Annotated in this window: 49 protein-coding genes and 1 pseudogene (2 of these 50 running past the window's edge); 23 read left to right on the top strand and 27 right to left on the bottom strand. The window is 41.5% G+C overall.

The genetic code is table 11. The features are described 5' to 3' along the window. The 14 genes from AB6T38_RS02375 to AB6T38_RS02310 form a co-directional block, all read right to left on the bottom strand. Positions 1 to 462, bottom strand: partial view of a thiamine pyrophosphate-dependent enzyme gene (locus tag AB6T38_RS02375; RefSeq protein WP_372545722.1) — the beginning only. 1170 nt of this gene lie to the left of the window's left edge; only the first 462 of its 1632 coding nucleotides appear in the window; it begins with the start codon at positions 460 to 462; the stop codon falls past the left edge of the window. A gap of 185 nt (positions 463 to 647) precedes the next feature. Beyond that, on the bottom strand, positions 648 to 1901 hold the full coding sequence (locus AB6T38_RS02370) for an NRAMP family divalent metal transporter (protein ID WP_372545721.1): 1254 nt from the start codon (positions 1899 to 1901) through the stop codon (positions 648 to 650). Positions 1902 to 2026: 125 nt separating this feature from the next. Continuing rightward, positions 2027 to 2959, bottom strand: a complete 933-nt coding sequence (locus AB6T38_RS02365) for a flavin reductase (RefSeq protein ID WP_372545720.1) — start codon at positions 2957 to 2959, stop codon at positions 2027 to 2029. Between the two features lie 47 nt (positions 2960 to 3006). Continuing rightward, a complete protein-coding gene (locus AB6T38_RS02360) occupies positions 3007 to 3198 on the bottom strand; it encodes a 2-hydroxymuconate tautomerase (protein WP_372545719.1) in 192 nt (63 codons plus the stop codon). Positions 3199 to 3296: 98 nt separating this feature from the next. Continuing rightward, positions 3297 to 4253 (bottom strand): 2Fe-2S iron-sulfur cluster-binding protein, encoded by a 957-nt coding sequence (locus AB6T38_RS02355; protein WP_372545717.1) that lies wholly within the window; start codon positions 4251 to 4253, stop codon positions 3297 to 3299. 19 nt (positions 4254 to 4272) lie between these two features. After that, positions 4273 to 5025 carry an SDR family NAD(P)-dependent oxidoreductase gene (locus AB6T38_RS02350; protein WP_372545716.1) on the bottom strand — a complete coding sequence of 251 codons (753 nt, stop codon included), beginning with the start codon at positions 5023 to 5025 and terminating at the stop codon, positions 4273 to 4275. Between the two features lie 9 nt (positions 5026 to 5034). Further along, positions 5035 to 5517, bottom strand: a complete 483-nt coding sequence (locus AB6T38_RS02345) for an aromatic-ring-hydroxylating dioxygenase subunit beta (RefSeq protein WP_372545714.1) — start codon at positions 5515 to 5517, stop codon at positions 5035 to 5037. A gap of 11 nt (positions 5518 to 5528) precedes the next feature. Then, positions 5529 to 6815: a Rieske 2Fe-2S domain-containing protein gene (locus AB6T38_RS02340; protein WP_372545713.1), complete on the bottom strand. Its 1287-nt coding sequence runs from the start codon at positions 6813 to 6815 to the stop codon at positions 5529 to 5531. 8 nt (positions 6816 to 6823) lie between these two features. Then, the gene (locus AB6T38_RS02335) at positions 6824 to 7345 is read right to left on the bottom strand and encodes a nuclear transport factor 2 family protein (protein ID WP_372545712.1); all 522 of its coding nucleotides are present in this window, start codon (positions 7343 to 7345) and stop codon (positions 6824 to 6826) included. Positions 7346 to 7363: 18 nt separating this feature from the next. Continuing rightward, entirely contained in the window at positions 7364 to 7723 is a 360-nt protein-coding gene (locus AB6T38_RS02330; RefSeq protein WP_348493771.1) for an IacB protein, read from the bottom strand. A gap of 58 nt (positions 7724 to 7781) precedes the next feature. Continuing rightward, positions 7782 to 8930: an acyl-CoA dehydrogenase family protein gene (locus AB6T38_RS02325; protein WP_372545711.1), complete on the bottom strand. Its 1149-nt coding sequence runs from the start codon at positions 8928 to 8930 to the stop codon at positions 7782 to 7784. Next, positions 8923 to 10068, bottom strand: a complete 1146-nt coding sequence (locus AB6T38_RS02320; RefSeq protein WP_372545710.1) for an amidase — start codon at positions 10066 to 10068, stop codon at positions 8923 to 8925. The genes AB6T38_RS02325 and AB6T38_RS02320 overlap by 8 nt, the downstream gene beginning before the upstream one ends. 205 nt (positions 10069 to 10273) lie before the next feature. Then, positions 10274 to 11581 carry an MFS transporter gene (locus tag AB6T38_RS02315; RefSeq protein WP_372545709.1) on the bottom strand — a complete coding sequence of 436 codons (1308 nt, stop codon included), beginning with the start codon at positions 11579 to 11581 and terminating at the stop codon, positions 10274 to 10276. A gap of 169 nt (positions 11582 to 11750) precedes the next feature. Continuing rightward, entirely contained in the window at positions 11751 to 14054 is a 2304-nt protein-coding gene (locus AB6T38_RS02310; protein WP_372545708.1) for a TonB-dependent receptor, read from the bottom strand. A gap of 206 nt (positions 14055 to 14260) precedes the next feature. On the opposite strand from AB6T38_RS02310, the gene AB6T38_RS02305 reads away from it, so the two are divergent. Next, positions 14261 to 14737, top strand: coding sequence for a MarR family winged helix-turn-helix transcriptional regulator (locus tag AB6T38_RS02305; protein ID WP_372545707.1), 477 nt, complete (start codon positions 14261 to 14263; stop codon positions 14735 to 14737). Positions 14738 to 14807: 70 nt separating this feature from the next. On the opposite strand, the gene AB6T38_RS02300 is transcribed toward AB6T38_RS02305, so the two are convergent. The 3 genes and pseudogenes from AB6T38_RS02300 to AB6T38_RS02290 all read right to left on the bottom strand — a co-directional run bounded on the left by AB6T38_RS02300 (position 14808) and on the right by AB6T38_RS02290 (position 16988). Continuing rightward, a complete protein-coding gene (locus AB6T38_RS02300) occupies positions 14808 to 15074 on the bottom strand; it encodes a cytochrome c (protein ID WP_372546040.1) in 267 nt (88 codons plus the stop codon). Positions 15075 to 15245: 171 nt separating this feature from the next. Further along, a pseudogene (locus AB6T38_RS02295) lies at positions 15246 to 16778 on the bottom strand (PQQ-dependent dehydrogenase, methanol/ethanol family); the annotation flags it as partial. Between the two features lie 21 nt (positions 16779 to 16799). Beyond that, on the bottom strand, positions 16800 to 16988 hold the full coding sequence (locus AB6T38_RS02290; protein ID WP_372545706.1) for a hypothetical protein: 189 nt from the start codon (positions 16986 to 16988) through the stop codon (positions 16800 to 16802). 167 nt (positions 16989 to 17155) lie between these two features. Between AB6T38_RS02290 and AB6T38_RS02285 the strand changes: the two genes are divergently transcribed. Beyond that, on the top strand, positions 17156 to 18139 hold the full coding sequence (locus AB6T38_RS02285; protein ID WP_372545705.1) for an AraC family transcriptional regulator: 984 nt from the start codon (positions 17156 to 17158) through the stop codon (positions 18137 to 18139). A 78-nt stretch (positions 18140 to 18217) separates the two neighbouring features. Here the strand turns inward: AB6T38_RS02285 and AB6T38_RS02280 are convergent, their stop codons facing one another. Then, positions 18218 to 19642, bottom strand: coding sequence for an aldehyde dehydrogenase family protein (locus AB6T38_RS02280; protein WP_372545704.1), 1425 nt, complete (start codon positions 19640 to 19642; stop codon positions 18218 to 18220). 475 nt (positions 19643 to 20117) lie between these two features. On the opposite strand from AB6T38_RS02280, the gene AB6T38_RS02275 reads away from it, so the two are divergent. Then, positions 20118 to 20555: an OsmC family protein gene (locus tag AB6T38_RS02275; RefSeq protein WP_372545703.1), complete on the top strand. Its 438-nt coding sequence runs from the start codon at positions 20118 to 20120 to the stop codon at positions 20553 to 20555. 51 nt (positions 20556 to 20606) lie between these two features. Here AB6T38_RS02275 and AB6T38_RS02270 read toward each other — a convergent pair whose 3' ends face one another. Continuing rightward, complete coding sequence (locus AB6T38_RS02270) at positions 20607 to 21287, bottom strand: SDR family oxidoreductase (RefSeq protein WP_372545702.1); 681 nt, start codon at positions 21285 to 21287, stop codon at positions 20607 to 20609. A gap of 68 nt (positions 21288 to 21355) precedes the next feature. Then, a complete protein-coding gene (locus tag AB6T38_RS02265) occupies positions 21356 to 21910 on the bottom strand; it encodes a type 1 glutamine amidotransferase domain-containing protein (RefSeq protein WP_372545700.1) in 555 nt (184 codons plus the stop codon). Positions 21911 to 22302: 392 nt separating this feature from the next. Between AB6T38_RS02265 and AB6T38_RS02260 the strand changes: the two genes are divergently transcribed. After that, positions 22303 to 22905, top strand: a complete 603-nt coding sequence (locus AB6T38_RS02260) for a TetR/AcrR family transcriptional regulator (protein WP_372545698.1) — start codon at positions 22303 to 22305, stop codon at positions 22903 to 22905. A gap of 4 nt (positions 22906 to 22909) precedes the next feature. On the opposite strand, the gene AB6T38_RS02255 is transcribed toward AB6T38_RS02260, so the two are convergent. After that, on the bottom strand, positions 22910 to 23575 hold the full coding sequence (locus AB6T38_RS02255; RefSeq protein ID WP_372545696.1) for a haloacid dehalogenase type II: 666 nt from the start codon (positions 23573 to 23575) through the stop codon (positions 22910 to 22912). Positions 23576 to 23752: 177 nt separating this feature from the next. Here AB6T38_RS02255 and AB6T38_RS02250 point away from each other — a divergent pair, with 177 nt between their 5' ends. The 4 genes from AB6T38_RS02250 to AB6T38_RS02235 all read left to right on the top strand — a co-directional run bounded on the left by AB6T38_RS02250 (position 23753) and on the right by AB6T38_RS02235 (position 28606). Continuing rightward, positions 23753 to 24307 carry a carboxymuconolactone decarboxylase family protein gene (locus AB6T38_RS02250; protein WP_372545694.1) on the top strand — a complete coding sequence of 185 codons (555 nt, stop codon included), beginning with the start codon at positions 23753 to 23755 and terminating at the stop codon, positions 24305 to 24307. 81 nt (positions 24308 to 24388) lie between these two features. Next, positions 24389 to 25246 carry a glutathione-dependent disulfide-bond oxidoreductase gene (gene yghU / locus AB6T38_RS02245; RefSeq protein WP_372545693.1) on the top strand — a complete coding sequence of 286 codons (858 nt, stop codon included), beginning with the start codon at positions 24389 to 24391 and terminating at the stop codon, positions 25244 to 25246. 260 nt (positions 25247 to 25506) lie between these two features. Then, a complete protein-coding gene (locus tag AB6T38_RS02240; RefSeq protein ID WP_372546039.1) occupies positions 25507 to 26328 on the top strand; it encodes a zinc-dependent peptidase in 822 nt (273 codons plus the stop codon). A gap of 472 nt (positions 26329 to 26800) precedes the next feature. After that, positions 26801 to 28606: a diguanylate cyclase domain-containing protein gene (locus tag AB6T38_RS02235; protein WP_372545692.1), complete on the top strand. Its 1806-nt coding sequence runs from the start codon at positions 26801 to 26803 to the stop codon at positions 28604 to 28606. A gap of 51 nt (positions 28607 to 28657) precedes the next feature. On the opposite strand, the gene AB6T38_RS02230 is transcribed toward AB6T38_RS02235, so the two are convergent. Next, the gene (locus AB6T38_RS02230) at positions 28658 to 30424 is read right to left on the bottom strand and encodes a DEAD/DEAH box helicase (RefSeq protein ID WP_372545691.1); all 1767 of its coding nucleotides are present in this window, start codon (positions 30422 to 30424) and stop codon (positions 28658 to 28660) included. A 212-nt stretch (positions 30425 to 30636) separates the two neighbouring features. Between AB6T38_RS02230 and AB6T38_RS02225 the strand changes: the two genes are divergently transcribed. After that, the gene (locus AB6T38_RS02225) at positions 30637 to 31506 is read left to right on the top strand and encodes an EamA family transporter (RefSeq protein WP_372545690.1); all 870 of its coding nucleotides are present in this window, start codon (positions 30637 to 30639) and stop codon (positions 31504 to 31506) included. Positions 31507 to 31691: 185 nt separating this feature from the next. On the opposite strand, the gene AB6T38_RS02220 is transcribed toward AB6T38_RS02225, so the two are convergent. Next, complete coding sequence (locus tag AB6T38_RS02220; RefSeq protein ID WP_372545688.1) at positions 31692 to 32114, bottom strand: hypothetical protein; 423 nt, start codon at positions 32112 to 32114, stop codon at positions 31692 to 31694. A gap of 412 nt (positions 32115 to 32526) precedes the next feature. On the opposite strand from AB6T38_RS02220, the gene AB6T38_RS02215 reads away from it, so the two are divergent. From AB6T38_RS02215 to AB6T38_RS02185, 7 genes are all read left to right on the top strand, one after another. Further along, positions 32527 to 34866, top strand: a complete 2340-nt coding sequence (locus tag AB6T38_RS02215; protein WP_372546038.1) for a TonB-dependent receptor — start codon at positions 32527 to 32529, stop codon at positions 34864 to 34866. 7 nt (positions 34867 to 34873) lie between these two features. Continuing rightward, positions 34874 to 37015, top strand: a complete 2142-nt coding sequence (locus AB6T38_RS02210) for an FAD-dependent oxidoreductase (protein ID WP_372545686.1) — start codon at positions 34874 to 34876, stop codon at positions 37013 to 37015. A 136-nt stretch (positions 37016 to 37151) separates the two neighbouring features. Further along, complete coding sequence (locus AB6T38_RS02205) at positions 37152 to 38066, top strand: DUF547 domain-containing protein (protein ID WP_372545685.1); 915 nt, start codon at positions 37152 to 37154, stop codon at positions 38064 to 38066. A 124-nt stretch (positions 38067 to 38190) separates the two neighbouring features. Then, positions 38191 to 39297, top strand: a complete 1107-nt coding sequence (locus AB6T38_RS02200) for an ABC transporter substrate-binding protein (RefSeq protein WP_372546037.1) — start codon at positions 38191 to 38193, stop codon at positions 39295 to 39297. Next, positions 39273 to 40928, top strand: a complete 1656-nt coding sequence (locus AB6T38_RS02195; RefSeq protein WP_372545683.1) for an ABC transporter permease subunit — start codon at positions 39273 to 39275, stop codon at positions 40926 to 40928. The genes AB6T38_RS02200 and AB6T38_RS02195 overlap by 25 nt, the downstream gene beginning before the upstream one ends. After that, the gene (locus AB6T38_RS02190; protein WP_372545682.1) at positions 40915 to 41577 is read left to right on the top strand and encodes an ATP-binding cassette domain-containing protein; all 663 of its coding nucleotides are present in this window, start codon (positions 40915 to 40917) and stop codon (positions 41575 to 41577) included. Before AB6T38_RS02195 ends, AB6T38_RS02190 begins: the two co-directional genes overlap by 14 nt. Positions 41578 to 41641: 64 nt before the next feature. Further along, positions 41642 to 42259 carry a CDP-alcohol phosphatidyltransferase family protein gene (locus tag AB6T38_RS02185; protein WP_372545681.1) on the top strand — a complete coding sequence of 206 codons (618 nt, stop codon included), beginning with the start codon at positions 41642 to 41644 and terminating at the stop codon, positions 42257 to 42259. Here AB6T38_RS02185 and AB6T38_RS02180 read toward each other — a convergent pair. After that, positions 42256 to 43065 (bottom strand): sterol desaturase family protein, encoded by an 810-nt coding sequence (locus tag AB6T38_RS02180; protein ID WP_372545680.1) that lies wholly within the window; start codon positions 43063 to 43065, stop codon positions 42256 to 42258. The genes AB6T38_RS02185 and AB6T38_RS02180 overlap by 4 nt on opposite strands. 127 nt (positions 43066 to 43192) lie before the next feature. On the opposite strand from AB6T38_RS02180, the gene AB6T38_RS02175 reads away from it, so the two are divergent. Together AB6T38_RS02175 and AB6T38_RS02170 are read left to right on the top strand one after the other, a co-directional pair. After that, entirely contained in the window at positions 43193 to 43900 is a 708-nt protein-coding gene (locus AB6T38_RS02175; protein ID WP_372545679.1) for a DUF1499 domain-containing protein, read from the top strand. A gap of 192 nt (positions 43901 to 44092) precedes the next feature. Then, on the top strand, positions 44093 to 47260 hold the full coding sequence (locus AB6T38_RS02170; protein WP_372545678.1) for an EAL domain-containing protein: 3168 nt from the start codon (positions 44093 to 44095) through the stop codon (positions 47258 to 47260). 6 nt (positions 47261 to 47266) lie between these two features. Here AB6T38_RS02170 and AB6T38_RS02165 read toward each other — a convergent pair whose 3' ends face one another. Continuing rightward, positions 47267 to 47959 (bottom strand): spermidine synthase, encoded by a 693-nt coding sequence (locus AB6T38_RS02165; RefSeq protein WP_372545676.1) that lies wholly within the window; start codon positions 47957 to 47959, stop codon positions 47267 to 47269. Between the two features lie 235 nt (positions 47960 to 48194). Here AB6T38_RS02165 and AB6T38_RS02160 point away from each other — a divergent pair, with 235 nt between their 5' ends. Continuing rightward, positions 48195 to 49310 (top strand): polysaccharide lyase family 7 protein, encoded by a 1116-nt coding sequence (locus AB6T38_RS02160; RefSeq protein WP_372545675.1) that lies wholly within the window; start codon positions 48195 to 48197, stop codon positions 49308 to 49310. A gap of 8 nt (positions 49311 to 49318) precedes the next feature. On the opposite strand, the gene AB6T38_RS02155 is transcribed toward AB6T38_RS02160, so the two are convergent. Further along, positions 49319 to 49810, bottom strand: coding sequence for a helix-turn-helix transcriptional regulator (locus tag AB6T38_RS02155; RefSeq protein WP_372545674.1), 492 nt, complete (start codon positions 49808 to 49810; stop codon positions 49319 to 49321). Between the two features lie 208 nt (positions 49811 to 50018). Here AB6T38_RS02155 and AB6T38_RS02150 point away from each other — a divergent pair, with 208 nt between their 5' ends. From AB6T38_RS02150 to AB6T38_RS02135, 4 genes are read left to right on the top strand one after another with little or no spacing between them, the layout of a single operon-like run. Next, positions 50019 to 51137 carry a TolC family protein gene (locus AB6T38_RS02150; protein WP_372545672.1) on the top strand — a complete coding sequence of 373 codons (1119 nt, stop codon included), beginning with the start codon at positions 50019 to 50021 and terminating at the stop codon, positions 51135 to 51137. Then, positions 51134 to 52171: a hypothetical protein gene (locus AB6T38_RS02145; protein ID WP_372545671.1), complete on the top strand. Its 1038-nt coding sequence runs from the start codon at positions 51134 to 51136 to the stop codon at positions 52169 to 52171. Before AB6T38_RS02150 ends, AB6T38_RS02145 begins: the two co-directional genes overlap by 4 nt. Next, complete coding sequence (locus AB6T38_RS02140) at positions 52172 to 55246, top strand: efflux RND transporter permease subunit (RefSeq protein WP_372545670.1); 3075 nt, start codon at positions 52172 to 52174, stop codon at positions 55244 to 55246. Next, entirely contained in the window at positions 55230 to 55541 is a 312-nt protein-coding gene (locus AB6T38_RS02135) for a DUF3240 family protein (RefSeq protein WP_372545669.1), read from the top strand. The genes AB6T38_RS02140 and AB6T38_RS02135 overlap by 17 nt, the downstream gene beginning before the upstream one ends. 46 nt (positions 55542 to 55587) lie before the next feature. Here the strand turns inward: AB6T38_RS02135 and AB6T38_RS02130 are convergent, their stop codons facing one another. Next, a protein-coding gene (locus tag AB6T38_RS02130) for an EAL domain-containing protein (protein ID WP_372545668.1) crosses the window boundary here: on the bottom strand, positions 55588 to 57671 show its 3' portion. 1 nt of this gene lie beyond the right edge of the window; only the last 2084 of its 2085 coding nucleotides appear in the window; only part of the start codon is in view: it crosses the right edge, with 2 bases visible at positions 57670 to 57671; its stop codon occupies positions 55588 to 55590.

The raw sequence follows: 57671 nt of genomic DNA, 5'->3' as shown, positions 1-57671 counted from the left end.
GCCAGAGGTTAATTGGGTGAAAGCATTAGACATAATGGCGGGCGCATCAACTGAATGATTAATGCGGGCGGCGCTTTTGGTAAGCACTTTCAAAATACCCAGTTGGTCATCCAGTTCATGCAACATGCCATGGCCTATACCAACAAACTCACTGGGCACTTCACCGGTAATACATAAAACTGGGGTATTGTGGGCGGTACAAAGCGCGGCGGTGGAGTTTAGTACTCCAGGACCTGGAACCACACAGTAAACCCCAACTTTGCCAGTGGATTTAGCATAGCCGTAAGCCATATAACCAGCACCTTGCTCATGACGAGTTACAACAAGTTTAATTTTGTCTTGATATCGACTTAGGGCATCAAAAAAAGCATAAGTTTGGGCGCCAGGGATACCAAAAATGGTATCCACACCATTTTTTATCAAATATTGGATAATGGCGTCTGAGCAAGTGATCTGTGTCATAGTCTATTAAATTCCGTTGCTGTTAATGGTCTTATAATGCATCTCAAAGAGACAACTAAAATGGATTAATACCCATTGTTTGTATTTAACTTTTTATCGCTTTTATCGCTCTTTTTCAGAGTATTTCAGTCTCCTTTGTTGAGGTAAATGAGCACAACAAAGGGACTAAAATTCACAGCACAAGGTTAGGTAAATAAGCGATAATAAAAATAGATAAGCGTAAAGGTGGTTAATATAAATACCCCACAAAGACTCCACACTTTCATAAATTGGCTGGGCCGTAATGCTTCAGGAACTTGTTCGCTCCACATGGCGCGATGGTTTAAATAGGCCAAAATAGGGCTGATCACAAAGACGATGACCGAAGTAATATCGATAAAAGTAGCAAAGGATTCAAGCATGGTGGCCAAAATCAGAATTGCCGCAATACATAGCAAGATCATGGCGATGTTATAGTTTTTCTTAGAGCTTAGTTTTAACTCTGGACGGTTAATCCCGCTATCAAGAATTCCAACCAACACCCTAGTCATACCATCGACCACTGCGAACAGGGTTGAGAACATCACGAAAATCGCAATAGTCGCAATTAATGGAAAGCTCCAAGGACCAATGGTTTGGGTAAACAGCGCCATCAATTGTCTTGAAAAGCCCGAGTTACTGACTTCAATAGCCACTCCGGTGTTGTTCATCAAGCCCGTACCTAACACCAAAAAGCAAAGTGCCAAACACACACTCATTACATAACCCACGTTAAAATCTAGGCGCGCTTCGCGAGGCGTTGGCAATTTACCGGTATCTTCTGCCCGTGCGCAAGTCCAAAGGGATTGGGTCACGGAACCATCGGTTGGTGACGGCATAAAACCAATCAAAGCAACAACATAAAGAATGACGGAGGAATCTATAGCAGGGATAGTGAAAACCGCAGGAGACCATTCCATTTTTCCAGCAACCAAGACCACAGTGATAACAATCAGTACGGTAAAACAGGAAACGACGTATTTAGTTAAGCGTTCCAATAAGATGTAATGACCGCTACACAAAAATAAAGCGATCACCGACAACAGTGCACTCACACCCAAAACTGGATTGATTGAAAAATCAAAGGCCGCTTGGAATAAGCCTAAAGTGAAAAGGGCTATGGCGCCCACCACAAAAACCATACTGAAAATTTCTGCGAAAGCATAGATTGCGAAGATAAAGGAGCCAGCCGTTCGATAACTGGAAATCAAATTTTTACCCGTTGATGCGGCAAATTCACCACCAAAACGTAAAGCTGGATATTTAACCAAACAAGCTAAAATTATAATGAAAGTGAGCCCTAGGCCATAATCCGCCCCTGCCCGCGTTGACTGGACAAGATGAGAAACACCGACAGCTGCGGCCGCATATAAAATACCTGGCCCTAACACACTAAAAAACGAGCTAGATTTTTCTTTCATATTTACTTTCTCTTTTTTATTCTTATGTAAAGCTATTAAATATATAGAATCGTTTGCTCGTCAAAATTTTATTCGTCTACTAACTAAATTGAGAAGGTGATTGAACATCACCTTTTCCCGCCGTTTTAATTATCTATCTCAATAATGCTCTTTAGGGCCGTTTTGAGTACTTCCGTTTGCTCTGGTTTTAAATTACCCAACATTAGTTCTTCATGCTGGGCAGCAACCGCTAATAAAGATTTCTGTAACGCCATACCTGAATCAGTCAGAACGAGTTTATCGTCGACATTGGCTAGCGCCCCTTTATCCTTAAGAGAGTCCACGGATTCACTTAGATCTTCCAATGGTTGCATGGCCAAAATAGACAGGGTCTTTAAGGTATGCACAGGTGTATTTGAAAGAATAGTGACGACTCGCCATTGCTCTGGAGTCACATCACAACCATCAATTAGTTTCGGGTATAAGTCTTGACGATATTTAGAAATAGCAGAATTCAGTAGATATAACAGATAGTTATCTAAAAATTCATTACCCGTTTCTGCTTGATTTTTCTGAACATTGCCACTTGGGTGAGTGGATGTAATGGCGTAACTACCGCGTGAGAAAGCTAAAGGTGTAAGCGAGTCATCGTGATTGTATTTAAGCACTTCACCAACAATAATCAGGTGATCTCCACCTTCGTAAACATTCCAGGTTTTACACTCAAACTGTGCGCCACAGCCTTCCAATAATGGTGCACCACCTAGGCCTTCGGTAAAGGATACATCTTTAAATTTATCTTCTCCTCTGCCGGCAAATTTATTTGAAGTTTCAACCTGATTTTCACTTAACACATTGATGGCAAAGTATTCTGCGTTTGCAAATATAGATTTACTGAAAGCACCTTTATCAATGCTCCACAAAACAAGTGCCGGATCGATAGACACACTGTTAAAACTGCTAGCTGTACAACCTATTGGAGCCCCATTATCATCAACAGTGGTAATTACGGTTACCCCAGTAGGAAATTGCCCTAATGCGGTTCTAAAATCTCGTTTATCAAACTTAGTCGTTGTCATAGTTTTTATCCTAACGTTTGCTTCTAGCTATATATTCTAAAAAGTGGTTAGCGACCTGCTTTATGTGCCGGTAACGTTCCTATACCCCAATGTGTCTTTGAATATTCGCTAATGATCACCCGAATATTTTCTTCCGGTGCACCGATGGAATCCATTACCGCTTCTGCCACCGCTTTGATTAACGCTTCTTTTTGTTCCACTGAGCGACCTTCCATCATATTTACATTCACTATTGGCATAATTGACTCCGTTTTTGCTGACGCATTCACCTTAATAGACGCTTTCCCAAAGTGCCCTAGCTTGGCTAGTTGAAAACGTCAAAAATCTCTATAATACTTTAAATATCAATAACTAACCTTTCACATTTAGCGCGAGAACAACATAGTGCGATTTGGTCATTGTCTTCTTTTTCTTCATCCGTTAAAAAATGATCACGGTGATCAGGAATGCCTTCAATCACATCGGTTATGCAAGTGCCACAAACCCCTTCTTCGCAAGACATGCTCACTTTCACACCAACTTTTCGTAAAGCTTTAGCAATGGTATCTTCACTACCCACTGTCACTGTGATATCACTTTTCTCACAGTAAACTTCAAAGCTATCACCGGATGTATCAACATCTGCACTAAAGTATTCAAAATGAACTTGCTCGGTGGGATAATTCAATTCCTTGGCGCTATTTATCACCCAATCCATAAAACCTGTTGGACCGCAGACATAGATATGTGTGCCTGCTTGGGCAGAGCCGAAAGTATCCTGTGGTGAGAATAGCTGGGATTTATCTTGATCATCATAGTGAAAAGATACACGGTCACCGAAAGCGCTAACCAACTCATCTTCAAAAGCACCAGCCCCTTTGGTACGGGTACAATAATGCAACTCAAATTCTTGGTTAGCTTTTAACAATTCATACGCCATGGCGATCATTGGCGTAATGCCTATTCCACCGCCAGCAAGAATGGTCTTTTGGGCGTCTAAATTAAGCGGAAAATGATTCCGTGGCGCACTAATTTTAATCTGTTGCTGCTCAGCAAATTCAGCATGGATCTTGGCTGAACCGCCTCTAGAATTAGGATCGTTTAATACGCCAATCCGGTACACATCGCTCGATGCGGGATCATTACACAAAGAATATTGACGGATTAAATCATCACCGCAATACACATCAATGTGAGCGCCAGCAGAAAATGCTGGTAAGGCTTCGCCGTTAGCCTTTGCCAGTTCCATTACAGCAATTCCCGCACCTTGTTCAGTGCGTGAAGTTATAACTACGTCGATTAATTCATTATCCACTAGGTTCTCCTAATCATGCTTAACGCATGTAAATGCCGCCGTTAATATCCCAAGTAGCACCGGTGACCGTATTGGCTTCTTCGGCCGCCATCATCACTACCACAGAACCAATAAATTCAGGGTTGCTCATAGACTTAACGGGGATCATGTTATTAATAATATGTTCAAGTTTATCTGCTGGTACTTTTTCTCTAACAGATGGAATATCGACTGGACCTGGCGCTATTGCATTTACCGTAACGCCTTGGTCAGCAAACTGTCTGGCAAAGATTTTGGTTAAGGTGATAATACCCGCCTTCGATGCCGCATAATGAGCACCAGATGCAGTACCGCCCATTTGGCCTGCAAGGGACGCTAAATTAATAATTCGTCCAAAACCTTGGTCAGCAAAATATTGTCCAAAGACCTGGCTACCAAGAAAGTTACCGCGCAAATTAATATCCAGCACTTGGCTAAACTCTTCTGGGCTAATATCCATTAAAGCCGTAGTTGGCGTCATTGCTGCGTTGTTGACTAACACGTCACAGTGACCGAAGGTTTCAGTGGTGAAGGCTAAACCAGCGATGAAATCTTGTTTGTTCATAACATCAAGTTTAGTTGCCACCGCCACTTTGCCGTTTGGATCAAGTTGTTTAGCGGCGTCTGTGACCATTGACTCGTTTATGTCGCTGACTACTACCGAATAACCCGCTTTGATGAGGGACTCGCAAATTACGTAACCGAGTCCTTGGGCTGCACCAGTGACCAAAGCGACTTTTTGATTAGCGCTCATAGTGTCTCCTTAGAACAAGTAATTGACAGTCGTCAGATGTTGGCTTGATTTCATCACTTTGACGATCTTTTCAGCAATTTTAAAACTGCCACCGTCGCGAACTAATTTGAATTGCAAATTCGCAGGGTAACAACGTAGTCCGTTTTTGTTGTTCTCGTATAAACTGTATGCACAACGCACCCTTACAAAACCGTCGATATCATCTAGGATCCGAAAACGCGACATGGTACGCACGGTTTTTTCACCTAATTGAGTTGAAATAGCATCGCCGCTGGTTAAACGTTCAATACGCAATTTGCGCATTTCATTGTCATCATAAGCAACGTTTAAGGTATTGGCGAAATCGGTGGCATTATGGTCAACAGGAACAATGTACAATCCGGTTTCAAGCCATAGATCTAACCACTGCTGGTATTCTTTGTTATCTAGCATATCTGCTTCAATATTGAGAAAAGCAGTGACGTCGGCTAATAATTGCGTATCTAATTTCATTTTATCGCTCCTTATTTTCCGCTTTCCACAGACATCATTTTTTTGTACTTCTGATAAGCTGCGCGCATGCCGGTTTCAGAGCAAACCGCTCCTTTAACATTGCCGTCAGCAGAAGTTGATAATTTGGACATGCCACGATTCACCATGATCCAACCGTCTGTTCCAGCAATTGAACCAGCTTGAACACGTTCCCAAGCTTCACCATCATCTGGTGTACCAAAGCCCATAGGCCCTTGGAAATGTTCATGCAAGCGAATACGTTTTTGGTTGAATGCTTCTGGTGCACCTTTACCACCAATGGCGATATGATGAATTTCAGTTTCGTTAACGCTAATGGGCACTAGATTACGGAAAAATGCCATTGAACAAGCAATATTCGGGAACAGGTTCAAATTAAATCCGCTACCACCTACCGCTCTAACTAAACGACGAACTTCTTCGTCAGAGTGGCCTTCATCGGCTAAGCTTTTTGCCAAATCTTCAAAACGCTCAGGAATAGGCTCATCGAGATTTTCTTCTAGATCGACCAACTCAGGGATCATCACCATTACACTGTGACCATTGCCTAAGTCTTCTACGTAACCTTCACCGTCAAGGAAATCAAATACTTCAGCGGCTTCTTCATCAACAGAAGCGATAAATGACTTATGCACTATGGGGAAATGATAAGCATCTGTGGTGTTCTCAAGCTGGATTTTCCAGTTACCTGGGAATCTGAATCTATGATCACCCAGGGTTTGCAATGGATAACCACCGCCTTGCTTCATAAATAGGTCGATCCACTTTTTCGCGCCACCTAAATGTTCGTCTAGGGATTCTAAATCGTCTTTTAGGGTCGCGAAAATCATACCGTTATAGGATTCTGTGCGAACTTTAACGAGTCCGAATTCGGCTTTATCTAGAATATTTTCATATTCTTCTGGTTTTGGTAAGGCACGTAAACTGCCATCCAAGCCATAACCCCAGCCATGATACGGGCAGGTAAAGGCTTTGGTTTTGCCTGATTTACCTTCACAAACCGTTGCCCCTCTGTGACGACAACGATTAAGCATCACATGGATGTTCTTTTTACGATCACGCACCACAATGACTGGTTGGCGACCGATAGATGCTGTTTTATATGAACCAGCTTCTGGCACTTCACTTTCATGGGCAACCCATACCCAAGTGTTGTTAAAGATTTTATCCAATTCTTCGTCGAAAATTTCCGGGTCTGAGTACAAGGATTTATGCACTCTATCTTCCAGTACCAAATCAGCAGTACTGTTAAGGTTTTTTACTTTAATTTCTGTAGTCATAAGTAGTCCTATTCTGGCACTGGCAATGCCGCGCTGTTATCCCATGGCTTAGCCATAGGACGACTGAATTTATTTTCTGTAACAAAATGGGAAATTTGGCAAGTCTGTTCCGTTAACTTAAAAGTAGCGGTAATTTTTGCGCAACTCAGTTGTGAACGACCATCAACAAAATCTGAAGGCTGCATGAGTAGCCATGACCCTGTCCCCTTGTCACCGTCAACGGTGATGACTTCATTACCCAAAAGATGCACATTTAAATTAAAATGCCCTGGTAAAGTGGCATATTTAGCAAACATTGCTTGAATTGCGTCTTTACCTTCATAACGACCAAATGTTTTGGCGTAGCGCTGCCCTTTACCTTCCCAAATGGCATCTTCAGTAAAAAGATCCAGCAAGTTTTTAAGCTCAAAGCCCGGCGCTAAATCGTCACACAGGTGCATGTATTTATTCATGCAAGCACTCACTCTTTTCTCATTCTCTAAGATTGAGAGTCGTTGCTGTAATGTCTCTAGTTGTTGTAACGAAATCATAGGTGCGATATCCAATATCTAGCTTGGAACAACAAGTTCACGGCCAATACGCGCTTCTACCTTGCAGTACTTCCACAGGCTATAAGTGCCGTCGCCAACTGGGGTGGAACGGAAAAAATCACAACCAGCAATAACGCTTTCAAGATCTGGAACATCGGCCATGATATAAGCTGTCCATGGAGCTGACGCTGATGGGCCAACTTGAATGCGATCATCATCCATAATCCCTAGCACGTTAACGCCAGGTAGATCTGAAATGCCTTTCATCATGGCACTAAAAGCTTGCCAAACATCACCCATGACTTCTTTAGTAGAGTCCATAAAATTTTGATTGACACCGATACAAAACAAGACGCGATGGGAAGTTGATTCACTCATAATATTTTCCTCCAATGGGGTTTATTATTTTTTTATTAATTAAGTTTTAAATACTGACTTATAGATAACCAGGGAATGGTGGGTGTCCGAACATGATTGCCCCCGCATTTTGATAAGTAACCTCGCCCATAAAGGCATGTTGGGTTACCAAATGTGCATCTCTCAAACAGTGAGATAAGGGGTGATCTACATAGGCACCTTGCATGCCCGACAACTGATAAGCAATGCGAGTGGCTTCAGCACACTCTCTTGCCACATTTGTAGTCGCCAAGCGAATTAGGCTAATCTGATCCTTGCTCGGCTCATCACCTTGCATGATCACATCCCAGACCTCGTCTGTTGCTTCGTAAAAGAACGCTCTTGAAGAACGCACTTTCGCTTCCGCTTTAGCGATATCGATTTGTGCATAATGACGCTCTCCTAAATTCGGTGCTCCGGTCACTGATTTACGATTTTTCGCAGAGTTCACCACGACATTAATGGCGTCACGAGCAATACCTAATGCGGTAACCGACAAAACCTGTGCCGCAAAAGACAATGAAGGGTATTTGAAAAACGGTGTATCAACCGTTGGCGTGCCGCCACGAACAAAAGTCCATTCCTCAGGTACAAACACGTCTTCAACTATTAAATCGAAACTGCCCGTCCCCACCATGCCATGAACATCCCAGGTTTTTTCAATTTTGACCTTATGTGCAGGCATCACCGCCATTTTAGGTAGCTTGCTGCCATCATCTGGCATGACACCGACACCTAATAATGAAGCGCCCATGCAACCACTGGCAAATTGCCAACGACCATTGACGATGTATCCTCCAGTGACTTTTTTCGCTTTTTGTGGAGGGAAAATACCTCCTGCAAAGACTATATCCGCAGAATCTTTCCAAACTTCTTTAAGGGTATCCATTGGTAACGCGGCTAAATACGCGGGGTTCATACCGAAACTAGCGACCCAGCCAGCGGAACCATCGGCAGTAGAAATCGTTTCAATTGCCTTTAAAAACTCGCTAGGCGTTTTACCGCTGCCACCAAAACTTTCTGGTACAAAAGAGCGGTAAATCCCAATGTCTTTGAACTTTTCAACAACATCATTTGAAATAAAACGCTGTTCTTCGAATTCGCCTCTACGGGCGCGAATATCAGCAAGTAGAGCACTTACTTTTTCTTGTCCACCCCACTGGGTCATATCCATTGAATTTTTATACATCGTCTTTCTCCACACTTTCAGTGTTGTTGTTATTCGAATAGCTTAATTTTTTTGCAATTTCGCACAGTAGTTCATCATTACCTTTGGCGCCCACGAGTTGCATCCCCACTGGTTTCCCCAACTTATTAGTTAACGGAATGGTAATTGCTGGATGCCCAGATAAATTGAAAGGCCTGGTTAGAGAGCTAATTGAAAGGTCATTTTTACCTGCTAATGCATCCCCTCGTTTGAGAGGAAAAGAAGCAAGTGTAGGTAATACGAGAGCATCAACTCCACGTAAAGCATTGTCGACTTGCTGGCTAAATTGGTGTCTTACCATTTCCGCCTCAGAGACGATTTTGGAATCAATTTCACTTGCCTCTTGCAATCTCATTTGAATATCACTACCTAATTTGCCGGTATTGACTAAATCACCAAACGTTTGCCACATTTCAAAATTCATGAGTTTCAATGCTGCATCAAAAGCGTCATCTAAAAGATCTAAAGAGGTGTTAGTTAGTTGGATGCCGTCCAAGTTGATGGCCGCATCAACTAACTGATTAATTTTAGCTTCTGCGCTTACCTCTACACGAGCCAATTTAATGGGTCTGTTAATAGAAATACTCGCAAAGGTATTATCAATACAACGCATTCCATCAATTAAATCATCCACGCTAAACGCTAACGGACCGACACAATCCAGAGTTGACTCAGCAGGCACCACACCTTTACGACTCACTCGACCAAAAGTGGGTTTAAAACCGAAAACACCACAACATGCAGCCGGCACTCGAATTGAACCACCGGTATCTGTACCGATACTGAAATCCACTTTCATTTCAGCAACTGCAACGGCACATCCACTCGATGATCCACCAGTGATATAATCTGGATATAAATAGTTAATAGGCGTGCCTAGATGAGGGTTAACGCCGGTCATGCCGTATGCCAATTCGTGCATATTGAGCTTACCAACCAATTTCACACCAGATGACAACATGTTTTTAACGACGTCGGCATGTTCCGTGGCGCTGGCATTTTGACTAAATACTTGGCTGCCAGCTTCAGTGACATAACCGGCAACATCAATATTGTCTTTGATACCCGCAACCAATTGGATATTTGTGCCAATTTCAAATTTTTTGGTAAATACACACATCGTAATGAATGCCTTGGTTTCGAATGCTAATGTTAAAATACTAATTTATATTACATGATTATTCAAGTAAATATTAATGTAAATATTTTAATGATAAATATCCTAAAATAATCATGTACAAAAACTTGGTTACTTTTTTAAGCGACTACAGAATTAGAAAATAGATGGATAGCCAATAACTATTAACTGACTATAAAAGTTGTCATCAGCGAACTTTTAATTGGAAAACAAAGACCGCAGCTAATATCAATGGCATCGCAAAGACTGCAAAATTGAGCTGCATACTAAAACCATAAGTAATTAATAGACCGCCAATGTATGGGCCGATAACAGCACCAAACCGTCCTAGGCCTAACGCCCACCCAATACCTGTTGCTCGTACCTCCGTTGGATACATTTTTGCCGATGCTGAATAAAGGCCAACGTAGGCACCGAGCAATAGAAAACCGATGATAAACAGCAGAACAAACAAATTCATATATTCAAACAACAGGCCAAATGAAAGCATGGCCAGTCCAGATATTGACAGGAAGATACCGATTAACTTGGTCAACCCAAAGTTTGCCGCAAACCAACCCAAAAGAAGGGAACCGACCACACCTCCGCCGTTTAGTGCAACCGCAGAAAATACGCTGTCTGATTCACTTAGCCCTTCATTTATAATGAGTTTGGGTAACCAACTTAATAGAAAGTAAAGGGAGATAAACACAAATAAGAATGTTAACCATAGCTGTATTGTTTTAGTTCTAAATTGTGGGCTCAATAATGTTAATACACTGGCTTTGTTAATTTTAATTTGGCTATCTACAACAAATTCACTAATGGGATTGCGTTGCATTTTAACCAGCAATCCATTCACTTGCTTTAAAGCATTATCCGTCCCTTGGGTTTTCAAAAACTGCAATGATTCGGGAACCAAGCAATACACCACAACTGCCATAACTAAAGTCGCGATTCCCAAACTGAAGAACACAATTTGCCATCCATAAGTTGGTAAAATTGGCACGACAATAATACCGCCGATAGTTGCTCCTAAAGGAAAGCCTGCGGAAATAATAGCCACACTAAAACTGCGATATTTAGTTGGGGTATATTCCGAGGTTAATGCGGTGATATTGGCTAACATGCTTCCCACACCTAAACCTGTAATAGTGCGCAGAAAAGCTAATTGCCAAAATTCAGTAACCAAACCCGTCAAAAACATTGATAAGCCAATTGCAATAACACTGGCAATCAACATTTTTCGTCTACCGATTTTGTCTGCATAAGGTGCAATTAACATCGCACCTAACATCATGCCAGCCAGAGTAACACTGAAAACCAGCCCTAGATTAGTGGGGCTTATTTGCAATTGTTCGCTTACGCGCTGTGCTACAAAGGACATTGAAGTGATATCGAAGCCGTCTAAAATCATTAGTAAAAATGAAATTAATACGACAAGTATTTGGGTAGAGGATAACTTTCCATCATCCAATATATGCTCAAACGTTTGCATAGGTTGTTCATCTTTCATACATTACTCTTTAATTAGCACGTGAATTCACTTTGTAAAAAATATTCGATGAAACCTGCGCTGTTTAAATTGCTCGTTTAAAACAATTGATTGACATCGCAAGCGAACGAAGAGAAGTATTTGAGGTATTCAAATTCTTCTCAGTTTTTTATAAAGTTGCTTAATTTGCTTAGTAAAAGCTGTATCTGAAAGAGGCATACCATTGGCGACCGCGATCTCTGATGAGCTCAGTTGTACCAACGTTAGACTCGTAACCTGCGGTGATATACTTCTCATCCGTTAGGTTCTTCAGTCCAAAGTCTACGCCGTAGGTTTCATCAGGCGATCGCCATAAAACAGTTAAATCAACAATGGTAACTTCTGGTGTGATGATACCGTCGCTGTTATCTGGGTTATTAAAATATTCAGTATGATAATTTGCACTCAACCTAGCCGTTACAAGGGATCCATTTTCAAATTCAACATCGCGAGCCAAACTAATGTTACCTGACCATTCAGGAACATGGTCAAATTTACTATCTACGGTTACAACAGCCGCCAAAGGAGGCTCAACATCGATGTTGGTAAATTTCGCGTCTGTGTATCCAACCGCAGCTTCAATAAACCAATAATCAGCAAAGGCTAGTTTAGATTCTAGTTCAAACCCTGAAATCTCTGCACTACCCACATTCGCTTCAAAGAAGCCTACAAAACCTGGATTTTGTGTTCTTACTTGAATGTCGGTGTAATCCATTTGGAAAACCGCACCGGTAACCGAGAAAGGTTTTTCGCTGCTGTCATATTTGAAACCAATTTCATAGGACTCAACATATTCAGGACCAAAAGATGGCACTGTATCTAACGCTGGGAAAATACGCTGAACAAAACCACCTGAACGGAAACCTTCAGTGTAAGAGGTGTACACCATCAACTCATCTGAGGCGTTATAGGCTAAATTCACCATTGGCGTGGTTTCTTGCACGTCAATTGAATTTAAACCTAAAGGAAGAAGTAACGAACCATCTTCAAGGCCGATATTGTTGCTAAGAACAACCTGATTAGGATCAAAGGTCTTTTCTTCATCGGAATATCTAAGACCAACAGTAAGATCTAACTTCTCGGTAAAACTATAGGTTGCTTGAGCATAAATCGCCGAGCTTGTTGTGGTGAAGTCGTTGTCACTGTCGAAGTTGGCAATGGCGAAGTCATTGATGTTCCGATTGTTACCTTCTTCATCAAAGTAATATAGACCGGCAATCCAATTCCACTTCTCATTTTCAGTGGTACCCATTAGCTGAATCTCTTGGGTAAACTGTGATGCTTCGAAGGAATCGTAAAAGTGTACTACCGTTAGCGGTGATGCATCAGCATCTCGGGCAAATTCAGCATCTAAGTCACGATAAGCAGTAATCGACTTTAGCTGTAAATTATCATTAATATCCCAAGTAACTTGTAAGTTCGCGCCCCAAGCTGTGGTGTCTGAGTAAGTTGGAGCCGTACCCAAATTCAGGCCTTTAGTGGCATATTGATTGTTGTAACAAATAGGGTCAGTAGAAGAGATACCAGCGGGATAACCACAGGTTTCAGTTTGCAAAACATTGTTATAGAAACCAGCGAAGGACCCATCTACTAAGGTACCAGCATCTGCGATTTCAAATGCAGGACCATTTTCATTTTCGGTACTGTGATCAAGAATTAAACTTACTTCAACGTCATCTGAAGCTTCCCAAAGCACAGAGCCACGAAACGCTAACATATCGTCGTCACCTAAATCACCACCAGCTGGACGACTTACATAACCGTCTTGGGTCGCACTTAAGGCTGAAAAGTTGCCGTACAGATTATCTGTTAGTGCACCGTTTACCGACACTTTTAGTTTGGCTAATGAATCAGTACCTATGGTTGCATCCACATAACCTTCAAAATCTTCTGTCGGCTTTTTGCTATAAAGTGCTACAGCACCACCCACACTATTTCGGCCAAATAGAGTCCCTTGAGGACCACGAAGAACCTCCACGCGGTCAACGTCAAGTAAATCAACAGTGGCACCTACCGTTCGAGCGATATAAACGCCATCTACGTAGAAACCAACGCCATTATCGATGGTTCCCAAGAAGTCTCGTTGACCTACACCGCGAATATACACAGTGGCAACAGAGGAGGAACCACCTGCTCCAGGACTATTCTGATACGTTAGGTTAGGTGTCACACCACCTATTTCAGAAACATTTTCTATTCCCCTAGCTTCAAGACCGTCCCCAGAAAATGCGGTCAACGACAATGGAGCCTCTTGCAAACTTTCTTCACGCTTACGTGCAGTAACTTGTATCTTTTCCAACATTGCACTAATGCCCGACTTACTGTCAGCGGCAGCTTCATCTTCTTGAGCATGTACGGGTGTGATAGCGATAGCTGAAACGATGGCCAAAGACGCTGGAATGCGTGCATTAAATATCGTTCGAGTTATTTTATTTAGCTTGCAGTTGAGTGACATAATTGTGCTCCAGTGGTTATGTTCTAATTATTCTATGTCAATTTGTATGAATTATTACGTTATATGTCAAGTAAAAATTCAATGATATTTGATTTATTTTTAATCGAAGAAGTGCTTTTTTAAAAAATATGATTGTCTTTTACGTTTTTTATCAAGTAATATTGCCAGCGTTATTGTGTAAAAAATGTAACTAACATGTTGAATGTATGAAAAAAAATACTGATAAACTAAATAAATTCAAACCTGCGTCAGAGTGTTTTGAATTCCAACAATACCCATTTTACTGGCTAATGAGAGTGGGTAGTGCTTATTCCATGAGAATGGAAAAATCACTTAAAAAACAAGGAATTAACCTTACTGCCTGGCGTATATTAATGATTCTTAGGGAAATGGGAACCTTGAGTGTTAGTGAGGTAGCCACCCATGCTGTGGCAAAAACTCCGACCATCACAAGAGCTACTTATAACCTGCAAGAAAAAGAACTTGTTCTTATTCGCACCAGCAAAAATGACGGCAGAGTGTCTATTGTAGAGCTAACTGAGAAAGGCAAAAGCGTGATTGCCAATATTATCGAAAACTCACAAAAACTTTTCGACAATATTTACCAGGACTTCACTGCTGAACAAATCGAAAGCTTTAACCAGACCCTGCAGAAACTTTTCCTTAACTTAGACGAAGCTTAACTTAAGCAGGCAAACATTATAAAGAATCTAGGCCCACTCAAAGGGCCTAGCTATTGACTTTAATAATTCCTCACATATTTTCTTCAGCCAACTTGTCATGAGCCCTTTTGATAACATAGGCACGAATGGCTTCCGCGTCACTTTCCTCAAGAATCTGTTTAAATGACACCATTCCGTTAGACGATAAAGCCCCACCTAAAACCACACTTTTCCACGCTTCTCTATTCAGATTAAATGGGCTGTAGCGTAAATCGGGCAAGACACCGCCAGACACCACAGTGTCACCGTGGCAGTTAAAACAAAATTGCTGATAAGTAGCTCTTCCGTGATTAATCATCTCTTCAGAGGCCGTTTGAGGAGGAGGATTAAGAGTGCGTTTCACCACATTATTCAGGGGAGGAAGTTGTTTATTGCCGCCCAATTTGAAGACCAACACACGATTAACTTTATTGGCGGCAGAATCGGCAACCGCTTCTCCCAGAAGTAACGGCATAATCCCCCCCCAACCTGCCAATATTGCCACATATTGTTCGCCATCTATTGCGTAGGTGACGGGGGCAGCAACGATGCCAGTTTGTGCGTTGAATGACCACAGCTTGTCACCATTTGCTGAATTGTAAGCATTGAAATTACCAATTCCATTGCCTTGAAAGAGTAAACCACCAGCGGTAGATAAAGCGCCGCCATTCCACGATACTTTGTGCTCAACCGACCAAGCCGCCTCTTGTTTAACCGGATCCCAAGCTAACAAATACCCTTTGAACATAGCCTTGATCGCTTTACGAATATTCACATCTTCGGGCATTGCGCCTACCACAGGATCTATCCCAAGGTTTACACCAACGGAGTTGTATTCAAAGTTTGCATCGCTTTGAAAATTGAAAGGCAGATCCATCGCTGGAATGTAAACTAATCCAGTATCAGGACTGTAACTCATGGAGTGCCAACTGTGACCACCGAACGGACTTGGCAGTCCCATGAAATTCTCTTGTTTATACCGTGCGCCTTCAACCACGGCGGGCCTGCCGGTTGTTTTGTCAATGTGCGTGGCCCAACTAACGTTAACAAAGGGTTCGCCGGATAAAAACTCGCCCGTTTCGCGATCGAGTACATAGAAAAAGCCATTTTTGGGCGCTTGCATAATCACTTTACGTAATTTGCCATCGATTTCTATTTCTGCTAACACCATTTGCTGTGCAGCGGTGTAATCCCAACTATCGCCCGGTGTGGTTTGATAATGCCATACATACTCACCCATATCAGGACGAACTGCGACTATGGATGATAGGAAAAGTTTATTGCCGCCTTGGGGACTGCGAATATTTTGATTCCAAGGAGAGCCATTACCCACCCCGATATACAGTAAATTAAGCTCAGGATCATAGGACATGGAATCCCATACAGTTCCGCCACCGCCTAACTTCCACCATTCCCCTGTCCAGGTTTTAGCGGCCATTTCTAAAATAGGGTTTTCAAAAGGCTTGCTAGGATCCCCCGGCACGGTATAAAAACGCCAATTCTGTGCACCGGTTTGCGCATCATAGGCCGAGACAAACCCACGAACACCAAATTCACCACCACCATTACCAATGATCACATTGCCTTTTACCACTCTTGCCGCGCCAGTAATAGAATAAGGAATATCGGTGGGAGTGGTGTGCACTTCCCAAACCAGCGAACCATCTTTGGCATCTACCGTAACTAATCTACCATCAAGGGTGCCGGCATAAACTTTGTCACCATAAACAGCAACACCGCGATTAACCACATCACAACATAAATTCACGGTCCACTCAGGTGGCACCTTAGGATCATATTTCCACAACAAACTGCCGGTTTTAGCATCCAGTGCATAAATGCGACTCCAATTTCCGGTAATATACATCACTCCATCTACAACAATGGGAGTAGCTTCTAACCCCCGAGTGCCATCTAAATCAAAGTCCCATTGCAGTCCTAAGTGCTCAATACTTTTAAGATTTACCTGATCCAAAGCACTGTACCGCTGTTCTTTGTAAGTTCCTCCGTGGGATAACCAGTTTTCAGGTTCAGCATTAACTAATCATTGATCTGTAATCCCAACCATTAACTGACTCTGACTGTTAGTTGCCTGTTGTGGACCAACTTGTGTTTCGGGTAACGATTGCGCTTGTTGCTTTGCTCTATCGCAATCATAAACACCAACAGTAGCCAGTAGAATGAGAGGTATTTTGAATGTTGATGAGGTTTTCTGTAGCAAACTGCTATTCATGTGGGCCCCTTTTAAAATGAGATTCTTATTATTTGTCATCCCACAGTAAATGATAACAACAGGGCTCACTATCCGAATTCGTCCTCAACTATCCAATTTTGATAACAATTGACAGCAAAGGAACAATGGCGTAAAAAAAACAAGACGAATAAAAATAAGAAAACAATATGAACTCCAACTTGCCATTGCATCAGTTTTCTCGGTTTTCGTCGAAAAATGTAGATGAAACCTTAAAAAATGTAAGCAATATATTTTGCCCTCATCAGTTTGAACTGCTTGAGAATGCAAGCTCGCTTTCAGTGTTAGTGAATGAAGCAAAGTTTGCTCAATCGGCGCTTGTGTATATTTCTTATGGCGCAGCTGTGAGTATCCAGACGGAGCAATTAGGCAGTTGCTTTCTGATCCAAGTGCCGTGGAACGGTCAGGCCGAAGTAGCCATAGAAAACGTCAAAACTCAAATTAAGCCTGGCATTGCCAGCGTGGTTTCTCCCGATCAAGCTATGAATATGCGCTGGTCAAATGACTGTAGTTTTTTCACAGTTCGCTTAGATAGGCAAAAAGTCGAAAGTACCCTTAGCAAACTGCTAGGCCATGAACTGCAAGAGCCGTTAATATTTGATTCTAAGTTTGATCTGACCACTGCCGAGGGTAAAAGTTGGGTGAATGCGGTGAATTTCGCTAAACGTCAATTGGAGCTTCCTCTTGCTCCCATAGTCGCCGCTCCCCTGCTTCAACAAATTGAAGACACCTTGTGTTTAATGCTACTGCAATTACCCCACCATAACTATCGGCATAAATTGAATGCTGGGCGCGATAATGTCACTCCAAGATCGGTGAAGCGTGCGCGCGATTATATTCACGATAATATCCACCTAGATATTTCCTTGGAACAACTGGCAACGGTAACAGGTGTAGTGCCCTCTACTTTAAATAAACACTTTAGTCATTTTATTGGTCAATCACCGATGAAATATGTTCGAGGACAGAAGTTAGCGGCAGTACATGAGGTGTTACGCTGTACAGAAGAAGACATCAATGTGACAGATGTAGCAATTAAATACGGCTTTAATCACTTAGGAAGATTTGCTCATTACTATAAACTGAAGTTCGGTGAACGCCCCTCAGATACCCTAAATAAATCTAAACTGTAAACAGGGAATCTAAGGTAGCTTAAAGATATTAAGCTACCCTTGTTATCAATATTGTACCTGCAAAGAAGTTGTCTATAGTCACACTTTACTGACTTTTATGGTCTGTACAGAGGTGTACTCTTCCAGTCCAAGTTGACCAAATTCAACACCAAGACCCGATTGTTTCACCCCACCAAAAGGCGCATCAGGTTGCACATTACCATGTTCATTAATCCAAACAGAACCGGTTTCCAAACGCGATGCTAATGCATAGGCTTGTTTCGTATCTGATGACCAAATTGAACCACCAAGGCCAAATTGGTTGTCATTGGCCATTTTAATAGCCTCGTCTATATCGGTATATTTAATAATTGGTAACACAGGTCCAAACTGTTCTTCGTCGACTAAACGTGCACCGTTAGATATATCACCAATAATCGTTGGCGGGAAAAAGTAGCCTTCGCCCTCAGCGACTTTGCCGCCGGCTAAAAGCGTCGCACCATTGGCTAAAGCATCTTCTGTCAGCTCAATGACTTTATCGAGTTGGGCTTTGTTTTGTACCGGACCAAATTCAGTTCCCTCATCCATGCCATTGCCTACTTTCACCGTATTAGCAAACTCCACTAGCGCGTTGCACACTTCGTCGTAAATAGACGCGTGAACATACAGACGTTTTAAACAAGCACAAGTTTGACCGTTGTTGTGGAAACAGGACAAAAACAAGTTCTGCGCAATGGCCTTCACATCGGCATCGGGTAAGACGATGCCTGCATCATTGCCGCCTAACTCCAAAGTTAATCGCTTTAAGTTACTTGAGGCTAAGCTCATTATTTTTTTACCCGTAGGAGTAGATCCGGTAAATACAATTTTATTAATATCTGGGTGGGCTGAAATTGCATTACCTACTTCGGCATCACCGGTAATAACGTTGAGTACACCTGGTGGTAACACTGTGTTGGCTAATTCTACAAATCGCATGGTTGCCACTGGGGTCAGGGGTGAGGGTTTAATAATCACAGTATTACCGGTTCTTAATGCTGGGATAACATGCCAAATAGCAATCAACAATGGCCAATTCCAAGGTGTAATGGAAGCTACAACCCCTAAAGGTTTTCTATGTACTTCGACCTTAGCTTCATCATTGTCTTGGATGACTTGAACAGGAGAAGAAAAGCTACAAGTAGCCTGAATCCAAGCCATTGATCCCCCCACTTCCATGCCGGAACCGATTCCGCCGAAACCATTAAAGGGTTTACCATTTTCCTGAGTGATAAGTGCCATGATATCAGGCATGTTGCTTTCTAATAGGCCAACCAAGGCATTCATTTTTTCAATGCGGGTTTCATCCGGTAGTTGGCTCCATTCTGGGAAGGCATTTTTTGCTGCAACAACAGCCTCATTAACAGTGCTGACATCGCCTAAAGCACAAGTCGCAAATGGTACACCTAAAGCGGGGTTAATCACATCAAAGGTTTTTCCAGACGTATAGCTTTTGCCATTTATGGTCATGTTAAATTGTTGCATATTTTTATCCTTATTTTTTTATAAAACAAAATCTGAACTTCTCAATACATCAAGCTACCTGATATTGAATGATAAATAAACATTAAATTTCACGTTATATTTCATCTTAATAATTACAATACGTTTCAATAAATAACAGACAAGCAAGCGCCTGTTCATCAGGGGGCAGAAAAAAGCGGATAAAAAAAGGAAGTAAAAACCGAACTTAGGAACAGGGTATTGGGATAGAGACAGTGAATAAATTGAGCGTAAAGGCTACACACATCGCCTGCAATTTTTACTCGAAAGTCGGATTAAATTTCCCATCTAATAAACACCAAACGCCTGCCGCCCTGTGCAAAAGCGAGTTTGGTTAAATGGAATAAGCCTTGCTTAGTTCAATGTTTGTAATACAGGTCTAAAGATATTGAGAGTATTCTCAGCTCTGCGGACATTTTAAATATACGCTAACAGCGTTTCGATTAAGGAGCATAAAATGGCAATTGTTAAATGGGCAACCGCAAAATATGAAGGGCTAGGAAAAGACGGTAAAGGTCATGTATCAATGGAATCGGGAGCATTGCAAGATCATCCCTACGGATTTAATACTCGATTTGAGGATACGTCTGGTACAAATCCAGAAGAACAAATCGCCGTCGCTCAGGCTTCGTGTTTTACCATGGCCTTATCAATGAGTTTGTCAGAACAGGGCTTTAAAAAAGGCACTTTAGAAACCAAAGCGGCAATAACATTGGTGAAAGACGATGATGGCTTTTCAATCAGCAAATCTGAAATAACCTTAGATGCGCAAGTACCGGGGATGGATGAAGCTGATTTCGAAAAAGTAGCAGTGGAAGCGAAGTTAAATTGTCCAATTTCAAAATTATTAAACTGCGATATCACCCTGGATATCACATCTTTTAAAGGCAATTAAGTTTGCCACAATCGTCAAGAGAGGTAGCCCTTGGGCTACCTATTGCTGATGTTAATGAGTTGGCATCAAACACACTTCTCTAATATCACATCGTGGGTTTGCTGAGATGGCATAAAGCACTGCATCAGCAACATCACTGGGGTCGAGTTTATCCGGCTTAGCTTCATCAAAAAATGGTGTATTAACCATACCCGGGCAGATAGTAGTACAACGCCCATTCCACTGCGCCATTTCTTCCGCAAGGTTTTTACCAAAGCCGTAAGCGAACCACTTAGAGGCACCGTATACCGAGCCCTTGAGGGTAATCTTTCCGGCAATTGAACTGGTAATAATAAAGTGTCCTTGGGTTTTGCGTAAATAAGGCAAACTAGCTTTGGCAGTAAATAACAATGCATTAATATTCACGTCCAACATGGTCTTCCAGTCTTTGACATCGCCTTGTTCAATACCGGCAGCTTTAGAACCCGTTCCAGCATTTGCAAACACGACATCTAAGCGACCAAACTTATCGATAGCTTGGTTCACAACACCTTCTATTTCGGACAAATTAGTGACATCGGCTTTAACAGGTAAAACCTGTTCTTCGCCCCACTTTTTTGCAATATCCTTTAATTTATCAATGCTGCGCGCGGTTATCACTGCTTTATGTCCGGCTTTAACCACCTTTTCGACTGTTGCGGCGCCTATTCCACTAGACGCCCCCGTTATCAATACCACTTTTTCTTCAGCCATTAAAATATCTCCTATACTTCAAACGAAAGTAACCTGATCACTCACATGCTTTGTAAGCCAATCAACTATTAATTCAGTAATTTTTCGCTAATCGCTTCTATGAAAGCAGGGATATCATCCGGATTACGACTGGTGATCAACTTACCATCCACTACGGTTTCATAATCTTGCCAGTTCGCCTCGGCATTTTTTAAATCTGTTTTAATGCTGGGGTATGAAGTCACTTTTTTGCCTTTAATAATGTTAGCTTCGGCCAATAACCAAGGACCGTGACAAATAGCCGCTATGGCTTTGATCTGACTTTCTTGATCCGCTGATTTAATGAAATTCACCACTTTAGGATCGGTACGAAGAATATCTGGATTCATCTGTCCGCCCGGCAAAATAACTGCGTCATAATCATTGATATTGGCGTGTTCGATTTGTTTATCGACTTTAACTTCTTCACCCCAGTCTTTTTCGTCCCAGCCCCGTATGGTCTCATTACCGTTAATAGAAATGACATGAGTGATTGCGCCTCTCGCTTCGAGCTCAGTTTTTGGATCCAACAATTCACTTTGTTCAAAACCATGGGTGGCAATAATGGCAAGGGTTTTAGTATTTAACATAGTACTGTTTGACATAATTTCTCCAATTACTCGGTTAATTAATATGCAAAAGTTCATTTATTAACAGCAAACTTCTGCAGAAACAGAATATGAGGTGCAACACCTATACCAACACATAGAGTTACCTCCAACCCACTAAAAATAAGTAGTGTGAGGGTTTCCCTAATAAGGTAACGTTAGCTAAATCAGTTTTTCCTGTGGTTTCGTCAATTAACTTTGTAAGATTTTCACATTGTTACCCTGCCGCCTACTTACCCTAAGTGGTATTCCATTGTTATTCTTCTAGCCTGTTTTTTCAGACTAATTTCATGATTAGAGCAGGTAAAATATCGTGACGAACGTTTACCCCTTCAATTTTCCGTACCGAGTGGTATAATAAGTATCGATTCATTTTATAGGTAAAAGTAATGGCAAGCGGTCGTAAACGAGAATTTGATTCCGACGCTGCACTGGATGCCGCCATGCATGTTTTTTGGCAGAAAGGTTACATCGGTGCATCTCTCATGGATTTAACTGATGGCATGGGCATTAGTAAGCCAAGCATGTATCGTGCGTTTGGTAACAAAGAGTCACTATTTGTGAAGACCACCCAACGCTACATTGAAACCAAAATGAAAGCCCATGTTGAGCTATTGTTTGAGGCAGGGGTGCCATTAAAGCAACGCCTTAAAAACCATATGATGTCGATTGTTGATATGCAATGTAGTTCCGATCAAGTGAAGGGATGTTATTTAGTGCTCTGCCAATCTGAAATCATCAGTGGCGTTATCCCCAAAGAGGCGGAACAGATCCTAGTCGAAGCTGAAGCCATGCCCATGCAATTGTACACAGATTTATTTGAGCACGATCCTGAAGCTATTGAGTTAGGCTTAAATCACAATGCCCATACCAACGGTCTTAGTCTATACACCATGCTAAAAGGAACAGCATCAATGGCCCGTTCCGGTATCAGTAAAGAAGAACTTGCACGCTCAATAGATACTATTATTAACGGTATAGGACTGCATTAATTACCTAATCAAGGCTATGCAGTAACTCATCTAATTGGCTAATTTCAATATCAGGCTCTACTCCCCAAGGATCGAAAACCGCAGTAGCACTGCGTTTTAACCATGCGGCATGCAAACCATTTGACTTAGCGCCGATTACATCAAATGGGTTACTGGATATCAACCAAGTGTCTTGGGCTGTTGCATCAATTCTATTTAACAAATGTTGATATATCTGCGGATCCGGCTTAAAAGTTTTAATTTCATCGGCACTCACTGCAGCATGAAAATAATCTGCAATTTCAGCCTGTTCAAGTAGGCCTTGAACCGAATCAGACTCACCATTGGAAAAGGCAATTAATCGATACTTTTGTGCCAATTTAGGCAAGGCAATTGCGACATCATCAAAGGCAGGTAAACAACCATATTGTTTTAAAAGTTGCTGTTTTTGCAACGCCGTTAAACTGATATTGAGTAAATCACAGGTGAAGTTCAAGGCATCTTGAGTGCAAATGGAAAACGGCACGTAACGACTCATCAAGCCCCGTCTAAACGAGTATTCTAATTGTTTTGTTCTCCACGTATCAGAAAACAACTGTGCCTTATTCCCAACCAGGGTTTTTAACTGTTCTAACACTCCTTGGGTGTCTATCAATGTGCCGTAAACATCAAATGCCAAATTCACTTTCATACTACCCCGCCCTGTTTTTACCAATAGATTTAGCCACTTAAGTTATCTTTGCAAGACGAAATAAGCTTACTAAACAAATATTCTAGCAATCACCGTTGACTTTAACGTACCGGTCGGTACAATGCAAACCAAGCAATCCGTACCAATCGGTACAAATGAAATTTTAAGGAACTTATAATGACTACATTAACTATTCACACAATTGAATCTGCTCCAACTGACAGTAAACCTTTATTAGAAAATTCAGTAAAAGGTTTTGGCATGCTGCCTAATCTTCATGGCGTTTTAGCAAGTTCTCCTCAAACCCTAGAGGCGTACCAAAGATTGCATCAATTATTTATGGATACCTCCTTTAATGCAGATGAGCTTACCGTTGTTTGGCAGGCCATCAATGTAGAGCATGGTTGTGGTTATTGTGTTCCCGCGCATACCTTTATCGCAAACTCAATGGGAGTTACTGCAGAATTGACGGAAGCTTTGCGTAACCAGGAAGCAATGCCAAACTCTAAGTTGCAGACTTTGTTTGATACAACCATCACTATTGTGCGTAACCGTGGCATTGTATCTCAAGCAGATTTAGACAAATTCTACGCAGCTGGTTACGGTGAGCAGCAAGTGTTAGAAATTATTTTAGCTTTGTCGCAAAAAGTGATTAGTAACTACACTAACCATATCGCTAGTACCCCAGTTGACCAGCCTTTCGAAAAATTTGCATGGTCTAAAAAAGCGTAAAGATCATAAACCTTAAATAAATAGGTTAGGGTTTAATTACGCTCCCCGTACATAGCTTAATTTACACTAGGAGTGATAATAATGGATAAACAATATACCCCACCCGATGTTTGGACTCATGACGCTGAAAATGGTGGGAAATGGGCGAGTATTAACCGCCCAGTTTCAGGTGCTACTCACGAAAAAGCGTTACCAGTGGGCAAGCATCCATTGCAGTTATACTCAATGGGCACTCCAAATGGGCAAAAGGTAACCATTATGCTCGAAGAGTTATTGGCATTGGGTAAAGATGCAGAATACGACGCGCATATGATTAAGATCGGTGAAGGTGATCAATTTTCATCTGGTTTTGTGGCCGTTAATCCCAATTCGAAAATTCCAGCCTTGCTAGACCACTCCTTTGAAGAGCCACTGGCGGTATTTGAGTCTGCCTCAATTCTTGTGTATTTGGCAGAAAAGTTTGATGTGTTGTTGCCTAAAGATGTGATTAAGCACACTCAAGTAACAAATTGGTTAATGTGGTTACACGGCTCAGCGCCTTATTTAGGGGGCGGTTTTGGTCACTTCTATAGCTATGCTCCGGAGAAGTTTGAATATCCAATCAATCGCTTCACCATGGAAATCAAACGCCAACTTGACGTGTTAGACAAGCAGTTAGCTAAAAATGAATTTCTCGCTGGTGACGAATTAAGCATTGCAGATATAGCCACATGGCCATGGTACGGCAACCTTGTTTTGGGTAACCTATACGATGCTAAGGATTTTCTGCAAGTTGACGATTACAGCCATGTGCAGCGCTGGGCAAAAGCAATATTAGCCCGCCCTTCAGTGCAACGTGGTCGCATCGTCAATCGTGACTGGGGAGAAGCTTGGGAACACCTTGAAAACCGTCATAGTGCGGAAGATATTGACAAGATTCTAGCCCTCAAACCGACATAAGCTTTAGGTTGATAAAATCAATGATTGAAAAGCCAAACAGCATTTTTGTTGTTTGGCTTTTTAACAAATACCCGCTGAAATCCTCCTCCTAAGAAAGAATCCTCTAGCCCGCAGGCTGGATAATCAACCACCAAAGCGCCAATTTCCCAAGATTAATAGTCAGACATCTGGATAGTTACGATGGATAACGTTTAGCTAATCCTTGAAAAGCATTGAGCCAAGCCCTATTTATCAGTGAAGACAATTTTCCAAAGATCCCCATGCTGCCTATTTTAATACCGATGTTAATTGGTGCTATCATTATTGCCGTCATAATAGGTAAGCCCTATTGGCGTGACTACAAACGAAAAAAAGTCAGCGCGGTGCCCTTTGCCAAGTATTGGCGAAAAATCCTGCTACAAAGAATGCCCTACTTTAGAAAAATGCCTGCGGATTTACAGTTGCAATTAAAACAACACATCCAGATTTTTTTATCCGAAAAAAACTTTGTCGGCTGCAATGGTGTTGTTATTAACGACGAGATTAAAGTGACCATTGCTGCCCAAGCTTGTTTGCTATTACTCAATCGTAAAACCGACTATTACCCGAAATTGCGCACTATCTTGGTTTATCCTCGCGCCTTTGCTAAACAGCAACAAAGTCGCAGTTCGGATGGTGTACATTTCAGTCAGAAGGTCGCCATGTCTGGGGAATCCTGGGGATACGGCAAAATAGTGTTGTCTTGGCAAGATACCATAGATGGTGCGTATGTACCTGACGATGGTCATAATGTGGTGATCCATGAATTTGCCCATCAACTAGACCAAGAAGACGGCTTAGTTGATGGCGCGCCAATCTTGGGAAAAGATCAAAGTTACGCCTGTTGGGCCGACGTTTTCTCAGACCAATTTGAACAACTTAAACATCATGCTCATAGCGGAACACACTCAATTTTTGATTATTATGGAGCGACCAATCCCGCAGAATTTTTTGCCGTATCGAGCGAAGTATTTTTTGAAAAGTCCAAGCAACTCAAACATGAGCATCCCAAACTTTATCAACAACTGAGTTTATTTTATCGGGTAGACCCTAGCCTTTGGTAATCCACTGTGTTTTACCTTTGATAATGAGTTTGTGTTCAAATACATCCCGCTGTTAATAATGCTTGCAGTGTAAATACCTATTTAAATGACAAAGATGCGCGCCCTATTGCTTATCGTCTAAGAGACATTTTATGCATCATTAAGTAAAAACATTCGACTAACGTGTAATATTTTTCTCAGGCAAATTCCGTTAGTCTCCGCCCTTAGTGATTGACATGGTTTTGGTTAGATAAAGGTTGTGTTGTTTATTCATACCTGGGGAGTGAAAATAATGCAGTTAGCCATGTTTTTTTTTGCGGTTAATCCTTATACTTTTAAATAGCGTCGTTTATAATACGCTTAAATAAGATGTTTATTCTTCACCACCAATTAATACTGTCAAGAATCTCTTTATAACGTCATAAGCATATGGAACTAATGTGATAACCAACTAACTAGATAAGTTCCAACTACACAAAGATATTAATTTATAATGAAAATACCAGGCTCTTTGCCACTACGCATTTTAATCATAGTGCCATTTACGTGTTTGCTTATCATTGCGACTGGCGTTTTCGCTGTAGTGTCATACAACAACAACCGTGCTGTTGCTGTGGAGATGGCTCACACTTTCAATGATTTAATTAGTCAACATGTTGAAAGTTATGTAACGAACATGATGGAAATCATGCCTACCTTGGTGTTAAATAACGCTACAGCGCTGAACAAAAGAGTACTTTCTAGCGAAAATCCAATCAGTAACTCACCATGGCTGCTTAGCCAGCTACGCCAATCTGATCAGCTTAACTTTGTTACCTTAGCATTCAATGATGGCCGCTATCTCGCAGCTTCGAGACCACCTTTACGCAGTAACTCCTTAGAAATTGCCACTAATATCAAAAATGATAAGGGACACCTACAGGGTTATCTGGTAAATGATAAAGACATGCCCAGTATATTGGCGAAGGATATTGGCCCTTATGATCCCCGCACTCGACCTTTTATGCGATGTGCTATATCCCAACCACAAACACCATGCTGGGGCAACGTGTACCAGTATCTTGAAAGCAAAAAATATGCGATAAGTTTCTCTCAAGCCATAATCAATGATCAAAATGTGCCCGTAGCTGTTGCCGCCGTAGATATGAGTTTAAATAGCCTTAGTAATTACATACGTAAACTCAAATTGAAAAATGAAAGTATTGCGTTTTTGTTTGAGCAAGATGGAACTTTACTGGCATCAACAAACGAAAACTACTTGGTTGCGGACCCTGTAACAAACACGCGTTTCACGTTAGACAATCACCCAAGCAAATTACTAAAAGAGTTGGCCGTATTTTTACAACTCAATTCCCCTGAGCAACTGATTGAATTGCATGGTCGCGATTATATTTTTACATCTAAAGACATTCAGTTAGGTTATGAAAAAGTTTGGAAACTGGCTGTTTTACAACCACTTGATGTGACTATATCAACCATAAAAGGTAAAACTTCAGATACGATTATTCTCATCCTAGCGACTCTATTAGCTATGATTGTCTTAGGAGCTACAGTCACAAAACTTATTGCCAAACCCATTGAAAATATCAGCAATATGGCCTTAGACGGCGCGTTGAACGAATTAGAAAAAGCCCCCTTTCAACAAAGCTTTATACCTGAAGTAAGACACTTGTCTTCGAGCTTGGCGCGTTTAGCCAGATCTCAGATTATTTCTATTTCACAATTAGAGCAACGAGTTGTTGAACGGACAACAGAACTGGAAAAAGCCAATACTCGTTTGTTAGCACTTTCTCAAAAAGATCCCTTAACTGGCATTGCCAATCGACGAGTTTTTGATGAAACCTATGCTCGACAGTGGGCATTAGCGGTGCGTCAGCAGTCTCCTCTATCACTAATTTTGTGTGATGTTGATCACTTCAAAACATTCAATGATAACTATGGCCACCAGCAAGGCGATGATGCCTTAATTAGGGTGGCATCCTGTATTTTGAAGCAGGTTCAACGTCCAACGGATTTGCTTGCTCGTTATGGCGGCGAGGAGTTTATATTAGTATTGCCGCAAACAGATGAAAAAGGCGCACGAGAAATCGCAGAAAAAATTCGCAAAGCGGTGATTGAAGAAAATATTCAACGCGATAACATAAATGGTTATACGTATATTACCCTGAGTGTGGGGTTTGCATCTATAGTTCCCTCCGCAAATGACAATTTAGATAAGTTAATAAGTCAGGCAGATAAACAACTATATATAGCGAAAGAAAATGGCCGCAATCAAAGTCAGCCAAGCCCTAAGGTGTAAAATAACTAAAAACTGCAGAGTCAGTGCTTAACTATCAGTGTGCAGTGCAAGTTAACCAAGCTCATTGGCCTTTCGGTAAGGCCCCTCGTAATCAAATAAACGTTGGCTCACTTGCCAATGATGTTTTTGCATTTTGGCTATCACAAAGTCAGGCACTGGCAGGTAAGGTAAAAACTCCTGTAGTTCTTCAAGCGACTGGAATTGAACTGATTGACTTGCGTTAGCGATTCTTCGTGCAAACAGCTCGTTAAAGGTTTGCCTTGAATTTTTGTAATTAAAACGGAAAGTTTCCGATAACGTGAGGCCGTCTTCGTCGTGATAGGTAATTTTTAAGCACTTATCTGCCCAGATAATCTCAGGGGTAATGGCTGCACAGCGCAGTACTTTATTGTTTTTTAAATTTAACGCTTTTCTTAACGCATCATCGGGATCAATTAATTTCTCTGAGCAGTGCAGGCATTGTCTGGCGGCAATATCGTTTTCTTGGTTACAATAAGGACAGTTTTTGAAACGAAAACGGTAAGTACATTGTGACTCTGCACCTATGCCTTCCGGACTTTCCACCAAGCCTTGGCATCGACGCCCAAAGTGCTCAAGAATATTACCATCAATGTCTTTTCTGCCCCAAAATGCGTTGGCAAACCCGCATTGCGGACAATGGATTTGAACAGCAACTGAATCTTGTGTGGGTTTCTTTTCGCCAATTTCAGGCTGAAAAATATTGTAACCATTGTTAGTGTAATCCAATACTAAGCAGTCCTTTTTCCCAGGACTCAGACGCAAACCGCGACCAACAATTTGTTGAAATAAACTAATGGATTGAGTGGGACGCAAAATAGCAATCACATCCACATGGGGCGCATCAAAACCTGTCGTCAATACAGATACATTCACTAGGTACTTAATTTTTTTGGCTTTGAACGCAGTTATTAGGTCATCACGTTGTTTTAATTTGGTGGTACCGGTGATCAAGGCCGTTTGCTCTGCAGGCAAATAACCGCTGATTTCTTTTGCATGATCAATGGTTGCGGCAAAAATCATCACACCTTGACGGTCTTGGCTAAGCTGCAGTATTTGTTCAGTAATCGCTTGGGTCACCCGTGGGTGTTTGTGGATGAGTTCATTTAAAGCAATATCATCGGTATTTTGTTCACCGTCTAAACTTTCAGTTAACAAACTAAAGTCATAATGGGCAATGGCTGCATCAAAATGAATAGGCGGGGTTAAATAGCCCTTTTTTACCATCTGCTGTAGTGGTAATTCGAAAATACACTTTTTAAAAAAAGAGATAGTACATGGCCGCGTAAAACCGTGGTAATGCTGCTGATAAATCCAACCGCTTCCTAACCGGTAAGGTGTAGCGGTTAAGCCAAGCACCTTTACCCTAGGGTTTAGGGTGCGAAAGTGCGCCAAGGTTTTGTGATATTGCGCGCTTTCGTCCATACCCACTCGGTGGCATTCATCAATAATAATCAGGCTGGCGGGCTCTTGAAACCCGTCTAAGTTAGCATAAAGTGACTGAATACTGGCAAAAACTGTTTTGGCTGTTGTATTTTTTTGGCCTAAGCCCGCCGAAAAAACACCTGCTGGCGACCCCGCGGCAAGAAGTTTCTGATGATTTTGCTCAACTAATTCTTTTACATGAGCAAGGCAAATCACTCGACCTTTTGCCATCCGACTCAACTCTGCAATCACTAAACTTTTACCCGCTCCTGTAGGTAATACAACCACCGCAGGCTCATCACTGTGACGAAAGTGCTTTATGCACGCCTTAACAGCTTGAGTTTGGTAGTCTCGTAATATAAATGCTTGGCTCATGATGTTTAGAATAGTGATTGGGTGAAGGAACTGTAAATATTGCCCATAGAATACCATAGAGCCCAAGGTGTTTTACAAATTATAGATGCCAAGGCCATTCACCTTTTAATTCGACTCAAGCTTGCATTTTAGTGTAATAATTTCTGCCGGTTTTAAGTTACCTCAGGTAGAATGCCAGCACTTCGAACATTGGTTATTTGGACATATTATAGATGCAAATTAATCGTGTAGTGCTGACTGCCGTAAGCTGTGTTTTACTCGCTATGGTAACAATTCAATCTGGCGCGTCTTTAGCAAAACAACTTTTTCCTTTAGTTGGGCCAGATGGCACCACTGCATTGCGTTTAGGTTTTGCAGCTGCGGTACTTTGGTTAGTATTTCGTCCTTGGCGAGCTCTACCTCAGGGGCAAGATTGGCAAAGTATTATTATTTACGGCCTGTGTTTAGGTGGCATGAATATCCTGTTTTACCTCGCTATAGAACGTATTCCTTTGGGGATAGCCGTGGCTCTTGAGTTTACTGGTCCTTTAGCCGTCGCTTTATTTGGGTTTAAACGAAAAAGCGATCTACTTTGGGTTGCTTTTGCCATAGCTGGAATTGTTCTGCTAGTACCTGATTTAGCCAGCGCACAAGGACTGGATCTTACAGGCTCATTAATGGCGTTAGGAGCCGGAGCCTGCTGGGCTGGTTATATCTTGTTTGGCACTCGTACAGGTAAGAAAGCGTCAGGAGGTATTACTGTCGCGTTAGGCATGACAGTAGCCGCTATTGTCATTGTGCCAATTGGAGCGGTAAACCAAGGTTTAGGCTTATTTGCTTGGCAAGTTTTACCCCTTGGCTTATTGGTGGGGATATTATCCAGTGCCTTGCCTTACTCCTTGGAAATGGTCGCTTTGCGAAATATGCAAACACAAACCTTTAGCGTGCTGATGAGTTTAGAGCCGGCGATTGCTGCTTTGGCGGGTTTTGTTATTTTAAGTGAACAACTAAGCTTCTTGCAGTGGACAGCCATTGGTTTGGTTATCATTGCCTCGATAGGCAGTAGTTTAACCCCTAAAAAAGCCGTTGAGATGGGAATGTAAAAGGTTAGATAGAATTTTGTGAGCTGCTGGTGAGTAATCGCTCGGAAGCACAGCCGTTAAAATCAATTATCAACGGCCTTGCGTTCGAATTAAAGCGAAGTCGTCGTATTTTCGACTTCACTTCCTTCGAAAATAAATAACACTGTTACTTTGCTTTAAATAGCAGTGATAATTTAAATCCGAGTTTACCCTAGCTTGGCCAAGGTGAACTTAGTGTCTTCTGTACGCAACAAATATAGCGCGAAACATGCTGCCCACATTGGCCATGCAGCAAAAAACAAGAGATTATTGAAAGCGTCCATATATTGACTCACCGCAGATAAAGTAGAACCGCCGTGAAGCAAGAAAATTAATCCGTAAGTAATACGCTTTTGAACACCGGCTAAAAAAGCGAATACCAAAATAAGTTGAAATACGCCCAACACATAAGCCATGGTTTCACCCATTCCCGCTATAGAATAAAAATGTTCGAAAATCCTAATACTGTGCCCAGGGTTAACGAACTTATCTAATGTCCAAACAAACATAACTAGGAAAACGCCTAGTCGTAGGGATAAAAGAGACCACTGTAGGCGGCTGCGAATTTCGTTAGGAAGAGCTTCACTCATATTAATTCCTTAGTTACACAATTAATTATATTTATTCAACGTCGTTAATCGACGTATTGTTTGACGTAGATGATATTTCAGCCTTTCTAGCGCCGTTTACCTGAGATCAGGAATACCATCAGACCGAGGTTTTTATTTTTTATTTCAGCTTTTTTTAATTCAACAGAACTTTATCGATAAGTCATACATCTTTAGAGACCAACAACATGAAAAGTTATTTGTACAAAATAGATATATCGAAGCCACCTAGCCTATGAACAACACAAAATCATCATTTTTAACTCATGTTAGAAATGATGATTTTTTTATATAAATGAGCACATTTCCAATTATTTGGAGTTAGTATGCAATAAAAATCGAAACCGCTGGGTCTCTTGGCTCAGAGAGATTAAATATAGGAACAGGAATAGTGATTAAATCACAACAGTTATTAGTGGGTGTGAGTTTAGTATTGAGTTACCCCGTAGCAGCCCAAGACAACAATATTGAGCATGTAGTAGTTACTGGCGAGGCGCAACCGGCTATAGTTTTGTCTCCAAAAAACGCAGTCATTGATGGCCCCTTTGGAAAAGACAAAAACTTAACGGAAATTGCCCGTTCTGTATCGTCCATTTCTGCTGATATGCTAGAACAACTGTCCATTGATGATTTGCAAGACGTGCTAACCCTAGTCCCGAACACTTATTCTGCAAGTGGATTTGGTGCTCCTAGCTTGCCCACAATTCGCGGGCAATTAGGTGAATTATTTCAACAAGGCATGCGTCGTCAAGCCGGTAATAATGGTTTTGGGATCCCGCTATCATTTAACAGTGTGGGCCAAATTGACGTAGTAAAAGGTGCTCCTTCGGTCATTTTAGGAAGTAGCCAAAGAAACGGCGGTTTTGTTAATTTAAACAACAAAGTTGCTTCGTTATCTGGCACTGAAATTAAATTCCAAGCCAATGCCGGTAGCTGGCAGCATTACCGTGGTCAGCTAGATGTAAATACCGTCATTGAAGAAGGCAAAAGTGCCCTGCGGGTGAGCGCTGAATATATCGATAATGATAGTTATTATGACTTTAGCAGATTTCAAAGTGAGGATTTATTCGTTACATTTCATCTGCTGCCAGATAGCAAATCAAGTTGGGATATTAGTTTTGAATATTATGATGTGGATTTTACTGACAATGCTGGTATTAACCGACCAACACAAAATTTAATCGATCATGGCCTCTACATTACCGGTCAAGGTGTTCAACCCAATGGTTCGCAAGTACCAGGTGCATTTGCTGTTGTTTCTCCCACCGCTGAGGTGGAGATCCCTCGCAGCACAGTGTTAACCGATCCCGATAACATCAACAATGCACAAACCTTGGTTTTTCATAGCACATACCACCGAGAGTTGAACTCCATCCATAGTTTAACTAATCGCAGTTATTTTCAATATTTAGACCGAGAAGAGATCGCGCAAAACAGTTTTGTTGAGATAATTGACGGCGCTAAAAGTGCGCAAAACCGGCTAGAAATGCATTCAATTTGGCGAGCAGAACAACAGACCACCTGGGGTATAGACATACGCTACAACGATGTTCTGGGTTACAGTCAATTTACCACTGAAGCTGACTTACCCATTGATTTATTGGGTAGCATTGAACAGCGTCGAATTCCATTAACGGACACTCAAAAGGCACGTTTAGTTGAGTTGCGACCTGGTGTATATGTTTCTCCTGGTGCAAATTACGATATAGACGGTGATGGTATCAACGACTTTTCTTTATCTGACACCACAGATTCAACAACATGGCAGACAGGTTTGTTTGTTGAACAGGAAAGTGAATGGAGCAAGCGCTTTAGCACCACTATTGGGGTAAGAGCAGATCACTATGATGTAGAGGCCAGAGACGCCCTTGCACCTCAAGGACAAGTTGCAGCCCAAGACACCTATTCAACTTGGTTATATTCAGGCTCTGCATCTGCCCGCTTTAAGCTCACTGATGCTATGGTCTCATACGCGACTTATAGTTATAACGAAGCAACGTCCAATAGTATGGGCGGCGGCACAGTATTGGGTGCAGACAATAAAATTAATCCACTGAATTTTGCAACCGAAAACACCCTTTACGAGCTGGGTTTGAAATACTCTCCTGCTGGCACCCCCTGGTATGCCGATGCTTCGGTATTTGAACAAACCCGCAGTTTACGCAACCGAGATGGCAGCAATACAGGTATTGTCGCCAAAGGTTTTGAAGCACAGGTATTTTATCAAGGTAGGGCCTTTTGGGCGAATCTTGGCTACAGCTATTTAGATGCTCGCTATGATAACTCTGCCAGTGCACAAGACTCTGAGCAAGTGGCTGACGCCTTTGACAACTCTCGCCCTGATATTATCCAAGGAACTGGCATAGGTGCACCTAACTTTGCCGGTTTCGAGGCCTCAAATCAGCGGGTGCAAGGTATCCCTCAGCAAACAATTTCAGCCAGTCTAGGTTATCAAATTTTCGATAGCTGGGATGTCTCAGGCTCTGCTATTTACAGTAAAAGCTATCCGCTGGACTACTTAGCCACAGTGCTTATACGGGATCAAATCACCTTAAACATTAATACGACTTTAGCGCTGTCTGAGCAATCAAGTTTGCGCTTAGAAGTGCGTAATTTAACCAACGAAACAAATTGGCGCCCGGTGTTTGAGGGTGGCTATTTTGGATCAACTCTCGTTTTCCCTGAACTTCCCCGAAATGTTCAGTTAACCTACACCTATAATTTTAAGGCTTAAATCCAAGATGAACAGTAAACGTTTAATATTGGTCATTGTAATCGCTGCGTTAATCGCCAGCTTTTTTATCTTTGATATTAACCAATACCTCACCCTAGAAAGCTTAAAAAGCAATCAACAATCATTGGCTGGAAACATCGAAGATAACTGGTTAGTTGCATTTTTTGGCTACTTAATTATTTATGCAGTAGCAACGGCTTTAAGTGTACCAGGAGCGGCCATCCTAACCTTAGGCGCAGGTGCTTTATTTGGCTTTGGTTGGGGTTTGTTACTTGCATCATTTGCCTCAAGTATTGGCGCAACTTTAGCCTTCCTAGCTTCACGTTTCTTGTTACGTGACTGGGTGAAAAGTACTTTCTCGAAAAAGCTCAAGTCTATTGATAAAGGAATCGAAAAAGACGGCGCTTTCTATTTATTGAGTCTGCGCTTAGTTCCTATATTCCCTTTCTTTATCATTAACTTAGTAATGGGTGTCACCAGTATTAAAACGTGGACTTACTATTGGGTTAGCCAAGTGGGAATGTTAATTGGTACAGCCGTATACGTGAATGCCGGTACCCAATTGGTTGAAATTAACCAACTGTCTGACATCATTTCTGGCGATTTAATTTTATCCTTTGTGTTGTTAGGTATCTTCCCTATCCTAGCTAAATTTATGCTCAGCGCATTACAACAGCGTCGTGTGTATAAAGGCTGGAAAAAACCAAAAAAATTCGATCGTAATTTGATAGTGATTGGCGCAGGATCTGCTGGGCTAGTTACCGCTTATATTGCTGCTGCAGTTAAGGCTAAGGTTACCTTAGTCGAGCGTCACAAAATGGGTGGCGATTGTTTGAATACCGGTTGTGTCCCCTCTAAGAGCTTGTTACACGCCAGTAAGTTGGCGCATATCCACCGCACTTCTCAAAACGCAGGTGTTACTTATGAGGCACCAAAAGTCGATTTTAAAGCGGTAATGAACAAAGTCCATAGCGTGATTAAATCTATCGAACCCCATGATTCAGTGGAAAGATATGAGTCACTAGGCGTAAATGTGGCCATAGGCGATGCAACTATAGTGTCTCCATGGCAGGTAGATATTCAAACCGAAGACGGGGTGCAATCCCTAACCACTCGGAATATTGTTATCGCTACTGGTGCCCGTGCGTTTGTGCCTGATATTCCAGGGTTAAAAGACATTGATTATTTAACCGCCGACAACCTTTGGGAAATCCAGGAACAACCGAAGCGCTTGATCGTGCTTGGTGGTGGCCCAATTGGTTGTGAGCTCTCTCAAGCATTTGGACGATTAGGAACCCATGTAACCCAAATAGAACGTGGCGAGCAGGTATTAAGTAAAGAAGACCCTGATGCGGCTAAATATTTACAAATTCAGCTTGAAAAAGATGGCATTGATTTACGTCTTAATACCAGTGCAATGGCAGTTGAAACCACCAGCGAAGGCAATGTGTTAGTGGTTGAGTTTGAAGGAAAACAAGAACGTATCCCTTTTGATAAAATACTGGTTGCCGTTGGCCGTCAAGCCAATCTGACAGGTTTCGGTTTAGACAAACTAGGTATTGAAACCGACCGCACTGTTGTTACCAATGACTTTTTACAAACTAAGTATCCGAATATATTGGCTGCCGGTGATGTTGCAGGTCCCTTTCAGTTTACCCACACTGCCAGCCATCAAGCTTGGTATGCAGCCGTTAATGCTTTATTTAGACCCTTTAAAGTCTTTAAGGTTGATTACAGCGTAATTCCTTGGGCAACATTTGCTGAGCCAGAAATTGCCACAGTGGGCCTAAATGAAGTGGCGGCTAAGGAAAAAGGAATTGAAGTGGAAGTGACTCGTTATGATATTGGCGGACTAGACCGAGCATTGGCTGATGATCACGCCCGCGGTTTTGTAAAAGTGTTAACCAAACCAGGCAAAGATAAGATTTTAGGGGCAACTATCGTTGGTGCTAACGCTGGCGAGCTATTAGCCGAGTTCGTGTTGGCCATGAAGCATGGTTTAGGATTAAATAAACTTTTGGGTACTATTCACATTTATCCAACCATGGCTGAAGCCAATAAAAATGTTGCAGGAAACTGGAAGAAAAACAACGCACCTGAAAAGTTATTGGCGTGGGTTGAGCGTTTTCACAGCTGGAATCGTAGCTAATCTATGGCGTGTATAAACAAGCGGTTTTGATGAACTAGGGTAAATGGCAGCTCAAACTGTAAACCAAGTTCATCATAGCCGCTTTTAACTGCTTTTTTTTAGTTATTCCCAAAAATGATATTTAACGGAAATTAATATGTTTAGTTTTTTAAGTAAAATCATAAAAATCGGCAATAAAACCCTTGTGACAAGCGTCCTATTGACCCTTTTAGTATGTTTGAAGTCGCAGGCGGCGGGCGTTGAGGATGTTTTTAATCACCGCTATGACAACTTCAATCAGCTACTGACCCAAGTGGTGAAAGTATCCGATGACAAAAAACAAACTCGTGTAAAATACCAACAACTTGCCAATAATAACGTCGCCTTAGAGGCCGTTTTAAGTACATTTTCTGCTGTCAGTAAAAGTCAGTTTGATGACTGGAGCGAGCCGCAACAATTGAGCTTTTTGATCAATGCATACAACGGTTTCACCTTAAAACTCATTGTTGATAATTGGCATGAGTTCAAACAAGGGGATGCCACATCCATTCGTGACCTAGGATCTTTGTTTAGCTCTCCATGGAAAAAAGAATTTTTTATACTTTTTGGTAAAACACACAACTTGGATGACATTGAGCACGAAATGATTCGAAAATGGTTTAAAGAACCTCGTATTCATGGTGCATTAGTCTGTGCTGCGGTATCCTGCCCTCCTCTGCGAAATGAAGCCTTTAAGGCGGACCAACTAGATGCCCAACTGGATAGTCAAATGCAGCTATTTTTAGCCGATGGGAGCCGCAATGAAATCATCATTGATGGTCAACAAATTGAAGCTTCTCTTTCATCTATTTTTAAGTGGTACCGCGAAGACTTTGAGAAAGGTGATAAAGGATTTAACTCATTGTATGACGTATTAAGTGTTTACAGTGATGCACTAATCCCAAGCCTAAACTCGACTAACCAAGTAGACAGCAGTCACGCCCAGATGCAGAGAAAGATGATCAAAAAAGGCAACTACCCCATCTCCTTTAAAGAGTATGATTGGCGTTTAAATGATGTGGCAAACTTTTAAGGTACCCAAGATAATGTCGGTTAAACATCCTTTGCTTCTGGCCATTGTTATGCTGTTGCTTGTCTCCACAGACGGATGGCCATTAGCCCATAGCCAAGAAGCGCAGCTTGCCAACGCCACTAAAATGGCAAATAGCCCACAATGGCAAAAAACCTTAAATGAAGCCAAAGGAGATACTGTCTATTTTTACGCTTGGGGTGGCTCAAAGCCGGTAAATGATTATTTACGCTGGGCAGCACGAGAAATTGCGAGTCGTTACAAGGTGCGGTTACGCCATGTCAAAGTGGCGGATATCAGTGAAGCCGTCAGTCGCTTAAAAGCCGAGTCGGGTAACAAAAGTGCCATCGACTTACTTTGGATAAACGGTGAGAATTTTAGCTTTTTAAAACAACAAGAATTATTACTCGGAAATTTGTGGACAGGCATTCCCAATGCCGCACTACTGGCAACCCAAGCACTTTCATTAGAAAATGATTTTGGTGTCCCCATTGATGGCTATGAAGTGCCTTGGGGCGTGGGTCAATTTAATATCATTGCCTCTAATAATCTGCTAGTAAATAACAGTCCCCTAGCAACTAACAACCTTGAGACACAAAACCGCAAGGTTACCCCTGAAAGTATTCTGCAAACTGCTAAACAGCATCCTGGACGACTCAGTTATCCGCGACCACCGGAATTCCATGGCACCACATTTTTAAAGCAGCTTTTAGTTGCCCTTAGCGATAACGATGCACGTTTATTTGCATATGCCAGCCCAGAAGCACAGGCAACATTGTTGCCATTGCTGTGGGATTATTTGGACCAATTACATCCTCTAATTTGGCAACAAGGCCGGGCCTTCCCTAGCTCGAATACAGAACAACTTTCACTGGTGCAGCAAAAAACACTTGATTTGACGGTGAGCTTCAATCCCAATCAATTGATTAAAGAACAGAAAGAGCAGCGCTTGCCCTTATCGGCGCAGCGATTGTATTTTAGCCAAGGGGCGATCACGAATAGCCACAACTTGGCGATCCCAAAGGGTGCCCAAAGCCCTGCGGCTGCCAAAGTTGTGATTAACTTCTTGCTTAGTGAGCAAGCTCAGCAACAAAAACTGCAAGGCAGTTGGGGGGATCCTACGGTAATCACTCCGTTATTGGATCCAGCATCAACTTTACCCTCGCAACAAGAATTGCATAGCTCTTGGCAGCAAGTTATTGAAGAACAATGGCAACAAAAATACGGCGCTTAATCCTCATAGCAGGTTGGTTTATTGTTACCTTAGTGGCAGGACTCCCCTTGTTTGGCATCGTTGTCGGATTATGGCCATCGGTAGCAATTTCTTGGAGTGACATTACTCATTTTTTTGCGTATAACGGCTTGGCATCATCTATTTTAAGTACGCTTTTTCTATCTCTATTTGCGCCTTTATTGGCCCTTTACATTGGGTTTATGGTGTACAGTCAATATCGTTTTAACCCTCGCTGGCAAGCGCTGGAAAAACGTCTCGCACCTCTATTATCGTTGCCTCATTTAGCGGTCGCACTGGGTTTAGTCTATCTATTTAGCTCTGGGGGATTATTGTGGTCGTCCCTATGGGGAATATTTGGCACTACTGCGCCAGAATGGTTAGGCTTACCCCATAAAAGTATCGCCACTATGTTACTTGCCATCAGTATCAAAGAAGTGCCCTTTTTCCTATTAATCTTCAGCGCCCTTGGACGTCAATTACCCATTAAACATTGGTTATTACAAGGTAGAGCTCTGGGCTATAGTGAAATGGCGAGTTGGTGGTTATTAGTCTTTCCAGTTTTATTAAAACAATCCCGTTTAGCCTTACTCGCCGCCATGGCGTATTCATTGTCAGTGCTAGACATAAGTGTGTTGGTTGGCCCTAATATCCCAGAACTCTACGCTGTTGTACTCTACAACTGGCAGACAGGTTTTACTGTTGAAGAACAAAGCGTTGCCTTTATTGGTAACCTTGTACTTATTGCCCTGCTAAGCATGTTGATTGCTGGGATTTATTTACATGAGTGGTGGTCGATCACAACATTACGTCGTCACGCAGTAAAACGGACATTTTTAAAAATTGTGCCCATAAGTCGCCTCTTTACCCATTGGCTTGGCTTTTTTAGTCTATTAACCCTTGCCATTTTAGTCACCTTTTTAGTCTGGTCTTTAGGTTGGAATAACCAAGAGGTTGTGCAAAGCTCAAGTGCGATCAATTGGTCTTTTTCCTTATGGCAAGACGAATGGTTTTTTATCCAAGCACCGCTCATCAACAGCATCTACATTGCATTGTGTAGCGCAATTATTGGGGTGTTAACCACCTTATTGGCCTTGGAGCTACAACGTCAAAATAAACACTACCTACCGGATTACATTTGGTTGATGGCTATTCTATTGCCCCAGTTGAGCATGGTTTATGGTTGGCAAATATCCCACACAACAATACATGGTGGATATCATAGTGGCTGGGTGATTATGTCTCACTTGCCTTTCACCTTTGCTTATAGCTATTTAGTGTTACGTGGCCCTTTTCAAAGTTTAGATCGCCGTTATGAATTAGTTGCGGCAAGTTTTGGCTACAACTATTGGCAGCAGTTTTGGAAAATTCGCTTCATGTTATTGCGCCCTGCGCTGTTAAGCGCCCTCGCTATCGCCTTTTCTGTGAGTGTTGCTCAATATATTCCCACCTTAATGATGGGTGCAGGAAGAGTAACCACCATCACCACAGAAGCAGTGGCGATTGCCACAGGAAATGAACAAAGTATCACTGCCATCTACATGTTGGTCCAAGCTGTATTGCCTTTTGTCGCTTTTTTGTTAGCCAGTGTAGTATCACAACGCCTTAGAGGAAGTTTCGATGTTTCGCATTAATAATTGTCAGATTTTCACAGAAAATGGATGCATCGAGCTGCCAGACATATGTCTACAGAATGGGGAGTTGTTAGTGCTAACCGGCCCCAGTGGCATGGGTAAATCGACGTTTTTACATTGGCTTTTAGGGGACACCCTAGAGCATGCAAAAGTCAGTGGTGAAATAATATTAAACGATATTCAGCTCAACCCCCTGAATATTGAGCAGCGCCGTTTAGGCTTGTTGATGCAAGATGTGCATCTATTTCCCCACCTAAGGGTGATAGACAACATTTGTTTCGCCCTGCCTGCGCACGTGAAAAATGAAAAAGATAAAAGCCTAACTCAGCACCAACGTCGTGAACTTGCCCTTAACATGCTAAACGAAATTGATATGGGTTATGTTGCCAACCACTTTGTTGAACAATTAAGTGGTGGCGAGCGCTCACGGGTAGGTTTAGTAAGAGCTTTGGCAAATGAACCTAAGGCTCTGCTTATGGACGAACCTTTTGCTGCACTGGATCCGAATACCAGCGAGCAAGTAAGCCAATGGGCATTTTCTCAGCTCCGAACCAAAGGTGTGCCCAGTATTATGGTCAGCCACGATTTAAATAACATTCCGCCCCAGGCTCAGCATATGGATTTAGCTGATTTTTATCGCAGTCTATAATAATGAAAATAACATAAAATAGTGACTCGTCCACAAGCACAAACAATATTCAATAAGGTAAACTATGATTGACCCGCTATTAAATCGGCTTTTGAAGAAACCCCTTTGCAGCCTAGCTAAACAGTTGATAAAAAGAGGTGTTAACGCTGATACTGTGACCTTTGTGGGTTTCGTTATTGGTATGCTAGCCATACCTGCAATCATATTTGGACACTATTTTTTGGCACTGTGCCTAATTTTGTTAAATCGATTAGGAGATGGGTTAGACGGTGCCATTGCCCGCGAAACAACGCCATCAGATGCCGGCGGTTTTCTGGATATCACTTTAGACTTTATCTTTTACTCTGCCATTGTATTTGCATTTATCTGTGCCAATCCTGTAGAAAATGCTGTTGCTGGCAGCTTTCTTATGCTGTCGTTTATGGCCACCGGTGGTAGCTTTTTAGCCTTTGCTATTATGGCAAGCAAACATGGTATCGACAGCCCCAACTACCCACAAAAAAGCTTGCATTATATGGGTGGTTTGGCGGAAGGTTTTGAAACCATTTTAGTCTTATGTCTATTTTGTTTGTTGCCGAATCACTTTGTACTCATCGCCAGTGTGTTTGCAGTGATATGTTGGTTAACTGCAATCATCCGCATTTGGGTTGGTTACCGCACGCTTCTGGCCACCAAAGACTAATGGTTATTGTTACTGGGTTTATCACCAAATGGCATTAATAACACAGTGCTAATCCCGGTATTGCTAGCCTCATCTGTATATTCCTTTAATCCCAACACCAGTCCATCGTCCCCTGCCTTAGCTTGTTTAGTATAACTGTTAAAAAGGCGATCCCAAATGGACAAACAAAAACCATAGTTACTATCGGTCTCTTTTACTACTTGACTGTGATGAATACGATGCATGGCTTGAGTAACGATAAGTTTGCGTAACGGCCACTCTAACCAATTGGGTAGTTTAATATTACTGTGATTAAAAATAGCGCTGGCATTGAGCAGTATTTCGAATATAAGAATAGCCTCCACCGGTATACCAAGTATCAATATCCCCAACGCTTTAACCAATAAACTTAAAGCGATTTCAATGGGGTGGAAACGTAGACCAGTGGAAGCGTCGAGATGAGGATCGGCATGATGAACTTTATGCAACCGCCACAAAATGGGCACACGATGAAAAACACGGTGCTGCCAATAAATTAAGCAGTCGAGCATGACCACAGATAAGAAAATAGCCAACCATTCTGGCAGCGCTAGGATATTCAATAATCCAAAGTGAAGATTATTTGCGTAAATAGCGACCACAGCCAAACCTGCTGGAACCATTAAACGGCCAACCAGAGCACCACAAAAAACCAGAAAGAAGTTGCTAAGCCACCTTTTCCAGCGAGGCACAGGAGAAACCCTATTGGGCAATAACGCCTCCCATACCATCATCACTATCAATACTGTTAAAAAGCTACCTATTCGTAACCATGCTTCATTTTGCATATAATGTTAATACCACTTAAAAACTGATTGAAAAACAAAGGTTAAAACAATTACTGACCATACTTACTTGTTCATATATGATAAGCCGATAAACCAACAATAATACAATAAGTTCGGAGTTCACATTATGAAGACCTTGGTTAACCTCATTAGCTTTCTTGCTATTTTACTTGTTGCCCTACCTGGCCCTCTATATAAATTTGGAATTTTAGAGTTAGGCCCCGCATTCACAGCCCTACGTTACGGTGTTTTCGCCGGTATTGGCGCTATTGTGCTGATTCTAATTCAAGTGATCTTTTTACGGAAAAATATTAGCTGGGCGAATGTTGCAATATCCGCAATTTTTGCATTAGTGGCTGTAGGCTTACCCCTTAGTATTATGAGCAAAGCAAAGTCAGTCCCTCCTATTCATGACATTTCAACTGATCTTACTAATCCACCTAAATTTATCGCCATTGCCCCCCTGCGTGCCGATGCACCTAATCCAGTTGAGTATGCAGGTGAAGAAACTGCTAAACAACAGAAAGAAGCTTACCCACAACTAACCTCTCAAAAATACTCTGAGCTTTCTTCGCAGATCTTTTCTGCAACAGAGGCTGCAATAAAAGAATTGGGCTGGGAACTCGTCAATGCAGACAAGTCATTAGGTATAATTGAAGCTACGGATACTACCGCTTGGTTTGGCTTCAAAGATGATGTGGTAGTGCGAATTGTCACCTCTGGTGCGAACACTATTGTTGATATACGCAGTAAATCCCGTGTAGGAAGAAGTGACCTTGGCAAAAATGCTGAGCGGATCCAGCAACTCTTTACTACAATCAATAATAATCTATAACTGTACGCTGCCTCACAGTTTTACCTCGGCAAAAACTATGAGGCTTTTTCTATTTAGCTAAATTGAGCTGCGAATGACATTTAGCCAAGTTCCGAGAAATTGTATTTTCCCTGTTATGCTCTTTAATTCAATGCTTACCGCCTTTGAATTCTAACGTTTTAGTTACTTTATTTAGGATTTAATGATTCAGAAATGAGACGATTTTTAAAATCTATTCACTCGAGATTGGTCTTGCTCATTTGTTTAGTTGCGTTACCAGGCGCACTAACTGTGGTTTACATGTCGGTCATAGAGCGTGACCATGCGATTAAAGAAGCACAGGAAGAAGCCCTTAAAACCACCGAGATAACAACTACATTTCAATCTCTGCTAGTTAAACGAACTGAAAACTTTTTAAAGAACCTAGCTACTTTTGATGCGGTTTTAACGCCAGAATCTCCAGACTGCAGCGCTCTTTTGGCTGATATTATAAAAATTAAAGATATCTACATAAATATTGGTGTACCTAAAGCCAATGGTGACTTAATTTGTAACGCCCACCCTAACTTCCTCGACGAAACGATAAACGTCGCAGACCGTCCTTATATTCAACAAGCTATATCAACAAGGCAATTTTCCATAGGGGAATATCAAATAGATCGGGCGGCAAATGTAGCCAGTATAAACTTCGCCTATCCAATTTTTGATCCAGTAAATAATGAACTAGTCAGTATCGCCGTCGCAGTGCTGTCTCTTGATTGGTGGAGTAAGCAACTTTCTGAGTCTCGACTTCCCACAAATTCAATTGCTTTCATTACAGATCGAGAAGACAAAATCATTGCTGTTTTTCCTAACAATCCCGATTTATTAGGAACGAAACTATCGATGATTCAGCCAGGTTTATACCACTATCATTCAGCATCAGAACTCGATAACCAATCACGCGTATACATAAAAAAGCCATTGTTCACCGATAGTCAACTTGTGAATATTATAGTGGGCATTCCTTTTCAAGAAGAGCTTGACGCTATCAATTCGCGTTTAATTTTAACGGGTCTAACGTTACTTTTTATCATATTTGCAATGATTATTATCGCTAGTTTAGGGATTCAAAAAACCTTAGTTACCCCCTTAAGAAACCTTATACAATCAACTAAAGATCTAGAACAAGGAAAAGATATTAAAACTTTGCCCCTTCAAGGTGCATCTGAATTGGTAGCATTACAACGAAGCTTTAGTGTGATGGCCAAAACACGCTTAGATGCCGAAAGAAAACTATTTAACAGTCAAAAGTTACTATTAAAAAGTGAAAATGAATTTTCTGAACACATTAAAAAAACACCGCTCGGTTGCATTTCATGGGATAAAAACCTCATTTGTACTAAGTGGAATAAATCTGCCGAAAGAATTTTTGGTTACAAGGCTCATGAAGCAATCGGTAAACATGCTTCTGACCTTATTTTACTCCCTGAATTACAAGAAGAACTGTGGAATATTTATCAGTTACTGTTAACCCAAAAAGGGGGGGAAAATAATACTAATAAGAATCTCACCAAAGCCGGGGATATCATTACGTGTGAATGGCACAGTACACCCATTCTGGATCAGCATGGTAGTGTTATAGGCGTGACGTCTCTGGTTCAAAATGTGACCAAAGACAAGCAAAATGAGGAACAACTCAAATTAGCAGCCAGTGTATTCTCCCATGCCCGAGAAGGCATCATCATTACAGATACTAAAGGCGATATAATTGATGTAAACCAAACTTTCGTCAATATTACCGGTTATTCAAAAAAAGAAGTTTTAGGAAAGAACCCTAGTATTTTGAAGTCTGATCGCCAGTCTGATGATTTTTATCAAAAGCTCTGGCTATCTATTTCTAAACATGGCTTTTGGTGCGGAGAAATATGGAATAAACGCAAGAACAATGAAATTTACGCACAGCTGCTAACCATAAGTGCAGTTAACGATGAAAATGGTAATGTTAAGAACTATGTGGCTATTTTTACTGACATTTCGGAGTTTAAAGAGCAGCAACTTAAGCTTGAACATATGGCGCACTACGATGTTTTGACAGACCTTCCAAACCGTACATTGTTAGCAGACCGTTTAAGAATCGCCATATCTCATAGTAAACGCAATGAAAAACTATTAGCGGTAGTATTTTTAGATTTGGATGGATTTAAAGAGATTAATGATTCCCACGGGCATAGCCTAGGGGATGAGCTACTGGTTATTATTGCTTCTCGTTTGAAAGAAACGATACGTGAGTGCGATACCCTATCCCGTTTCGGTGGCGATGAATTTGTGGCTGTGTTAGCCGATCTGCAGACACAACACGATTTTTCCCCCATAGTTAATCGCATGTTGAAAGCGGCTTCTGTGCCTGTAACCATTGATAACCTTACTCTCAAAGTTTCTGCAAGTATTGGGGTTACCTTGTACCCTGCAGACCAGACAGATGCGGATCAACTTATTCGTCATGCTGACCAAGCTATGTACTTAGCTAAACAAAAGGGTAAAAACTGCTACCATCTTTTTGATATTAAATCTGAAGATGCGATTAAAGTTCGTAACCAAACCTTATTCAATATCAAAAATGCTTTAAACAAGGGCGAATTTGTCCTGTTTTACCAACCTAAAGTCAATATGCAAACAGGGGAAGTTGTTGGTGCAGAGGCTTTGATTCGATGGCAACATCCACAGCGTGGTTTGTTATCTCCTGCGGAGTTTTTGCCCTTCATAGAGAACCATCAACTTAGTATTGAGGTGGGAGAATGGGTAATTGAAGAAGCATTGCAACAAATAGGCAAATGGCAAAAAAACAACCTTATGATTCCCATAAGCGTGAATGTGGGTGCATTGCAAATTCAACAACGTAATTTTGCCGACCGACTAAAAGCTCTCCTTATGGCTTACCCTGAAATTTCCCCAAGTTATTTGCAACTTGAAGTACTCGAGACCAGTGCTTTAGGTGACTTGCTTGATGCATCCGAAACAATGAAAAAGTGTATAAAGTTAGGTATTAGTTTTGCCATAGACGATTTTGGGACGGGTTACTCATCATTAACCTATTTAAGAAGACTACCTGCTAGCTTAATCAAAATAGACCAAATATTTATTCGAGACATGTTAATTAATCCAGAAGACAGAGCCATAGTAGCTGGCATAGTTGCTCTTGCAAAATCCTTCAATCGAAAAGTCATAGCTGAAGGCGTAGAGACCATTGAGCATGGTATTACTCTACTGCAACTGGGTTGCGAACTCGCTCAAGGTTACGGTATAGCGCGTCCTATGCCTGCACAGGACATAATCGAGTGGTCAGCTAACTGGAGAACAGAACAAGTCTGGAAAACATGGTCGGATGATAAGCAAGATTAACATCATTTATAAATATGATGATGGAGTGTTTTTTCTAGCCAAAAATATACTGTGCTGAGTTCCTTTTCTTTTTTGCGAGCTAACCTCACGTGTATCCACGTCAAAGCCAGCATCTTTTAGACGCACGCTAAATAAATAATCAGGTCCTGCGGACCAAACAGCCAACATACCTTTAGGTCTTAATACCTGATAAATATCCTTAAGTCCCTGCTCAGAATAAATCCAATTATTATCACCATGGGTAAGACCTTTTGGACCGTTATCAACATCCAATAAAATCGCATCAAATGTTGGTTTATTTGTAGACAATAGTAACTTTACATCGCCGACAATAACCCGTGCACGGGGATCATCAAGTGGCCGCTTTGCACATTCACCCAACGCTCCTTGATTCCAAGTAACCACTTCTGGAACTAGCTCTGCCACAGAAACTTGAGCACTTTGGTTAACGACCTTTAAGGTTTCAGCTAAGGTGTAACCCATGCCTAAACCACCTACTAGAACATGAGCATTATCAGCGTCTTTTATGTAAGCGCAACCCAACTTAGCAAGTTCTTTTTCTGAATTAAAAACGCGACTATTCATTAATTCGCCGCGTTTACCCGTTAATCGGATAGAAAACTCTTTCCCTCGTTGAGAAAGTGTCATTTCGCCACCATTGGGAATCGTAGCCGTATCTAATCGGACCCAGGAGTTCATAAAATACCTATGAAAAAATAACCAAAACAACCTCACAGATTAACATATTTTTGAGTCACTCAGTACAAGGAAAGTATTTATAAACAATTTATCGAATCCTGTTATTTGCCGATAGCAGCAATGGCGCTTTATATTAAATCGCAATTTATAAAGGCCTTGTCCAATTGATTAAGTGTTTAGCGTAAATTTGGTTACAATAGTAATTAAGTTAATTTAAAGTTTTACAGAGATCAGCATGAATAAATTGCGAATTAAGAAAATTACCCAAGCAAGCGCTTTAGTATTTTTATCAATATCCTGCGTAATCGCGTGTTCCAGCACCGGCTTGAAGGATCTATCTAACCACTCCCTTTCATCCTATGAGAAAGTCCCCGCCACTAAATTTGATCTATCTAACTGGAGTATTACTGTGCCTGTGGATATGGACATTAATGGCAAAATTGATGAGATCGATGTTGCTGAAATCCAGAGCTATATGCACCCTAACTTTTTCTTTTTAGATGAAAACGGCGGTATGGTTTTCGCCACTCCCAACAAAGCAATTACAACCGCATCATCAAGTAATACACGCAGTGAATTACGCCAAACCTTCCGTGGTATGAATAAAAAAATAAAAACCAAAGCACCGGGTAATAATTTTGCTTTAGCTGCGCACCCTTTAGCTTCCGAATTTGCCTCAATTGGCAGCAAAATAGATGCAACCTTGAAAGTAGACCATGTGGCCTTACGAGCGAAAAACCCTAACACGCCTGCCGCTTACTCAGTGGTGGTGGGACAAATTCATGCAACTAAAGATGACAAAGTCATTTCCAAAAACCAAGGCTTTGGTTGGGGCAACGAACCCATAAAAATTTATTTTAAAAAGTGGCCAAACCATCAAACAGGCTCAGTTTTTTGGAATTATGAACGCAACCTCCCTAAAACAGATCCTGACCGCACAGATATTGCGTACCCAGTGTGGGGAAACACATGGGAGAATCCTAATGAACCAGGAGATGCGGGTATCGCTTTAGGTGAAGAATTTAGTTACCGCATAAATGTGTACGAAAACACTATGTATTTGACGTTTAGCGCAAAAGGCAAAGATGATGTGAAATACCAAATAAACCTAGCCAACAATGTTGATGCTTATGGTAAGGTTGATAAAAAAGATAATCCACTAGGGTATGCTGGCGACGCCCATTACTTTAAAGCCGGGGCCTACAATCAATGCAGCACTAAAGACCAAGCAGACAGCCTATGGTATGCAGGATGTTTAGGGACGGGAGATTGGGAAGCTGACAAGAGTAATGGCGACTATACGCAAGTTACCTTTAGTCAATTAACCCTAAGTTCACCAGCGGTGGAATAACACATCTATCAATTGAGAAAATCTTCTAAAAACCACGCCGACAACTCATGTCGGCCATGTAAGTTACTTTTCTGATATAAACTTGAAGCTTGCTGTCTGACAGTGGCTTCTTTTGTTTCTCTGACAGAGGCAATTTCTTTCAAACTTAACCCTTTTAAAATCAATATCGCAACCTGTTGTTCACCCAAGGTCAAATTCCAGTCGTTAAATTGAGCTTGTATTACTTGGCCATAATGTTTGCGTTCGCTTTCCATTTCGCCACTAAGGCTCTGAATTTGCAAATTTGCATCTTTAAGTTTGGTGGCTAAACGATTTAATGAGCGTGAGCGCGAGCGTAAATCATGGATAAGCAATAAAGCGGCAAAGGCTGACACAATAACAATTATTGTTTCCCCTAAAACATGCCAAAGTGGCACATTTAGATTGATGTCGACAAACACATCCATGGCATTGAGTACCATGATAGTAATTAGCACCAAGATGATAATTCTATCTTTCATTTACCCTCCAATTATTTAAATTTTACCCCTAACTCGACTCTATCGAACATATGTTCGATGCCCTGTCCTACATGTGTTTATTGTTAAATAGCCTACTGATATCAATAATATAGTTACTGACTTCAAAAGTGAGCTGCACAATTCAATGTATTATCTACCAACACTCCCAAAATTCCTTTTATCATTGCTACTTTTATGGCCTTCATGGGTGGTTGCTACACAATTAACCCTCAATGATGTTTTAGATGCCGCGCTAGAAGTTCACCAACGAGACAACAAACAAAATTCATCAGAAATCACTATTCAACAACCTACAGATTCTTGGTTGGCTAGCCCCCCGAGTGTGGGACTTTTATATATGCACAACCAGCAAAATCTCGGCAGCAAAGAAACCGAACTCAGTTTGAATCTAGCCATAAAGTCCCGATTACAAACTGAAATCGATCAGCAATTACAAAGCTCAGTACCGATAATTCAACAACAAGCTTTATTTTTATCAGGACTGATCAGGTTTATTATTTGGGAATATAAACTGCAGTATGTTTACGCTAAACAAGCGCAGCAAAAACTGACTGTTTTAAATAAATTACTTTCCCATTATACGCAACTAGAGGAAGCTGGGAACACCCCCGCCTATCTGACCTTGCTGATCCAACAAGAAAGCATACAGGTTCAACTTTCCTTATTAACGCACCAAAATCAAACCCAAAGGTTATTGGCTCAATATACGGCACTAACTGGATTGAAAACCCTGCCAGAAAAGACTACCGAGACGCTCTACAATGAACATGCAGAAGCGATTAACTTGCACCCTGATATTCAGGCGCTAGATGCGACTTGGCAAGCAAACATTGCACAAATTAATGCAGCGTCCAACCATGCTAAACCTTGGAATCTATCGCTATTTGCCAAACACAATGAAACTGCAGGTATTAGCGACAATCAATTAGGGGTAGGACTAGATATACCTCTTTCAATTGGAAACAACTTTACACCTGCTCAGTATAACCAGTTAATGCTTTTGCAATCTCAATATGCGCTAGAACGAAATCGTTTACAACAACAAATTCAACAAGCTATCAGTAATGCTAAAGCTCAATTGGAACTGAGCGAGGCACGAGAAAGCTTACTTAAGAAATCGTTACTGTTAACTCAGAAGTTGCAGCCCACCTTAGATAGGTTGCTTAAAGCCAATACAACAGAGCAAGAGTGGATCTTAAGACGAACCTTAGAAATTGTAGAAATCCAAGGTCAATACGCCATTAACCAAATTAACTTAGCCAAAAATATAGCCACACTTAATCAAGCAGCAGGAAAATCCTTATGAAAGGTTTCGCAAAATCTATTTTTATAGCCACCAGTTTAATGGCCATCACTTCCGTTTCGGCACAACAGCTGAGGCTTGATATAACAGATCTTAAAGATTTAGCGTTGCTTACAAAACAAGTAGAAGCTGTTAACGAATATGCTGGGCGAGCGACTTTAGGTGAAGTGTTGGAATTACCCGGTGAAGGTTACACAATTCGCTCACCGTTAACGGCTCAGCAGGTTCATTTTCTACACCCGGTAGGCACAACACTCAATGTCGGTGAGAATTTTGTGGAATTAAGCGGACCAGAAGTGCATCACTATTTTAGCCAGTATCAGCTCAAAAAGTCATTATTTGACCTCAGCAAACAACAATATCAAAAGAATAAAGCATTGTTTGCCCAGACATCTATCTCACAACAAGTCTGGTTAGACATCAGTAAAGCCTATTTTGCAGCCAAGCTCGAATATGACGAAATGCAGCACTTTTTTGAATTGGTGGCGGGCTTTGATGAAGAATCAGAAACCTTAACTTTAAAAACCCCCATTCACGGCGCTGTGCATTACACTCACTTTGCATCATTAACCGAAGGTGACGTTATTGCCCGAGCCATTCCCTTGGAAAGTATCAGGTTGAGCTTTAATATACCTCATGATCAAGCCGCTAATCTGGCTTATTTAACCACTCCATCTCCTCAATGTACGCTAAATATAAGCGCCGTCGAAAGTGTTACAACACAGCTGTCCACTAAGGTCTGGAGTGAACCTTTAACAGCTCAGTGCCCTTACAATTTAGGACAGAGCTTATCAGTCACGCCATTTTTTAAACAACAGGCCTACTTGGTGCCTAAACAGTCGGTTTTTTCCATGAACGGTGCCCAGTTTGTGTTTGTAAAATCCGCAGATCAATTACAGCCCGTTAAGATCACCCTCACCAGTAGCCGTGGTCAAAACTATACGGTCACCAGTGAAACGTCTCTAATCAATAGCGCGATACTCATCAGCTCCGTTAGCGCCGCTCAGGGTATGTTGTTAGGTTTGGGGAGTGAATAAATGTTAGCTAAGTTGATACGCTTATCCCTTACCCAACGGGTGTTCATTTTATTATTGGCCATCGGGGTAATGATAACAGGCGTGCTCTCGTGGATGAATATTCCCATCGACGCCTTTCCTGATATTTCCCCCACACAGGTTAAAGTCATTTTAAAAGCGCCAGGGATGACAGCCGAAGAAATTGAAGCTCAAGTTACCCTGCCCCTTGAAACGGAGTTATTGGGGATCCCAAACCAACAAATTCTGCGCTCAACTACCAAATATGCGATTACCGACATTACCCTTGATTTTATCGAGGGCACCGACATTTACTGGGCCAGACAACAAGTCGCGGAGCGCTTAAACAATATTTTAAGCACACTGCCCGCAGGCCTTGAAGGTGGTATTGCGCCAATGAGCACTCCCTTGAGTGAAATGTTCATGTTTTCATTAGAAAACCCCAAGCTAAGCTTGCTAGAACGTAGGCAAATACTCGAATGGGAGGTCCGGCCGTTACTTAGAACCATAGATGGGGTTGCCGATGTTAATATTTTAGGTGGCTTCGCAAAAACCTATCAGATCACGCCTGACCCCGTAAAACTGTCAGCCATAGGTTTATCTTTCACCCAATTGGCCGAGCACATTCAGGCAACTAATCTAAATGGTAATATTGGTCGTTTGGATATAGGTAACGATGCGCTCATTATTCGTGGTGAGGGACGGGTTGAAAGCATAGAGCAAATTCGAGATATGCAAATCAAATCCAGTGGGCAACACAGCATACATTTGTCGGATGTGGCAGACGTCAGTGTCGGTCACTTAACCCGTTATGGCTCCGTTACCCGCAATGGTGAAGAAACCACAGAGGCCATTGTTATTTCACTGAAGAATGCCAATACCGCCCAGGTAATTGAAGGGGTAACAGAGAAACTAAAACAGATTGAAAAGACCTTACCTAAAGGTTCGCAAATTAATGTTTTTTATAACCGTAAAAATTTAATCGACACCGCCATAGGCACCATTCAAGAAGCGTTGTTGATTGCGGTAATTCTGGTCATTATTGTATTAACTCTATTTTTAGGGAATATTCGAGCAGCCCTGGTTGTGTCAATGATACTGCCCCTTTCAGCATTGAGTACATTTTGGTTAATGGACAGCGTGAATATGTCCGCCAACTTAATGAGTTTAGGCGGTCTTGTTATTGCTATCGGCATGCTAGTTGATGCATCGGTGGTAGTGGTAGAAAACGTGGTTAACCAACTCAGTAAGAAAACCCCATTACCGAAATTGCACCTAATATTTCGAGCCTGTAAAGATGTGGCTGTGCCTGTAGTTTCCGGCACCGTTATAGTCATCATCGTATTTTCACCGCTGCTCACATTGACCGGTCTGGAAGGAAAGCTATTTACACCCGTGGCGATGACAATTGTATTTGCCATGTTTTGTGCACTGCTGCTGTCATTAACCGTTATTCCTGCATTGGCTTCAGTCTTAATAAAACAACATGACGCCAAAGACCCTCGTTTTCTTAGCGCTTTAAAAAGTACTTATAGTCGCACCTTGTCCAAGGTATTAGCCCGCCCTACTTGGCTGATCATCGGCATACTGATTGCCCTGGGTATTAGTGGGGTTCAGTTTGTTTATTTAGGTAAAACCTTTATGCCAGTATTGGATGAAGGCGATATTATTGTACAGCTTGAAAAAACACCGAACATCACTTTAAAGGCGTCTACTGCACTGGATATTCAAATTCAAAATGCATTGCTTGAACAGATACCTGAAATTAATCAAATTGTTGCTCGTGTTGGTGCCGACGAAATTGGCTTAGATCCCATGAGCCTCAACGAGACCGATATATTTATGGAGTTAACACCGCCATCACAATGGCGATTTAGTACCAAGTCAGAATTAGTGGATGCCATTCGGGAAGTATTAAAGCAGTTTCCAGGCATTAACTTTGGTTTCACTCAACCAATTCAAATGCGAGTTTCAGAAATGCTCACCGGCAGCACTGGCGATGTGACCATTAAGGTATTTGGCCAGGATCTAACCGAGTTGGCGCATTTGGCCTCTCGTATCACCGAAATAACCAGAGCCACCACAGGCAGTGTTGATGTCAATACGGCAGTGACCGAAGGAGGAGAGTTTTTAAATATTCGCCTCAAACCAGAAGTTGCTAAACGTTATGGAATGAATATAACTGAACTGTCTAACTATTTACGTTCACAATTTGAAACCGTGGCGATCTCCGAAATAATTCAAGGCAAACGCAAAACCCCGGTTGTATTTGCCACATCGGCCAATACCGCACTGCGTCCTGGGACCTTAGATGAAATTAAAAACAATTTGATTTTATTACCGGATGCCACTTTAGTGCCTTTATATGAAGTTGCGGATATAAACTTTAAACAAGGACCGGTTTTGGTTGAGCGAGAAAACAGCAACCGCTTTTCCGTGGTCACCACCAATGTCACCGGCCGTGATATCGTGGGATTTGTTGAAGAATTAAAACAAACCCTTGCCAACAACTTAGCATTACCATCCGGCTACGTGCTTAGCTTTGGTGGTGAATTCGAAAATCAACAACGGGCGACCAACAACCTGATGATGGTTGTCCCCATCTCACTGTTGCTGATATTAATCATTTTATTCACTACCTTTGGTTCATTACAAAAATCGGCTCTTATTTTAGTGAATGTCCCGTTTGCGGTCATGGGTGGTATTTTCGCCTTATTTATTAGTGGTCAATATTTGTCGGTACCGGCATCTGTAGGGTTTATCGCCCTACTGGGGATCTCAGTATTAAATGGTGTGGTAATGGTAAGCTATTTTGAGCAAACCAAAATGGAAATCCGTGATGTCCTCATCCGCACAATTGATGGTGCAACACGTCGTTTAAGACCGGTGCTAATGACTGCGATGACCGCCATGTTCGGCCTTGCACCTTTAGTATTTGCTTCTGGCCCCGGAGCAGAAATTCAAAAACCTCTGGCTATTGTAGTGATTGGTGGTTTATTTACCTCTACATTGACCACTTTATACTTATTGCCTGTGCTGTATAATTGGATGGAGAATCGAAATGCAAGAAAACAATAACTTTCAATTACTTATAGCCATAGTACCAGAACAACTAAAGGATAAATTAGTCGATAGATTAATCGGTCAAGAGACATTATCAGGCTTTAGTTTAAGTAAAATTCAAGGCTATAGTACTGAACATCATCAATATAACATTCAAGAACAAGTAGAAGGGTATCGAGATTTTTATCGATTTGAACTTTTGCACGATTCAACTCATTACCAAGATTTATTGGCACATATCAGAACCATCAGTCCCCACAACAACATTCGATTTTGGTGCGTGCCGGTAATTGAGCATGGACTGCTATAAACTTTAGCTGCAATACACTGGCATTTACAAAGAATACCCAAGTAACTTAAAGTAGGTGTTGTTCAGGTGAAAACGCTAATAGTTGGTTTGGGGGTAAAGGTTTACTAAAATAAAACCCCTGAACCAAGTCACATCCTAAGCTTTTCAAAATAGTGAATTGCTGTTCAGTTTCAACCCCTTCGGCAACCACTGTTAATTCGAGGCTATTTGCCATTGCTATGGTCGCTTTAACTAAATCACAATCTGATTTGTTTGTTGTTATCCCTTGAATAAAACTGCGATCTATTTTGAGCACGTTAAAGGGATATTGGCGTAAGTAACTTAAAGAAGAATAGCCGGTACCGAAATCGTCTTGTGATAAAGTGATCCCTAAAGCACTGATCTCTGCCAAAGACTTATGAATATATGATTGACCATTCATCAATACCCCTTCAGTAATTTCAAGCTCTAAAAAGTCGGCACTAACGTTTGTTTGCACTAAGCTTTTTTGTAAATTCGCAACTAAACTCTGATCTCTAAATTGACAAGGAGACAAATTAATCGCCATTGTATATGGCTCTTTGTCCCTACTTTGCCAATGCTTTAAAAAGCTCAAAGCTTGATTAATTACAAATTCACCTAAGGTGATGATTAACCCAGTATGTTCTGCAATGGGAATAAACTCATTTGGACTAACTTTACCCAATGATGGATTGTTCCACCTCAGTAAGGCCTCGGCACCTACAACGGAATGAGTTTGCAGAGAAAATTTAGGTTGGTAATAAACTTCAAATTCGCCACGTTCTAAGGCTGAGTGCATTTGCTCTTCAATCTCAAAGCGACGTTGCATAACTTGATTCATGTCGCTGGTAAAAAATGAGAAAGTATTCCGTCCTTGTGCTTTAGCTTGGTACATAGCAGTATCGGCATTTCGCAATAAATCAGAGGCACTGCTACCGTTTTCGGGATATATGGCTATGCCCAAACTCAAAGTAAGCATTAACTCTCTACCGGCTATTTTAAACGGATTTCTAAATATTTTTAGTAAGTTCTCAGCAATGACTAAAACATCATTATGATCGGCGAAACCTTTCATCAAAACGATAAATTCGTCGCCCCCTAAACGCCCGACGGTATCCTCTTTACGTACAACCTGAGTTAATCGTTGTGCTGCCTTTACTAGTAATTTGTCGCCTATTTCATGGCCTAAAGAATCGTTAACCTTTTTAAAATCATCTAGATCAATGAAAATCACCACAGCTTTTTGATTATTTCTTTTAGCCTCGATTAATATTTGCGAAAGACGATCAAGGGCTAGAAAGCGATTTGGTAGCAAGGTTAGGCTGTCATAGTAGGCTTGGTGACGAATCAACTCAGCTGATTTATATTGCTCTGTAATATTCCTCACAATTACCATTATCTGTTTATATTCAGATAGGTATGCCATCCTTGCTTCAAAATATAAAATACCTTTGGGCATGGTGAGATCGTACTCAAAGCTAATTAATTCACGTTGTTCAATCACTTTTTCAATGTGTGTTTGGAATTTGCTGGTAACTTCTTCAGGTAAAACCTCTTGCATATTTTTACCAATAAATTGCTGAGGAGAAACATAGAGGTTTTCTTGTTTACTTGCGTGGTAATCAATAATTTTCCCATCTGTTTCCATCAAGAAAAACAAATCAGGAATAGCTTCAAAGATAGTTTCCAACATATGTTCTTTGAATAACGCTTGGGCTTCTGCTTTTCTGACATCCGTGAGATCAATATCAATACAATACATTTGTTTATTACCGTATTGATTAACGAACATCACATGACTTGAAAAAACCGATACATCAGCTCCGCTTTTATGCCGCATGATAATTTCGGCAGCGGGGATCTCTACACCTTGAATGAGCCAGTTTGCGTGGGCCTTAATCACCCCCTCTCGCATAGGAGCAGGAATAATCAAATCTTCTAGCTTTTGCCCTGTTGCTTCTTGTTTAGAATATCCATACAGCTTCTCACTGCCCTCATTCCAATAAATGACTCTACGGTGATCATCATACCCTTGCACAGATATCACTTTAACCGCATCAAATAATTGGTGAAGGGGATCATTGAGCTCATATTGATGAGACAATGTTTTTTCTATTTTCCTTGAACTCA

It is taken from the genome of Aliiglaciecola sp. SL4 (assembly GCF_041538045.1).
Taxonomy (GTDB): domain Bacteria; phylum Pseudomonadota; class Gammaproteobacteria; order Enterobacterales; family Alteromonadaceae; genus Aliiglaciecola.
The sequence above is the reverse complement of the archived record's forward strand: the minus strand, read 5'-3'. Positions and strand labels throughout refer to the sequence as shown.

Excerpts from the sequence above, each read along its gene's own strand:
- AB6T38_RS02250 (WP_372545694.1), top strand. The coding sequence starts at position 23,753 with ATGACTACATTAACTATTCACACAATTGAATCTGCTCCAACTGACAGT.
- AB6T38_RS02185 (WP_372545681.1), top strand. The coding sequence starts at position 41,642 with ATGATTGACCCGCTATTAAATCGGCTTTTGAAGAAACCCCTTTGCAGC.
- AB6T38_RS02225 (WP_372545690.1), top strand. The coding sequence starts at position 30,637 with ATGCAAATTAATCGTGTAGTGCTGACTGCCGTAAGCTGTGTTTTACTC.
- AB6T38_RS02310 (WP_372545708.1), bottom strand. The coding sequence starts at position 14,054 with ATGTCACTCAACTGCAAGCTAAATAAAATAACTCGAACGATATTTAAT.
- AB6T38_RS02260 (WP_372545698.1), top strand. The coding sequence starts at position 22,303 with ATGGCAAGCGGTCGTAAACGAGAATTTGATTCCGACGCTGCACTGGAT.
- AB6T38_RS02305 (WP_372545707.1), top strand. The coding sequence starts at position 14,261 with ATGAAAAAAAATACTGATAAACTAAATAAATTCAAACCTGCGTCAGAG.
- AB6T38_RS02360 (WP_372545719.1), bottom strand. The coding sequence starts at position 3,198 with ATGCCAATAGTGAATGTAAATATGATGGAAGGTCGCTCAGTGGAACAA.
- AB6T38_RS02190 (WP_372545682.1), top strand. The coding sequence starts at position 40,915 with ATGTTTCGCATTAATAATTGTCAGATTTTCACAGAAAATGGATGCATC.
- AB6T38_RS02155 (WP_372545674.1), bottom strand. The coding sequence starts at position 49,810 with ATGAAAGATAGAATTATCATCTTGGTGCTAATTACTATCATGGTACTC.
- AB6T38_RS02275 (WP_372545703.1), top strand. The coding sequence starts at position 20,118 with ATGGCAATTGTTAAATGGGCAACCGCAAAATATGAAGGGCTAGGAAAA.
- yghU (WP_372545693.1), top strand. The coding sequence starts at position 24,389 with ATGGATAAACAATATACCCCACCCGATGTTTGGACTCATGACGCTGAA.
- AB6T38_RS02210 (WP_372545686.1), top strand. The coding sequence starts at position 34,874 with ATGAACAGTAAACGTTTAATATTGGTCATTGTAATCGCTGCGTTAATC.
- AB6T38_RS02170 (WP_372545678.1), top strand. The coding sequence starts at position 44,093 with ATGAGACGATTTTTAAAATCTATTCACTCGAGATTGGTCTTGCTCATT.
- AB6T38_RS02265 (WP_372545700.1), bottom strand. The coding sequence starts at position 21,910 with ATGTCAAACAGTACTATGTTAAATACTAAAACCCTTGCCATTATTGCC.
- AB6T38_RS02340 (WP_372545713.1), bottom strand. The coding sequence starts at position 6,815 with ATGACTACAGAAATTAAAGTAAAAAACCTTAACAGTACTGCTGATTTG.
- AB6T38_RS02240 (WP_372546039.1), top strand. The coding sequence starts at position 25,507 with ATGCTGCCTATTTTAATACCGATGTTAATTGGTGCTATCATTATTGCC.
- AB6T38_RS02370 (WP_372545721.1), bottom strand. The coding sequence starts at position 1,901 with ATGAAAGAAAAATCTAGCTCGTTTTTTAGTGTGTTAGGGCCAGGTATT.
- AB6T38_RS02180 (WP_372545680.1), bottom strand. The coding sequence starts at position 43,065 with ATGCAAAATGAAGCATGGTTACGAATAGGTAGCTTTTTAACAGTATTG.
- AB6T38_RS02335 (WP_372545712.1), bottom strand. The coding sequence starts at position 7,345 with ATGATTTCGTTACAACAACTAGAGACATTACAGCAACGACTCTCAATC.
- AB6T38_RS02165 (WP_372545676.1), bottom strand. The coding sequence starts at position 47,959 with ATGAACTCCTGGGTCCGATTAGATACGGCTACGATTCCCAATGGTGGC.
- AB6T38_RS02135 (WP_372545669.1), top strand. The coding sequence starts at position 55,230 with ATGCAAGAAAACAATAACTTTCAATTACTTATAGCCATAGTACCAGAA.
- AB6T38_RS02345 (WP_372545714.1), bottom strand. The coding sequence starts at position 5,517 with ATGAAATTAGATACGCAATTATTAGCCGACGTCACTGCTTTTCTCAAT.
- AB6T38_RS02235 (WP_372545692.1), top strand. The coding sequence starts at position 26,801 with ATGAAAATACCAGGCTCTTTGCCACTACGCATTTTAATCATAGTGCCA.
- AB6T38_RS02160 (WP_372545675.1), top strand. The coding sequence starts at position 48,195 with ATGAATAAATTGCGAATTAAGAAAATTACCCAAGCAAGCGCTTTAGTA.
- AB6T38_RS02270 (WP_372545702.1), bottom strand. The coding sequence starts at position 21,287 with ATGGCTGAAGAAAAAGTGGTATTGATAACGGGGGCGTCTAGTGGAATA.
- AB6T38_RS02175 (WP_372545679.1), top strand. The coding sequence starts at position 43,193 with ATGAAGACCTTGGTTAACCTCATTAGCTTTCTTGCTATTTTACTTGTT.
- AB6T38_RS02300 (WP_372546040.1), bottom strand. The coding sequence starts at position 15,074 with ATGATTAATCACGGAAGAGCTACTTATCAGCAATTTTGTTTTAACTGC.
- AB6T38_RS02315 (WP_372545709.1), bottom strand. The coding sequence starts at position 11,581 with ATGAAAGATGAACAACCTATGCAAACGTTTGAGCATATATTGGATGAT.
- AB6T38_RS02330 (WP_348493771.1), bottom strand. The coding sequence starts at position 7,723 with ATGAGTGAATCAACTTCCCATCGCGTCTTGTTTTGTATCGGTGTCAAT.
- AB6T38_RS02145 (WP_372545671.1), top strand. The coding sequence starts at position 51,134 with ATGAAAGGTTTCGCAAAATCTATTTTTATAGCCACCAGTTTAATGGCC.
- AB6T38_RS02325 (WP_372545711.1), bottom strand. The coding sequence starts at position 8,930 with ATGTATAAAAATTCAATGGATATGACCCAGTGGGGTGGACAAGAAAAA.
- AB6T38_RS02280 (WP_372545704.1), bottom strand. The coding sequence starts at position 19,642 with ATGCAACAATTTAACATGACCATAAATGGCAAAAGCTATACGTCTGGA.
- AB6T38_RS02285 (WP_372545705.1), top strand. The coding sequence starts at position 17,156 with ATGAACTCCAACTTGCCATTGCATCAGTTTTCTCGGTTTTCGTCGAAA.
- AB6T38_RS02255 (WP_372545696.1), bottom strand. The coding sequence starts at position 23,575 with ATGAAAGTGAATTTGGCATTTGATGTTTACGGCACATTGATAGACACC.
- AB6T38_RS02205 (WP_372545685.1), top strand. The coding sequence starts at position 37,152 with ATGTTTAGTTTTTTAAGTAAAATCATAAAAATCGGCAATAAAACCCTT.
- AB6T38_RS02290 (WP_372545706.1), bottom strand. The coding sequence starts at position 16,988 with ATGAATAGCAGTTTGCTACAGAAAACCTCATCAACATTCAAAATACCT.
- AB6T38_RS02365 (WP_372545720.1), bottom strand. The coding sequence starts at position 2,959 with ATGACAACGACTAAGTTTGATAAACGAGATTTTAGAACCGCATTAGGG.
- AB6T38_RS02320 (WP_372545710.1), bottom strand. The coding sequence starts at position 10,068 with ATGTGTGTATTTACCAAAAAATTTGAAATTGGCACAAATATCCAATTG.
- AB6T38_RS02220 (WP_372545688.1), bottom strand. The coding sequence starts at position 32,114 with ATGAGTGAAGCTCTTCCTAACGAAATTCGCAGCCGCCTACAGTGGTCT.
- AB6T38_RS02200 (WP_372546037.1), top strand. The coding sequence starts at position 38,191 with ATGGCAAATAGCCCACAATGGCAAAAAACCTTAAATGAAGCCAAAGGA.
- AB6T38_RS02230 (WP_372545691.1), bottom strand. The coding sequence starts at position 30,424 with ATGAGCCAAGCATTTATATTACGAGACTACCAAACTCAAGCTGTTAAG.
- AB6T38_RS02140 (WP_372545670.1), top strand. The coding sequence starts at position 52,172 with ATGTTAGCTAAGTTGATACGCTTATCCCTTACCCAACGGGTGTTCATT.
- AB6T38_RS02350 (WP_372545716.1), bottom strand. The coding sequence starts at position 5,025 with ATGAGCGCTAATCAAAAAGTCGCTTTGGTCACTGGTGCAGCCCAAGGA.
- AB6T38_RS02195 (WP_372545683.1), top strand. The coding sequence starts at position 39,273 with ATGGCAACAAAAATACGGCGCTTAATCCTCATAGCAGGTTGGTTTATT.